Source organism: [Clostridium] aminophilum DSM 10710, assembly GCF_000711825.1.
Taxonomy (GTDB): Bacteria; Bacillota; Clostridia; order Lachnospirales; family Lachnospiraceae; genus Clostridium_R; species Clostridium_R aminophilum.
Map to the genome: position 1 here is coordinate 1 of NZ_JONJ01000017.1, position 57,671 is coordinate 57,671.

Genomic DNA, 57,671 nt, shown 5'->3' on the forward strand with positions numbered 1-57,671 from the left:
ATATACATATAAAGCTAACTTCTCAGTTGCAGCTCACATGTGCAGAAAGTTCTACCGCGGTATTACATCTCCACCCAATTTGGAAACCATCATATCAAGAAATCTTGTACCTGTCAGGCTTGACCGGCATCGGGAAAGATACCAATCCGCAAGAATCTTTAAAGGTTTCCTTTATAGAGTAGCATAAATCCATAGATTATACACGTATTTATCAGACGGATTTGCATCCGTCTATTTGTCGTGGAAAAAGACATGGAAAAAGAGGATGCCGGAACAATTTCAGCACCCTCTTTAAAGTTTCAGCCTCGGGATACAATACTAACTTAATGACATTGGCTGTGACAGCCGGGGTCCCCTTTTTCCGTACCACAGGAAAGTGCTTCGAACTTTCTGCAGTATGGAAAACGGTTCCGCGAGAGTTTTCCGGAATACACTCTCAGGCAGGCTTCCGGCGCACTCGCCGTGGAATTTTGCGACGGCTGAGCCGGCATGAATCCGTTGGGCGGATGGTTTTGGGAGATCGTCTCGAATTAAAAGATGGAAAAATTACAGAATACGACACAACATACTTGCAGTTAAAAAACGGCAATAATATAATTTAACAGAAGTTAGCACGGAAGACGGATTAGAAGGAACCATCAGAATCGAGGCGGGAAACAGATTTGGGGGAATGTCACATGAAGAAGCGCACGGTTACCATCGTACTTACGGCCGCTTCGTTATCACTGCTTGCGGCCTGCGGGAGAACGCAGGAGGAAAAGAGCAGGGGGACGTCGGCGGATGCGATGTCTGCAGCAATCACGAATCCGGATGAGGTATATCACATTGACCTGAAGTTTTCGAACGTCTTTCAGCCGACGGAATGGAATTACAAGGCGTCCGAGAAACTGGCCAAAGAGATTACGGAGAAGACGGATGGCCATGTATCGGTGACGTATTACGGACAGAATCAGCTGGACTGTTACGGGGATTCTGTGACACAGGCAGTCAACGGGGAGAACTGGATCGGTTTGGAAGAACCGTCTCTGTTTGCGGAGTATGTCGGTGACTGTGCGGTGCTGGTCGGACCGATGCTCTACGAAAACACGGAAGAATACAATTATATTATGGATTCGGAGGTCGTGAAAGAGATTCGGGAGAAGCTGGCGAAAGAGAACATTCATGTTCTGGATACACATTTTTCCTTCGGCTTCCGCAACCTGATCACCAACCGGGAGATCACGAAGCCGGAAGATCTGAATGGCGTGAAGATGAGGGCGACCTCCTCTCCGCTTTTTGTGAAAACGCTGGAAGCCATGGGAGCGATTGCTCAGCCGATGTCTTTTACAGACTGTCTGGCTGCGATTTCCTCCGGAGAAGTGGAAGGCTTTGAAGGATCGACTTCGACGCTCGCCGGCGCGGGAGCTCCGTATGAGCTGGTGAAAAATGTGGCGGAAACCCATCATCTGATCGCGACGAGATGGCTGTTTATGCCGGAAGATGTCTATCAGTCCATCCCGGAAAAATACCGGAAGATTGTCGATGAGTGTGCGGAAGACTGCGGCAAATGGGAACAGACCTCGTGCGATGCAGATGAGGCGAATATGATCAGCGAACTGAAAAATAAGGGTGTTACGTGGAATGACGTCGATCATGACGCATTCGAAGCGGCCTGCGCTCCGGTATATGACTGGATCGAGGAGGAGTATCTTGCAGATCCGGAACTTCACCGGAAACTTAATGAGAAACTGACGGCATTTCGAAAGAGATGATAGCGGTATAAAGGGGGATAAGCGAAGGCCGGATTCAGGGGCAAAAGACAGAAAGCAGATGACAGGAGATAAAAGACAGAAGGCAGGGAGCCGGATGAGCACAAGCGCTCGCCCGGCACCTGCCTTCTGTGGTATAACAGCCGCTTCGCGACTGTGATGTCATGCCGTTGCCACATGAGCGTAAATGCTCGCGTGGCTCGTGGCTTATGTGGTATAATACCAAAGTATGCGGAGGTGTCATCATGTCAGAATTACAGACAGAAACAGATTATGAGAAACTGAAAGAGAGCGAACTGTTCATCCTTGATATGGACGGGACGCTGTATCTTGGAGATGACGTTTTTGAAGGCGCCGTGGATTTTATTCATACACTAAAGAGAACAGGAAAACAGTACATTTATCTGACCAACAATTCGTCCCGGGCGGGCGCGGATTACATCGATCGTCTCAGACGACTCGGGTTCCCGTGTGAAAGAGAGAATGTGTTCACGTCGGGAATGGCGACCGGGCTTTATCTTCAGCAGAATTTTTCGGGAAAGAAATGCTGCGTGGTCGGAACGAAAGCGTTCCGTGCGGAACTGGAACGCTACGGCGCGCAGATCGATGACGAAAATGCAGATGTTGTGGTGGTCGGATTTGACACGGAACTGGTTTACCGTGAATTGGAACGGGCGGTACATTTCCTGCGAAAAGGCGCGCCGTTCATCGCGGCGAACCCGGACTGGGTATGCCCGATGCCGCACGATGAGGTTCTTCCGGACTGCGGAAGCATCTGCGCGCTTCTGACGGCATCTACCGGCGTGAAACCGTTTTATATCGGAAAACCGAACCGGAATATTGTGGACGTGATCGCGAGAGAGCGGGGGATCGATAACCGCCGGATCTGCTGCGTCGGCGACCGGCTTTATACCGACATTGCGGTCGCGCAGAATGCGGGAACGGTCTCGGTTCTCGTGCTTTCCGGGGAGACCGATGAGAAGATGGTGCGGGAGACCGACCGGAAACCGTCTTACGTTTTACCGGATGTGAGAGCAATTTCCGCAATCCTTGAAGGAAGAGAGGCGTGACGGGAACGGGGCCGGAAATCGCGGGGCAAATGAAAGCAGAAGAGATACCGGGACATCAAAGGAGAAGCGGATTTTGAGCAGTAAGATTTTGGGAAGTGACGAGAGAAACGGTCTGATCGCGGTGGAGATGACGCACACCAGGGAAACGCTGACCGGGCTTGCGCGGATGCAGTGCGATCTGTTCCGGGTGAAAGAGCAGGTGCTCCGGGTGGTGATCTCGCTAGCATTGATCGGTTTCGGAACCGTGAGCATGCCGAACTGGTGGAGCTACCTTCTGCTGGCAGTGGGCGGCTGCCATCTGACGGCAAAATATGTTTCGGCCAATCACTCGGCTAATAAACTGATCGATGCGATTGAGGCGTCCGGACGGGGATATCCGTCGACGAGACTGGAATTCTATAAGGATGGATTCGCGGTGTTTTCTCTTCCGGATCATGCGAAGGAGGCAGGACCGATTTCCTATGAAGAGATTCGGGCAGTCGGTGAAGATTCCCGGAATTACTACATTTTCCGCGATGAGCGGGGCGGATGGGTCGTGCCGAGAGACGTGCTGGATGACCGGGAAAAAGAGTGGCGCGAGCGGATCGAGACCGGGACCGGAAAGCGGATTCACACGCCGAAGATTCCGGGAAAAGAACTGGCGGTACGCCTCCATAACCGGAGATAGAACCATGTATCGGGAAGAGTACAAGAAACGGAGCGGTTTCGTTTGCAATCTCTATTCCGATGTGTTATGATTCAACAAGTCTTTTCATTCTATTATAAGTAAATTTATAAGCTGATCAGGCACCGGTCTGGTTAGCTTATTTCTTTGATGGATTTGTTTTGTGTTATATGATTGTACATTTATAAGAATTCTCTTCTTTTTTTCTCATATGATGCAGACCGGAAGCGGGCAAATGTAGCCTGCGGAGATATAGAATGCGGAAACGGAAACCGGAAACGGGACGTATGAGAAAAGCGGAACAGTATAAAAAACAGGGCGAGGACGCCCGGGCACTGTGAGTTTCAGGGCACTGCTTTTGCTGCGTTCCAGCAGGAAAGAGAGATAATTATAATGACATTCAATGAAATGAATCTGAAGAAAGAAATCAAAAATGCGATCGCCAAAGCCGGCTATAAAGAGCCGTCACCGATCCAGGAGAAGGCGATTCCGCTGATGCTGGAGGGACGCGACATGATTGCGTGTGCGCAGACCGGTACCGGCAAGACGGCGGCATTTGCTCTTCCGATCCTTCAGAATCTTGGAGACAGGGATTCCCGGATGATTCGGGCCCTGGTACTCACCCCGACCAGAGAACTGGCAGTCCAGATTTTCGACAATTTCAAAAAATACGGCCGATACCTGAAACTTCGCACCGCGGTTGTGTACGGCGGCGCAAAGCAGGGACCGCAGATTGCGGCAATCGGCAGAGGATGTGACATCCTGGTGGCGACGCCGGGAAGACTGATGGACTACATGGAGCGCGGCATTGTGTCGCTCGCGGACATTCAGATGTTTGTTCTGGATGAGGCGGACCGGATGCTGGACATGGGATTCATCGGTGATATCCGCAAGATTGCGAAAGCGATCCCGGCAGAGCGGCAGACGGCATTGTTCTCCGCGACCATGCCGAAGGAAATCCGCAGACTCGCCGAAGAACTTCTGCAGGATCCGGATGAGATCGAGGTTGCCCCGGAATCCACGCCGGCGGAGACGGTGGATCAAAAGATCTGTTTCACGGAGAGAGACAACAAGAAACTGATCCTGAAGGAATTCCTTGACCGGACCGACGTTACCCGCTCGATTGTATTTACCAGAACCAAGCGCGGAGCGGACCGGCTTGTCCGCGAGCTGAAAAAGCTGGGCATCAATTCCACGTCGATTCACGGAGACAAGACTCAGGGACAGAGACAGAGCGCGCTGGAACATTTCCGCTCCGGCAAGGTCAATGTTCTGGTCGCGACGGATGTAGCAGCGCGCGGACTGGATATTCCGAAGATCAGCCATGTGTTCAACTATGATCTACCGGAAGAGGCGGAGTCCTACATTCATCGTATCGGACGTGCGGGACGTGCGGGACAGACCGGTGAGGCGATTTCCCTCTGCAGTGAGGAAGAGATGGGCGCACTGGCGGATATTGAGCGCCTCCTGAAGAATCAGATTGAGGAGCTGAAGACCGAGTGGTCGATCGTCCTGGAGCGGAAGACCAGAGGTTTCGGAAGAAAGCGCAGAGCTAATTTTGCAGGAGACCGTTTTTCGGGAGACCGGAGAGGAAGAGGCTTCGGAAGAAGAAACGGCGGAATGCGAACCGGCGATCAGAGAAACAGCGCGAAAGTCCGGGAAAATGCGGAGACCGCGGAGGTTCGAAACGCAGGATCTGAGGAGGTTGGCGCATCCGGGATGGAGCGCGGCGAACGCCGTGAGAGAAGAGGAAGATTCTTCGGCCGCCGGGAGGATGGAGAAGCGCGGGAGAAGAGAGAACGCAGCTTCGGCCGCCGGGAGAACGGAGAAGCGCGGGAGAAGAGAGAACGCAGCTTCGGCCGCCGGGAGGACGGAGAAGCGCGGGAGAAGAGAGAACGCAGCTTCGGCCGCCGGGAGAACGGAGAAGCTCGGGAGAGGAGAGAGCGGAGCTTTGGCCGCCGCGAGAGCGGAGAGGCGCGAGAGAGAAGAGGAGGAGCTTCTCGCAGACGCGATGCGGAGTGACGGATGTTTGGGTGACATCAGGCACTTAACTTCGAAAAAGAAAAACATTCGGTGAGGCGCGGAAACGGCGTCTCACCCCTGAGATAAACGATATAGAAAAAGACATAAGACTTTTGGGGAAGAAGTATGAGTTTTGAGAAGATTGGAGATATCAGGGTAAGCCAGCTTGGGATCACGGGAAATATTTACACGCATTTATGCGATGATCTGGATATTCTGACCATCGACAAGCGCACATTCATCAGTGCGGAGAGGTGGTTCATCCGTGTGCCGGTGCTGGATCTGGATTTGCGTTTCGGCGTACTGTTTGAGGGGTACGGTACGGAGCATCTGCGGTCGGATAAATGTGTCGGAGTAATCACAAAGACCGGTGATTATCTGGAAGATTATCTTTATTACGGGGAAGGAAACCTTGCGCAGGTGCTGGAGGATTATACCGGCAGAAAAGATGTCGGCGTCATGCAGTGCGAAGTCTGGAACTACGAATGGTAAACCAACGGATGGAGAGTGTTTGAAAGAAAAATCCATCCGGATGATGATCCGGAGTGGGCTTTTTGAAAAACATTCTGAATATATGGCAAAAGAAGGTGCTGTGCAGCAGCCGGAATTCCGGCGGCTGCACAGCACCTTCTTTGCGGTAGCAGGAGATTTCTCCGAGTGCGGTGACGGGGAAGCCGAAGTCCGCTTGCGGACTTTGTTCCGTCAGACAATATTCCGGTTGCCGAGATAGCAGATGCAGGTCATACCCGGACCGGTGTGGGCACCGATGATGGGGCTGAGAGACGTGATTCTTGCCCTGGCGTTCGGATTGATGTCCAGAATCATGTCACGGATCTTCTCTGCGCGCCCGATATCGTCTGCATGACAGATGATGACATCATCGGCGATCGTCTGCTCGTGGCTCTTTTCATAGAGAGAAGCCATGTATTTCAGCGCTTTTGCGATGCCGCGCTGCTTGGAGACGCCGGTGAGGGTTCCCTCGTCGGTGATCTTCAGAATCGGTTTGATATTCAGCATGGTTCCGGCGATCGCACTTGCTGCGGAGATTCGGCCGCCGCGGCGAAGGAAGGAGAGATCGTCCACGACGAACCAGAAGACCACATCGAGCGCATGATCGCGCAGGAATGCGGCATTTTCCTCAATGGACATCCCTTTTTCACGGTTGCGAACCGAGAGAATCAGGAGAAGTCCCATTCCGCCGGTTGCTCCGAGGGTATCGACAACCTCGATCTTTGCGTCCGGGTGATCGTCGAGAAGAGTTTCTCTGGCGGTCAGCGCGGATGTGTAGGTGTTGCTCAGGCCGGAAGAAAGGGAAAGGTAAAGAATGCCTTTTCCCGCTTCAATATCGGCGCGGAACGCTTCTTCGTAGTGAAACGGGGTGATCTGACTGGTTTTCATGACAACACCGGCGCGCATCTCGTCGTAGAAGGCCTTCATCTCTTCATCGTTGAGCGGGCGTTCCATGACGCGCTCGGCGCCGTCTGCGGTGTAGTGCATCGGGACAATGTGGACATTTCCATCATTCAGCACATCGGCCGGCACATCGACCGAGGCATCAATGTAAATCTCATATTCAGACATAGGTGACTCCTCATGTAATATTCTTATTTTTGCACGGCTATTATTTTCCAATGAAATGAGTTATAATTCAACATCATGAATAGTATCAGATGAGTAAAAAACAACATAATGTCCAATAAATGTTGAATAACAGGAAAAGAAAAAGAGAAATAAACTGCGTTATGCGGAGGGAAACACTACATTGCAGGGAGAAGGAGAAAAAATGATCGAACAATCTGCGGACAGGGAGGGACGGGGACAAAAGCGCTGTGATCGACGCACGGACCGGACCAGAAAGGAAATTCTCTCGGCGATGTTCCGGCTTCTCGGAAGAAAGCCGCTCAGTCAGATCACCGTGACAGAGATTGCGAAGGAGGCCGATATCAACCGGAAGACATTTTACACATATTATGCGAATCCGGCGGCGGTGCAGGACGAGATCGAGGATGAGCTGGTGCGGCAGTTCGGGGCGGCGATCCACGATATGGATCTGGAAACACTGATGCGCAGGCCGGAGAAGTTCTTTATGATGCTTGCAAAACTGGTGGAGAAGAATCTGGATTTTTACGGGGGGCTCCTGACCAAGGAAGATCTGAGTTCGGTTCTGGTGAAGGTTATGGCCATGCTGAAAGCAACATTTGTGGAACGGTTCGGAGATCAGGAGTACATCGATCGGGAGCATTTTGATATGGTGCTGGACTTTGCGGTGGCAGGACTCGTGGCCGTGTACACGGAATGGTTTCTGCAGAAACAGAAACGCCCGTTGGAGGAGGTCTCGGAGGAACTGGCGGTTCTGATGTTTCAGGGAGCGCTGGGACTGGTTCAGAAGATACAGAAAAACACGCCGGCTCCGGATCTGCCGGACGGGTCGGAAGAGAGCGGAGACTGGCGTGAAGTGTGAGACTGCGGTTTATTGCGGCTCCGGAACGGGCGGCCGGAAAAACAGTACCCAGCCGCAACGGGTGACCGGAAAATGGTATCCCGCCGGAACGGGCGACCGGAAAACGGTACCCCGCCGGAACGGGCGACCGGAAAAACGGTACCCCGCTGCAACAGTCTGGATGAACAGAGGATGGTTCAGCCGCCGAGTGCGATCATGCGGTCAATGCAGGCTTTCGCTCCACGGATGACCTCATCGGAAAGCGTGATTTCCTCGCCGCCTTTTCCTGCAACGATGTTGTAGAGATCGACGAGCGTGGTCATCTTCATGTTGTGACAGACGCATTTCTGGGAAATGGAGTAGAATTTCTTCTCCGGACAGTCGAACTGCAGGTGCTGTACAATGCTCTGTTCCGTGCCGATGATGAATTCCTTTGCACTGCTTTCTTTCGCGTATTTCATAATTCCGGTTGTACTGCCGGCGTAATCCGCCTGTTCGGTGACTTCCGCAAGACATTCCGGATGAACCAGAAGAAGGGCGTTCGGATGAGCGGCTTTTGCTTTGGCTACATCACCGGCGTTCAGACTCATGTGGGTCGGGCAGCCTCCCTTAAAGAAATGGAAGGTTTTATCCGGACACTGAGCCGCGATCCATCCGCCGAGGTTGCAGTCCGGGATGAAAAGGATCTCTTTTTCCGGCATGGAACGGATGATTCGAAGGGCGGAGGAAGACGTGACACATACGTCAACGGCGGTTTTCAGCTCCGAGGTGGTATTGATGTAAGCGACAACCGCGGCGTTCGGATACTGTTTGCGCATTTCGAGGACGGCTTCGCGGTCCATCTGCTGCGCCATCGGACAGCCCGCCATCGGATTGGCCAGATACACGGTTTTTTCCGGCGAGAGCGTTTTTACGGTCTCTGCCATGAAACGCACGCCGCTCATGATGACTTTTTTCTGCGGCGCTTTGGAAGCCTCGACGGCAAGACCGTAGGAATCGCCGACGTAGTCGGCAACTTCCCATATATCGTGACTCTGATAGGCATGTGCGAGGATGCATATGCCTTTTTCTTTTTTCAGACGGATAATTTCGTCCTGAAGTTCTCTTGTGGTCATACTGTTCTCCTGTTTGCCGCACCGGCGGAACCGGCGCGGATGATGAGTCTGCCGTCTGCGGGAGCGTCCCGGCGGCCTGAGCGGATGATAAGTCTGCTGCCTGCGGGAAGTCCCGGCGGCCTGTGCGGAACACATGCGGTCCGCACAGCATGTTTCGTTTCGTTGAAAGGAAGTTTACAGTCCCCCATTATAGACAACGAATATTTTACTGTCAAGACAGCTGACAATGATAATATTTACAACTGACTTGTCAGTAAAGAAAAAGGGTGCTATAATCCGGCGTAGTTTCAGCCGTGATCTGTGCAGACCGCTCATTCGGGCAAAGAATCCGGGCTGCGGCGAACACAGACAAAGTGTCCGGGCTGTGTGATACACGGACGCAGCATCCGGATTGCAGTGTACACGGACAAGATGTCCGGGCTGTGTGATACACGGACGCAGCATCCGGACTTTAGCGCACACGGCAAACAGTCAGCTCCGGCGGTACAGCCGGGTTTGGAGGGGAAAATGAAGACAGATGTATTGATCATCGGATGTGGATGTTCGGGACTTTACTGCGCGCTCAATCTGCCGCGGGATATGAAAATCACCATCATAACAAAGTCGGATCTCGAGAGCAGCGATTCCTATCTCGCGCAGGGCGGAATCTGTATGCTGAAGGATGACGGTGACTATGAGAGTTATTTTGAAGATACGATGAAGGCGGGGCACTATGAAAATGACCGTCGCTCGGTTGATATTATGATCCGCTCTTCGCAGGATGTAGTGAAGGATCTGATTGCCTACGGCGTCCGTTTTGCACGGAACAATGAAGGTGCGCTGGAGTTCACAAGAGAGGGATGCCATTCGGAAAAGCGGATTCTCTTTCATGAGGATATCACCGGAAAAGAGATCACAAGCCATCTTCTTGAACAGGTCAAGAAATTGGACAATGTCACCATGATGGAGTATACCACCATGGTGGATCTGGTTTCGGTAAACAATGTGTGCTATGGGGCGATTATCCGCAGAAAAGACGGCACGCTGGAGAAGGTTGAGGCGGATGAAACCGTTCTGGCTACCGGCGGAATAGGTGGTTTATATCGCCATTCGACAAACTTCCGCCATCTGACGGGAGATGCCCTTGCCATCGCCATCCGTCATGGCGTGGAGCTGAAGAACATCAATTACGTTCAGATTCATCCGACGACATTTTACAATGCGGAATCCGAGGAACGGAGTTTTCTGATCTCGGAGTCTGTCCGCGGAGAGGGCGCGAAGCTCTACGACAAGAACATGAAGCGCTTTACGAATGAGCTTCTGCCGAGAGATCTTCTGACCCGGGAGATCCGGAAGCAGATGGAAAAGGACGGAACCGAATTCGTGTGGGAAGATCTCCGGACAATTCCGGAAAAGGAACTCCGGGAACATTTCCCGAATATCGTGGAGTACTGCAGACAGAACGGATATGATCCGTTAAAGGAATGTATTCCGGTTGTGCCGGCGCAGCATTATTTCATGGGCGGCATCAAGGTGAACTATGAGAGCGGAACGTCCATGGAACAGCTCTATGCGGTCGGTGAGACCGCTTGTAACGGTGTTCACGGAAAGAACCGTCTGGCGAGCAACTCGCTTCTGGAAAGCCTTGTGTTTGCAAAACGCGCGGCACAGGATATCGAGAAGAAGCGGGATATGGTAAAGAAAGATCCGGCGGCGTTTGAGATGGTCTGTCTGGATGAATACCGCAACGAAAAAGAACTGCAGAGGAAGTATTCTGCGTTGGTCGAGGCAAAGATCGACGAGGCAAACGGCGGCCGTGAGAGCGCTGCGGCGTACCGCGCGGTGTAACTGCCCGGACGGAGGTGTGAAACCGTGATGGCATAAGTCTTTGGCGGTTTTTGCTACAGGACCGGACATCGCGGGGGCGATTCGCATGATTCGAACAATAATGCGATATCGATATGATGAGAAAAACAGGGAAAGGGAAAGCACGGATATGTTGGATACGGTAACGATGAAACTGAATGCGGATCCGCTCATTCTGAGCGCACTGCGGGAGGACATCACGCAGGAGGACGTCTCGACGAACAGCGTGATGCCGTTTGAAAAGAAGGGGAGTGTTGATCTGATCTGCAAGGAAGACGGCGTGATCTGCGGTCTTCCGGTGTTTGAGAGAACGTTTCAGCTTCTGGATGATAAGACCGAAGTGGAGTTCTTTGCAAAGGACGGGGATGAGGTAAAAAAAGGCGACCTTCTGGCAGTGGTGACGGGCGATATCCGGGTGCTTCTGTCCGGTGAGCGCACGGCCCTGAATTATCTTCAGCGGATGAGCGGAATTGCGACATATACCCGTCAGACGTCGGCTTTGCTGGAGGGGACCGGAATCCGGCTTCTGGATACGAGGAAGACAACGCCGAACAACCGCATTTTCGAGAAATATGCCGTTCGTGTGGGGGGCGGAACAAATCACCGCTATAACCTGTCCGACGGCGTGATGCTGAAGGACAACCACATCGGAGCAGCCGGCGGCGTGAAGGAAGCCGTCCGGATGGCAAAGGAGTATGCGCCGTTTGTACGCAAGGTTGAGGTGGAGACGGAAACGCTGGAGCAGGTTCGCGAGGCGGTGGAGGCCGGCGCAGACATCATTATGCTTGATAACATGGAGCATGATACGATGAAAGAAGCCATCGGCATCATTGACGGAAAGGCGGAGATCGAGATCTCCGGAAATGTCACCCGCGAAAGCATCGAAAAAATCCGCGATCTCCCGGTGGACTTCATTTCGAGCGGAGCACTGACGCATTCCGCACCGATCCTGGACATTTCTCTGAAACATCTTCACGCAATCTGATACGACTGAAAAGCGTCAAAGTATGGTATGATACTGAGTATACAGACGAGGAGGTGCGGGATGAGCGGAGAAGAGAGACGTAGAGAGATTCTTGAAGCGCTGCTTGGCAGTGAGCGCCCGGTATCCGGCAGCAATCTTGCCCGGCGGTTTAATGTGAGCCGGCAGGTTATCGTGCAGGATATCGCGCTGATCCGGGCGGAAGGACGGGAGATCTACTCAACCAACCGCGGATATATTCTGACAGAGAAAAAACGTGCGAGCCGGGTGTTCAAAGTGTTCCATACGGATGAGGAAGTGGAAAATGAACTTTCACTGATCGTTGATATGGGAGGCTGTGTGGAGGATGTCTTCGTATATCACAAGGTCTACGGCATAATACGTGGGGAATTGAATATCCAGTCACGCTATGATATCAAACGGTATCTGGAATCGATCGGCGCCGGAAAATCAAAGCTTCTGAAGAACACGACGTCCGGTTATCACTATCACACCGTCACGGCGGAGTCGGAGAAAATTCTCGACATGATCCAGACGAAACTGGAGGAGGCCGGATTTCTGGCAATGCTTCAGGATTATGAGCCGGTGGATTTCTGGAAAAAAGCCGAACTTCAGCCGTGAGGATCCCGGGAGTAAACGATATGGATGTTTTGGAACGGTTTATGCGCTATGCGCGAATCAGCACACAGTCTTCGGAAGAGACGGAGAGTCAGCCGTCCACGGCGAAACAGTTTGATCTGGCGACTGTGCTGGAACAGGAACTGAATGAAATGGGAGCGGCGGATGTCCGGCTGACGAGAAACTGCTATGTCTACGCGCGGATTCCGTCGACACTTTCGGAGGGCGTGCAGGAGCGGCATAAGGTCGGCTTCATTGCCCATATGGACACTGCGCCGAGTGCAAGCGATGATCATGTCACACCCCGCGTTGTGGAAAATTATGACGGCGGGGATATCGAACTCGGACACGGGAAGGTTCTCTCGCCGAGACATTTCCCGAAACTTCTGGAGGCGGTGGGATGCGATCTGTGCGTGGCGGACGGAAGGACGCTTCTCGGTGCGGATGACAAAGCCGGCATCGCGGAGATCATGGCGATGGCGGAGTATTTCCTCGCGCATCCGGAGATTCCGCACGGGGAGATCGAGATTGCTTTTACACCGGATGAGGAGATCGGCCGCGGCACCGAGAATTTTGATATTCCGGGATTCGGGGCGGATGCCGCCTATACGGTGGACGGCGGAACGCTTGGCGAACTGGAATACGAGAATTTCAACGCGGCAGAAGGAAAGGTGCTGATCCATGGCGTGAACATTCATCCGGGTGAGGCAAAGGACAAGATGATCAATGCGCAGCTTGTGGCGATGGAATTCAACCGTCTTCTGCCGGATTGTATTCCGGCAAACACGGAGAAAAGGGAAGGATTCTTTCATCTCTGCCACATGGCGGGAGATGAGAGCGAGTGCCGCATGACATACATCATCCGTGATCACGACAAAGAAAAGTTCGGGGAAAAGAAACGCCTTTTCCGGGAGGCGGCGGATACGCTGAACCGGAAACTGGAACAGACGGACGCGTCGGTTGAAGTCTCGCTGCGCGATGAGTATTATAATATGATCGAAAAGATCCGGCCGCACATGGAACTGGTGGATGCGGCGGCTGAGGCATATCGCGATCAGGGGATTGAGCCGGTATCCGTGCCGATCCGCGGCGGAACCGACGGAGCAATGCTTTCCTGGAAAGGCCTTCCGTGCCCGAATCTATCCACCGGCGGAGAGAATTACCATGGAATCTACGAGTATCTGAATGTGAATTCGATGCGGAAAATGGTGGATGTGCTGGTGAGTCTTGCGCGGAAACTGGCATGAGCCCGTTTGGACCGGCCGGGGCATATCGGGGCGGCGCGGGGAGGCTAAGACAAAAAGAGTAACGTGAGAAGACAATCTGTGCTATAGTAGATCTGCATTTTTGTTTTATCGGCCGTATGAATTCGATTCCTGCCGGGGCCGGTGCGGATTCGGAAAGAAGACGGCTTTTATCATCAGATTCTCACGGAGGCATATGTTTTGAAAGAGGATTTCAAAGGTTATATCGGTGTTTTTGACTCGGGAGTCGGCGGCATCAGCGTGCTGAAAGACTGCACGGCGCTTCTTCCGAATGAGAATTTTGTCTTTTTCGGCGATTCGGCGAATGCGCCCTATGGAGAGCGGACGGTAGAAGAAGTGCAGCAGCTGACGATGAACATGATCCGTCCGATGGTTGAGCGGGGACTGAAGGCAGTTGTGATCGCCTGCAACACAGCGACCAGCGCGGCGATCAGTTTTCTGCGTGAGACGTTCACCGAAATTCCGGTGATCGGTGTGGAGCCGGCCTTGAAGCCGGCGACGGAGGATGACCGGAACGGACATATTATGGTTATCGCGACGCCGGTCACACTGAAACTGGAAAAATTCCAGAAACTGGAGCGCACATACGGCAAGGATGCGGATGTGACGGCGGTTCCGTGTCCGGGACTGGCCGGAAGGATTGAGAAGGGCAGTCTGGACGCCCCGGATCTGAAGGCGATGATGAGTGAACTTCTCGGACCGTACCGCGGAAAAGTGGACAGCGTCGTTCTCGGATGTACGCATTATCCGTTCGTACGCCGGCAGATTCGTGAGGTGCTCGGTGACGTGCGCTTCTATGACGGAGGCGAGGGAACGGCCCGGGAACTGAAGCGGAAACTGGAAGAATACGGACTCCGGTCCGATTCGTCCGGGGAGGGAGAAGTTGTCTTCCTTTCCAGCAAAGAAACCGCAGAAGAAATAGAACTGTACCGGACTTTTTACCGGATGGACACAAGAGAATAAGAAAGAAAGCTGATCCCGGAAGCGGCATGACGCCGCTACCGGGACGTTTTCGTTTCATAGGAAATTTCTCCGAAATTCCCTATGAAACGAAAACGCTCCGCGAAGATGCGCACGTCGCTGTAAGCAAATTCACTAAGCTCGAGAAAACCTCGCTAAGTGAATTTCCATGGCACGCACTAAGCTCGAAAAGACCAGCCGCAGCACGCTATTTCACTAAGCGGCAAAGCCGCTAAGTGAAATATGTGTCGCTAAGAGCTTCGCCAAGGAAGCTGTCACCTAACGGTGACCAGCGACGGCGCGCAAAGTCCGCGGGGCTCCCCTCAGGACTGAGGGGATGGGGGAAGCGAAGTCAGCTTGCAGACTTTACACTGAAAAATATTTAAAATGATAAAGCAATAAAATTATTTTTCTTTTTGAAATCTTTGAAATTACTCCAAATAAAGAATATTGTCAGTTATACTATTGCAAAGTACAAAAAAATACAAAAAAATTTCGAGTTATAGGGAAAAAATGAAAATTATGAGGTATAATCAATATGGTTTTGGGAATCAAAGGATTCCGGATATGGTAGAAGGAGGTTAGGGTTATGTATCATGTTGATCTGAACAGTGATCTGGGCGAGAGCTTCGGAAATTATACGATCGGAATGGATTCGGAGATTCTGAAGTATGTCACCTCGGCCAATGTTGCCTGCGGTTATCATGCGGGTGATCCGGTGGTAATGGAGAAAACGGTCCGCCTTGCCAAAGAGAACGGGACGGCAGTCGGCGCACATCCGGGATTTCCGGATCTGATGGGATTCGGACGGCGTCAGATGGTTGTGACACCGGAAGAGGCAAAGGCTTACATGAAGTATCAGATCGGTGCACTTCTGGCATTTACCGGAAGCTGCGGGATCCCGATGCAGCATGTCAAGCCGCATGGCGCATTTTACAACATGGCGGCAAAAGATCCGAAGCTTGCCAGAGCGATGGCGGAAGCAGTCTATGAGATTGATAAGAACATCATTTTCATGGGTCTGGCTGGCTCTGAGATGATCAAGCAGGCGGAAGAAGTCGGACTCAGAACTGCCAGTGAGGTATTTGCGGACCGCGCGTACAATGACGACGGTACACTGGTTTCCAGAAAGCTGCCGGGGGCAGTGATCCATGACAAGGATCTTGCAATCTCCAGAACCGTTCGCATGGTGAAAGAGGGGAAGGTAACCAGCGTAAACGGCGTGGATATTCCGATCAAGGCAGATTCCATCTGCGTTCACGGAGACAATCCGTCCGCTCTGGAATTTGTGAAGAACATTCGCGACACACTGGAGAAAGAAGGAGTAGAAGTCAGAAACCTGGGTTAAGGTGAGTTATCACGGAAAGGGGAAAAGTATGGCAGATAACAATGCAGCTGTAAAAACGAAACCGCCGGTCCAGTCCGGAGGTAAGAGCATGACAGCCCTTCTGGGCGCGGCATTTCTTATGGCAACTTCGGCGATCGGTCCGGGCTTCCTGACACAGACCGCTAAATTCACGGGTGAGTACGGCGCACTGTTCGCACTGGCGATTATCACCACCATTCTTCTTGATGTCACCACGCAGCTGAATATCTGGTCGATCATCGGTGTGTCCGGCATGAGAGGTCAGGATATTGCAAACAAAGTTGTTCCGGGACTGGGCGTATTCATCGCCATCCTTGTTTCCATCGGCGGTCTCGTATTTAATATCGGTAATGTCGGCGGCGCGGCGACCGGTCTGAATGTTATGTTCGGCCTTCCGATTCAGGCGGGCACGATCATCGGCGGCGCAATCGGAATTCTGGTATTCCTGTCCAAGGATGCAAAATCCGGAATGGACCGTCTGACCAAATATCTCGGCTCGATCATGATCGTAGTCGTTCTGTATGTAATGCTCCGCTCCGCACCGCCGGTCGGTGAGGCAGTGGCAAGCGTCGGAAAACTGAATCAGTTCCCGACACTCGTATTCCCGATCATCACCCTTCTCGGCGGAAGCTGCGGCGGATATATCACTTTCTCCGGCGCGCATCGACTTCTGGACGCGGGATACTCCGGCGTGGATGATCTGAAACAGTTCCGCAAGTCCGTAACCATGGGCGTCTGCGTATCCGGAACCATGCGTATCCTTATGTTCCTTGCCGTTCTCGGCGTTGTCACCGCAGCACCGCAGATCGTCGGAACCGACTCCTGGACCGCATCTCCGCCGGCAGCCGCTTTCCAGGCCGGCGCCGGAAACATCGGTCATTTCATTTTCGGTATGGTTATCTGCTTTGCGGCGATCACCTCCATCATCGGAGCGGCTTACACGTCCGTTTCGTTCCTGAAGACCCTTCATCCGTTTATCATGAAGAATGAGAAATGGTTCGTGATCGGCTTCATTTTCGTGTCCACTGTCATTATGACCTTCCTTGGCCAGCCGGCAACGCTTCTGGTACTTGCCGGATCGGTCAACGGCCTGATCCTTCCGATTACGCTGGCGGTTATTCTTCTCGCAAGCCGCAGAAAGGACATTGTCGGCGCGGATTACCACCATCCGACGATCCTTCTGGTACTCGGCGTATGCGTCGTTCTGCTGACCGGTTACACCGGAATCAAGGCGGTACCGACGATCCTGACCATCTTCGGATGATTCTGGCGATGAAATGACATGACATATTGCCGGCGGGGGACCGGATGTCGTTCCGCCGGCAGGAAGGATAATACAGGAAAAATGAGTAATGTGAGATATCTTCTCGCGGGCGACAGCAGTATTGATGTGGAATTCGGAAACAGCATCAGCCCTGAGATCAACCGCGACATCCGCGCGTTCAACATTGCGATAAAAAAGAGCGGAATTCCGGGAATCATTGAAACCATTCCGACCTACCGCTCGCTACTGGTTCAGTATGATCCGGAGACCATCCGTTTTCATGAGCTGACAGAGCAGTTTGACAAGCTGATGGGAAGTCTGGATTCGATCGAGATTCCGCCGCCGACCGTGATTGAGATCCCGGTTCTGTACGGAGGAGAAGAGGGACCGGATCTGGCAAATGTAGCAGAACACAACGGCATTTCGACCGATGACGTCATCCGCATTCACACCGGCCGGGATTATCTGATCTATATGCTTGGATTTGTGGCGGGATTCCCGTATCTGGGCGGTATGGATAAGTCGATCGCGACACCGAGACTGAAGAGTCCGCGTGTGCGGATCCCGGGCGGAAGTGTCGGTATTGCCGGCGAGCAGACGGGAATCTATCCCATCGACTCTCCTGGAGGCTGGCAGCTGATCGGAAGAACGCCGCTGAAACTCTATGAGGCAGAGCGGGAAAAGCCGGTTTTGCTTGAGGCGGGACAGTATATCCGTTTCCGCGCTGTGGACCGCGCGGAGTACGATGCGATTCAGAAACAGGTGGATGACAATACCTATCAGTATGTGACATACAGCAGGGAGGAACAGTAATGGGAATGAAAATAATGACCGGCGGTTTCCTCACCACAGTGCAGGATCTGGGGCGGATCGGCTATCAGGAAACCGGAATGGCCGTTTCCGGCGTGATGGATCAGCACAGTGCAAAGATTGCGAACATTCTTGTCGGCAATGACTGCGGCGAGGCTGTTCTGGAAGTCACGATGATGGGACCGTCCATTCAGTTTACGGAAGACAATGTGATTGCCGTGACCGGCGCGGACCTCGGCTTTGCGGTCAATAAACAGCCGGCGGCCATGTACCGGGCTCTCTCCGTGCATGCGGGCGATATCCTGGAATTCAAAGCACTGAAGACCGGACTTCGCGCATACATCGCGTTTGCGGGTGGACTCGACATTCCGGTGGTGATGGGAAGCCGCTCCACCAATCTGAAATCCAAAGTCGGCGGCTTTCAGGGAAGAAAACTGGAAGCGGGCGATGAGATCGGATTCCGCGCCCCGGTTCGTGTGCTGGACCACATGGAACGGCGTGTTGCGGAAGCTGAGGTTATGCCGACGAAAGAGATCGAAGTCCGTGTGATCATGGGACCGCAGGATGACTGTTTCACCGATAAAGGGAAGGAGACCTTCCTGAATTCAGAGTATGCGTTCACCAGTGAGCTGGACCGCATGGGATGCCGTCTGGAAGGCGAAGTCATCGAGCATGTGGACGGCGGAGACATTATCTCCGACGGCATCACCTTCGGAGCCGTGCAGGTCCCGTCTCACGGAAAGCCGATTATCATGATGGCCGACCATCAGACCACCGGCGGATATACCAAGATCGCGTGCGTGATCACTGTGGATCTCCCGAAAGTCGCACAGGCAAAACCGGGGGTAAAGCTCCGCTTTAAGGAGGTTTCGGTCGAGGAGGCACAGGGACTTCTCCATGAGGAGAACGTCCGTCTTGCTTCGCTTCGTGATTCGATCGAAAAAGAAAAGAATGAAGAAACTATCCGCTTTAAGGATGCCGGAACTCTTCCGTCGGCTGCGCCGGAGGTGCAGGCCGCGGCGAAAGCCGCTCTCACGGCAGCGTTAAAGGAAAACGCGCTTTCGCCGGCCGGAGATTATATTTACTGGGTTCCGGCAGGTACTTTCCGGATCCGTGTCGGAGAAGAGGAGTTTACCGTAGAACTGGAGAAGGAAACCTTCGGTATCCGTTGAAAGGATGGGGCTTATGAGAAAAGATTACAGTCAGACAGCGCCGGAAGAAATCTGGAAACTGATCCGTGCGGGTGAGATCGACTATCCGACGGCCGGCATGTGCGCAGGATATGCGCAGGCCAATCTGGTGATTCTTCCGAAAAAATACGCGGATGAATTCCGTGAGTTCGCAAAAAAGAATCCGAAGCCGTGTCCGATTCTCGAAGTGATTGAGGGAACGCCGGATGTGCATGATATGGGCGAAGGCGCCTGCATCACAACCGATGTTCCGCGATACCGCATTTACCGGAACGGTGTTTTTACGGATGAGGTGACGGATGTCTCTGAATACTGGACGGAGGATTCGGTGGCATTCCTGATCGGATGCAGTTTCTCGTTTGAAGAGGCGCTTCTGAAAGCCGGAATCGATGTTCGCCATATCTCCATGGGATGCAATGTTCCGATGTTCAAGACCAATATCGCCTGCGGAAGTGCGGGGGTGTTTGAGGGGCCGATGGTTGTCAGCATGAGACCGATGACACCGGAGAATGCGCAGAAAGCGAAAGAGATCACAGACCGTTATCCGAATGTTCACGGCGGACCGGTTGAGATCGGCGACGCAGCCGCAATCGGTGTCAAGGATGTGATGAAGCCGGATTACGGTGATCCGGTGGAGTTTAAGGAAGGCGAGATCCCGGTATTCTGGGCCTGCGGCGTCACGCCTCAGGCGGCGATCGAGAACGCGAAGCTTCCGCTGGTCATCACGCATGCGCCGGGACATATGTTTATCACAAATGTCAGGAACGCGGAGCTGAATGACTATCTTGAGGCAAAGAAACAGAAATAAATACCGGATGTGTGTATGAAGACAGCCGCATCTCCCGGGGGACCGGAGAGATACGGCTGTCAATTTTTATGTCATGGCAATTGAGCTGAGGATGAGAGTTCAGAGGCGGCGCCCAAAGCCAGCGCGAGATTTATCATAGTCCTATTCGGATAGGAGGGTGAGAGTCCAGCGACGGCGCGTAAGGCCCGCGAGCGTCTTGTTCTTCGCCGTGATCGGCCGGCTTCTCAGGACTTTGGGAGCGGAATCAGGTGTCTTGTTCCGGAAAAGACCGGCAGACTGCATATTTTCGGCAGAAGAACGCTCACCATAATCAGTGAGCTGCCGACCATGCCGGTCATTCCGAGCGACTCGCCGAGAATCAGATAATTCTGGATGGCGGCGGAGACCGGTGTGATCGCGTTCAGGATGCCGGCACGGTAGGCCGGCATATAGCTCTGCGCAACCGGCTGAAGTGTAAGGCCAAGCGCCGAGCAGAGGATTCCAAGTCCGAGGATGCAGATCCATTCCACGGAGGTGGCAGGAAGCCGCGGGGACTCGAAGAGAAATGCGGATGCAAGCCCGAAGACACCGAGAAAGCCGTTTGTCAGAATTCCGATCTCCAGACCGTCATGTTCGTCGCAGATCCTTGCGTTCATGGTGATATAGACGGTGTAGAGAAAAGCGGCGAGAAAACTCCAGCCGATGCCGGTGTTCAGCCCGGACAGTCCGTCCCGCAGGGAGATCATGGCAACGCCGGAGAGTGCAATCATGGAACCGGCAACCGAGAATGCGCTCGGAAGTCTGCGAAGCAGGAACGCGGTCATGAAGGGCACCATGACGATGGACGTATTTTCGAGAAAACATGTCGCAGATGCGCCGATGGACCGGATGCTCAGCATTTCGCACGTCATGACAAGGAAGTAGACGACAGAGACTGCGGCACTCTTTTTTACAGTCCGCAGCGTGACTTTTTTGCGAAAACCCGGAACGACGGCTGCGACAAGGAAAAATGCGATCAGATACCGCAGCGCAAGGATGTTGAACATTCCGAGGCTGTCAAGCCCCAGTCTGCTGAAGACGAAGGATGTGCTTCGCAGAAGGATGATAAAAACCATGAGGAGTTCGGCTCTTTTTTCGGTCATGATGAGTATTCCTTTCCGTGGATGGAATTCCTGCCGGGATGCCCGTCAGAAGGAACGGACGGGTTTCCGATGGCATTTCGTGAGGATGTGTACTGCAGGGAATATTTCACTTTCTTGACAGAAAGATAGCACAGGAATATATTTGAGTAAATCGAGATAAAATCAAGATTGCCTTGATAAAATATCAAGTTAAAGGTCGGAGGCCGGTATGGATACGGAGAAGTGCAGAGTTTTTCTGAAAGTGCTGGAGGTCGGCAGTCTCACGGGGGCTGCGGAAATGCTGGGGTATACGGTGTCAGGCGTCAGCCGGCTTGTCGCCTCCATGGAGAAGGAGGCCGGGACGCCGCTTCTGATTCGGAACCGGGACGGAGTAAAAGCGACCGCGGAGTGCGGAATGCTGCTGCAGAGCATCCGTGAGATGGCATACTGGGGCGAACGGTTTGAACACAGGGTGCGGTCGATTCACGGGATCGAAACCGGACTTGTCGTTGCGGGGAGCAGTTATGACGCGTATTATCCGTGGCTTACCAGGCTGATCTCCGGATTCTCGGCACTGCATCCCGGCATTGAGATGCGGATTCTCGAGGGAACCAGCAGCGAGCTGTCGGAAAAAGTGGATAACCATGAAGGGGATTTCTGTATCTGTTCCGAGCGAAAGGGACATCACCGTTTCGTGCCGCTTGTGGAGGATGAGCTGGTCGCGATTGTGCCGCGGTCAAATCCCGCGTCGGAATGGAAGGAATTTCCGATCTTTCAGTTTGAAAAAGAACCTTTCATCGACATTTATCCGGGAAAAGAGACGGACAATTCAAGGACTTTTGAAAAGTATCATATTCAGCCGAATGTGTGCTACAGCACAATGGACCGTTTTGCCGGCTATTCGATGGCAGAGGCAGGACTTGGCGTCTGCATGGAAAACAGGCTGATTGCGCGCAGACACGGGAGCGAGGTGGCGGTGCTGTCACTGAAGCCGAGGCAGACGGTGCGGATCGGCGTGGTGTATCCGGAAAAAGATGTGATTTCGCCGGCGGCGGAAGCATTTGTCCGGTATGCGCTGGAAGAGACGGAGCGGCCGGAACTCTGAAAAGGAAGGGATGGAGATGGATCGCAATATGGAAAAAAAGACAGATACAAAAATGCTGCTGGAGTTCACAGACAGCTATCGGGAGCAGACATTTTACCGCGGGGGATCATTTATCCGGATGGATTTTTCCGGTATCCGCGGAACCGACAGTTATCTGGATGAAATGGCGCGGGAGGAGATCCTGAACCGGATCCGGCCGTACGGCGCGGAAGGAATCCATTTTTTTGACTCCGGCAATTATCATTATATGAGCCGCCTGTTTACCGGGATGATCGATGAGGATTATATTCTGGTGGATTTCGACCATCACACGGATATGCAGATTCCGGCGTTCGGTCTGGAGCTTCTGAGCTGCGGGAGCTGGCTCCGCCATGCGCTCATGGAGGAACCGCACCTGAAAAAGGTTCTTCTGATCGGGCCGCCGGCGGAAATGATCCGGGAGACGGCGCAGGACCTGACAGAGGAATTCGGAGACCGGATCGTGACGATACCGGAAGAAGAGATTGGGGCCGCACAGGCCGGGGAGAGCGGACCGCTGATGGAAAAACTCCGGCGGCTGTTCACTGGAAACGCGCTTCCGGTTTATTTTTCAGTGGATAAGGATGTCTTTTCGGTGGATATTCTCCGGACAAACTGGGATCAGGGAATTTTAGGAGAGGATCTCTTTTTTGAGATTCTCCGGATTTGCGCAGGATATGAAATGCGGGGCGGATGCTCACAGACAGAGAGCGAGGGGGCAAACCGCCGGATCATCGGCATGGATGTATGCGGGGAGTTCCCCGCTTTTGCCGGCGGTGATGCGGAAGCCGCGGAAGAAAATGACCGGATGAACGGGAAGCTTGCGGAACTGAAACTTCGATGAACCGATGATTCCGGCATTTCTTTGCGGCTGTACAGGATTCTATTCAGACTGGTTACAGAACGGTCACCACAACCTGGTTCGGGAGGCAGACGATCAGCTCGCCGCTCTGAGAGATCCAGCCGGTGTGGACGCAGACCTTGTCCGGACAGGTGGATTCCGTGATGGCCGCTTTTCCGTCCTTGATGATGAAATGGACGTGGCCGTTGATGCATTTGATCTCAAATTCCGTGTCCTGATCCAGCGGATAACGGCCGTAACGGGAACCGTCCACCTGAACCTCCACCGTTTTGGTTTCCTTCTTCTGAAACGCACCGGTTCCGAAACCGTAGACCGTCCAGGAGAGGGCGGAGATGAGAAGAACGGCGGCAAGCAAAAGAAGCGTGTTTTTTTTCTGTCGGTTCATCTTCATTTCTTTTCCTCCGGAAGGTCTACCTGCTCGACAAGATCCTTTGCGCCGTCCGTGTAGTGAACGACATAGTCATCGGTCAGGAAATATCCGTAAACTCCGTCCATCCGGTTGATGAGTTCCATTCCGCGCTCCAGCCCCATGGAAAAGCAGGTGGTGCTGAGGGCGTCGCCGTCGACGGAACGGTCGGAGACGATGGTCACATTGATCAGACCGTTGTCGTACGGATATCCGGACTTCGGATTCAGAATGTGGTGATAGTTTTTGCCGTCCACAAAGAAATTCCGTTCATATACGCCGGAGGAAACGACCGACTGATCTTTGATCCGCAGCGCGGCAAAGGTCTCACTCCGGTCCGCGAACGGTTTCTGGAGGCCGATCTTAAACGGATCGTTTCCTTTCTGACCGATGCAGAGGACATTTCCTCCTAGGTTGATGATGGCACTTCCCACACCCTGTGCGGTCAGATCATCTTTCAGCCGGTCGGCAATATATCCCTTGGCGATGGAACCGAGATCGATGGTCGTATCCGGCGACAGGAATGTGAGATGATTTCCCTCCAGACGGATGTTACGGTAATCCACTTTGGATACGGCTTCCCGGATCTCCCCGTCAGCCGGAAGATCCTTTCGGCCGCCGGAGAAATTCCACAGGGAAGACAGCGGTTCAACGGTCACATCATAGTCGCCGTCGGAAACCTCCGAGTAACGAATCGCCTCCGCAAGGAGATCCGCCGTGTCGTCGGAGAGATCAAATTCGGTCTGATCCGCGGTCCGGTGATTCAGGCGGTAAACCTCGCTGGTCTCGATCGTGGTGGAAAAAATGTCTTCGTAGTGTTTGATCTTCCGGAAGCAGTTTTTGAGGATTTCCTCGTCCTCCGAGTCATAGAGCGTCACCGTGACAAAGGTGTCCAGCATGAACTGCGAGCTGCTGATCGGTTCCTTCGGCGCGGAAGAACAGCCGGAGAGCGCGGATACCGCAAGGATCAGCGCGGCAGCGGCGCCGATCAGAATACGCCGGTAAGCGGATGCGGAAGTCTGAAAGTTGACGTTCAAACCTTCTTTGGCGGACCGGATATGAGTTCCGGAAAAGAAAAAATGAAAAAATAATTGCAGAATCTTCATGATACTCCTGATAAAAATGCGGTTGATATTTCAGTGGGTTCCATTTATCATATGTCTGACAGAACCAATAGGCAATGAGGGATTTTGCCGCTCACAGGCCGTCTGATAATCCTATCATTTCAGTATAACAGGGTCAAGGAGAAAAGATGCGCAGATCTTCAACAGCAAAAGAAGTGGCGTTGTGCGGACTGATGATCGCTGCGGCATTTATATTCAGTTACGTAGAGTCAATGATACCGATCAATCTCGGTGTGCCGGGAGTAAAAGCAGGACTTGCGAATCTGGTTACGATCGTAAGTCTTTTCCTTTTGGGAGCAAAACGGACGGCTGCCATTACGCTGATCCGCGTGGCTCTGGTCGGTTTTACCTTTGGAAGTCTTTCGATGATGATGTACGGCATGGCCGGAGCAGTGCTTAGTTTTACGGTCATGGTGCTTCTCCGGAAAACCGATTTTCTCGGGATTGAGGGGATCAGTATCTCGGGCGGCATTGCACATAATGTCGGACAGCTGGCGGTGGCGGCGATGGTGCTGGAGAGCGGAAGGATTTTTTATTACCTTCCGATCCTTCTGATTGCGGGCGCGATTGCGGGACTTGTGATCGGTGTTGCGGGAGCGCTGATGATTGTCCGGCTCCGGCCGCTGATTGACAAAGACCGGATATCATAATATTATAAATACATATAGTATTAGTAGGATATATTCAAAACAATCAAAGGAGAATTCATATATGAAGATTTCGACGAAGGGAAGATATGCGCTTCGAATGCTGCTGGATCTGGCAGAGCATCGGAATGAAGGCTTTATCGCGCTGAAGGATATTGCGGAGCGACAGGATATTTCCAAAAAGTATCTGGAGCAGATCGTTCCGATTCTGAACAAGTCGGATATCCTGGTCTCCAACCGCGGATTTCAGGGCGGTTATCAGCTTGCGCAGGAACCGGACCGGATCACGGTGGGGGAGATCCTGCGTCTGACCGAGGGAAGTCTTGCGCCGGTTGCGTGTCTGGCGACCAATGTGGTCAACTGTTCGAGAAGCGATTTCTGTGAGACGCTCCCGGTGTGGAAGGGTCTGAATGATGTGATCAATCAGTATCTGGACGGGATTACGCTGGCGGACATCGTCGACCAGTATCACAGCGCCGAAACCGATAATTATGTGATCTGATGCGGAAAATACCAAAAAAAGAGTGAAAATCATCGGAATCCGGACCGGAAAACAGGGGAAGGATTCCAATACGGGCGATGAATACAGTGTCCGATGTAAGGGCAACAATATAGAAAACGGTGATGAGTTTTCGGAAATTCCAATGCGATTCCGGAAGTTCATCACCGTTTTTTGACTATGTTATCGTGATAAAGCCGGTTTCGGATTCGGAATTCTGTCAGAATGCTGAACGGAAGTCAGTGAATCGAGATTCAGCGCCTCAGGATTCAGCGGACCGGGACTCGGCGGACTGGGATTCGGCGCCTCATGATTCAGCGGACTGGGAGTCAACGAACCCGGATTCGGCGGAACGGTATTTTGCCGGGACATGAAAATGCGCAGGCACCGCTTTTTGCGGCGTCTGCGCGTGAGCAAAGTGTATCCTGTTTCTTATGCCTCAAAGAGAGGAGTGGAAAGATAACGGTCACCGGTGTCCGGAAGAAGAGCGACAATGGTCTTACCCTTATTTTCCGGTCTCTTTGCAAGCTCGGCAGCGGCAAAGAGTGCGGCACCGGATGAGATGCCGACCAGAATTCCCTCGGTGTGCGCGATGTCCTTTCCGGCAGCGAAAGCATCGTCATTTTCAACCGGAATGATCTCATCATAGATTTCGGTATCCAGCGTGTCCGGAACAAATCCGGCACCGATTCCCTGAATCTTGTGCGGACCTGCGGTGCCTTGGGAGAGAACCGGAGAACCGGCCGGCTCAACCGCAACGATCTTCACGTTCGGATTCTGCTCTTTAAGGTACTTTCCGGTTCCGGAGATGGTACCGCCGGTTCCGACGCCGGCAACAAAGATATCCACGGCGCCGTCGGTATCCTTCCAGATTTCCGGTCCGGTGGTGTCATAATGCGCCTGCGGATTGGCCGGGTTGGTGAACTGGCCCGGAATGAAGCTGTTCGGTGTCGCTGCGGCAAGTTCTTCCGCCTTGGCGATGGCACCCTTCATGCCCTTGGAACCGTCGGTCAGCACGAGTTCTGCGCCGTAAGCCTTGAGGAGAGCTCTCCGCTCCACACTCATGGTCTCCGGCATGGTGATGATGAGGCGGTAGCCCTTGGCAGCTGCGACAGCAGCGAGGCCGATGCCGGTATTGCCGCTGGTCGGCTCGATGATAACAGAGCCTTCTTTCAGAACTCCGCGCTTTTCCGCATCTTCGATCAGCGCCTTGCCGATACGGTCCTTCACGCTTCCGGCCGGGTTGAAGTATTCCAGCTTGACCAGAAGTTTTGCGTTCAGTTCATGAGAAGCCTCAAAGTTCTTCAGTTCTACGAGCGGTGTATTTCCGACAAGTTCTGTGATGCTATTGTAAATCGCCATGGTCAGGTCCTCCTTGAAAAGATAGATGAAACAATCAATACACTTAAAACATATTGGTTTACTTGGCATTATAATACCGTCGGTTTTATAATTTGTCAACAGGGAAATTGTGCCGGAGCGGAAAGTGTGGTAAACTGAATCCGTTCTGAACAGAAAAGGGGTACGTACACATGGTGACAAGAGAACTCACTCTTCGTAATCCGGACGGGCTCCATATTCACCCGTCACGCATGCTGGTGGAACTGGTGAAGAGCCATCGGTGCAGCTGCAGGATGGAATTCAAAGGAAGAGATGTCCGCATGGACTGCGTGGTATCGCTGGTATCGCAGGATATCCGCTGCGGAGATCCGTTTCTTCTGATCTGCGACGGTGACGACGAGATGGAAGCGCTGGAATCGATTACGGAGGCCGTGGAAAGCGGTTTGGGTGATCGAATCGACGTTCTGTCGATGTAACAGACAATTAAAGAAATTGCAGAGTAGAAATGAAGGCGCAAAGTGCCGAACGGACGGGGAGTTGCCGTTCGGACGAAGATGCCGGCCATGGTTCCGATTCAAGGGGAAAATGCGGTAAACGTGTTGGATCCCGTTTTTCCGGGGGAAGGAGATCCCGGAGGATGGAGCGGAACGGCGAAGAGAGCATCGCGACCTTGATTTCGCATCCCGCTGCTTACAGGAGAAACCTCCTCATGCGGCGGCTGTCGTTTTTGAAGGAGGTTTTTCTTATGAAAAAAACGTTTGCAGCCTATCGTTTATCCTTGAAAGAGTTTCGAAGGGTCCGGGTCATCACGGCGACGGCCATGCTGATGGCCGCTTCGATTGTCCTCGGATATTTTACGCTGGACATCGGACCGTATCTGAAGATCGGTTTCAGCACACTGGTCAATCAGATCGTCGCTCTGTTGTTCGGCCCCGTTGTCGGTGCGGTCTATAACGGACTGCTGGATGTCATCAAATATTTCATCAAGCCGACCGGGCCGTTCTTCCCGGGATTTACGGTATCGGCGATGATTTCGGGACTGATCTATGGGACGGTGTTTTACCGGAAAAAGATTTCGTTTCGAAGGATTCTGGCTGCGGAATTCGCCGTATGTCTTCTGGTAAATGTGCTTCTCGGGACATATTGGCTTTCGCTGCTCTACGGAAAAGGTTTTCTCGCCCTTCTTCCGATGCGGGCGCTGAAGAATCTGATTCAGTGCCCGGTCAATGCGGTTCTGTTCCGGCTGCTTGCCGGACGGATGGAGGCGCTTGGCCTGTTCCGTACGTTCCGAGGTGAGGAGACAGGTGCCAGGGCGTAAGAGGCCGGAATACGGATCCGGAGTTCTGGCAGCGGGATCCGGGAGAACGGGAGTGGTTAAAATCCGGGATTCGGGAAAACGGGAGCTGCTGAAATCCGGAATTCAGAAAATCGGGAGCTGCTGAAATCCGGAATTCAGAAAATCGGGAGTTGCTGAAATCCGGGAATCGGAAAACCGGGAGCTGCTGAAATCCGGGGATCGGGAAAATTTGTGATGCGGGAAGATTTGTGCTACAATAATAGAATTGATTTAAAGACAGATAATACAGAGAGGATTATTTATGGCAGATAAGTATAATGAACACGGCAGAAAAATCCCGCAGCCGGATCCGAAGAATTTCCTGGCACCCCTTGCACCGGAGAGTTCGGTCAAGAAGGTAATCGGAATTGTCAGCGGAAAGGGCGGTGTCGGAAAATCTCTCGTGACATCCCTGATGGCATGCAAGATGAGACAGCGCGGATACAATGTGGGCATTCTGGATGCGGATATCACCGGACCGTCGATTCCGAAGAGTTTCGGAATCACGGGACAGCTGACGGTTGCAAATGAGAAACTTCTGGTTCCGAGAGAGTCGGAGACCGGAATTCACATCATTTCCGCCAATCTGGTTCTGGAGAAGGAGACCGAACCGGTGATCTGGAGAGGACCGGTCGTTTCCGGCGTGATCAAACAGTTCTGGAGCGAGGCGCTCTGGCAGGATATTGACTACATGTTTGTCGATATGCCGCCGGGCACGGGCGACGTTCCGCTGACGGTATTCCAGTCACTTCCGCTTGCGGGAATCATCATTGTGACTTCGCCGCAGGAACTGGTATCCATGATCGTCGCAAAAGCAGTCAATATGGCAAAGAAGATGAATGTTCCGATCCTCGGTGTGGTGGAGAACATGAGCTATCTGGAGTGTCCGCACTGCGGAGAAAAGATTCCGGTATTCGGTGAGAGCCATCTGGATGAGACCGCAGCGGAGTACGGTGTGAACATTCTGGCAAGAATGCCGATGAACGTGGAAACCGCGAAGATGGTCGATCAGGGTAAAGTGGAATACGTGGAGGCACCGTGGCTGGACAATGCCGCGGACTGCGTAGAAAAAGCTTGATACGGAGATAATCAGAATGAATGCGAATCCGAATCCGAATGGAGAACTCAGCCAGATTGCGATCAATGCGCCGGCCGAGTTTGAGGTTCCGGAGCTGCTTGCCGATCATCCGCAGCAGTTCCGTGAGAGTATGATGCGATATACATGTGCGATCCGGGAGGTAAAGACCAAACTGGAGGTTCTCAACGATGATCTGTCGGTGCGAAATTCCAGAAACCCGATCGAAATGATGAAGACCCGCGTAAAGAAACCGGAAAGCATCATCGAGAAGCTTCAGCGCCGGGGACTTCCGGTTACGATTGAATCGATGGAACGGAATCTGGACGATGTGGCGGGCGTCCGCGTGGTGTGCTCATTTATCGACGATATCTATGATATCAGCCGTATGCTGGCACATCAGGATGACATTAAGGTTATTGCGGTGAAGGATTATATCCGGTCTCCGAAGGAGAACGGATATCGAAGCTATCACATGATCGTGGAGATCCCGGTCTTTTTTGCGGACCGGAAGCGTGATATGCGTGTGGAAGTGCAGATTCGTACAATCGCGATGGATTTCTGGGCAAGTCTGGAGCATCAGCTGAAATACAAGAAGCAGATGTCACCGGAGGATGCGCAGGAAATGGAAAATGATCTTCGGGAATGCGCCGAGACCATTGCCCAGACGGACTGGAGAATGGTGGATATCCGTCGCAAGATCGAAGACAAGGGGATTCTGTGAGAATCCCCCTGAATGATCAGAAAAGATACATCGACAGGGTTTCCGTGACGCGGAACCCTGTTTTTTTATACAGATTGACCGCCGGTTCCGCGTCTTCCTCCACATGAAGCCAGAGGTGATCCACATGGCGGGACGCAAGATCGCGGAGAACCATGCGGAGCGCGGTTTCGCCGAGGTGCTTTCCGCGAAGCTTCGGCCTTACCTCAAAATTGAAGAAGCAGGCTCCCGTGCCCTGCGGAGTGAGATCTGCCCGGCAGAAGGCAGCGTCCGGAACGATGACGGGACCTTTCAGCGCAAACTGATAGAAGAGCTGGGAGGGTTCTTCCCGGGAAACGGTCATAAAGAGCGGCGGAACCTCATAATCCGTCGGATCCGACATGAATTTTTGCGGTGCCGGAAGATTCAGATCCATGCGGAACGAATCCGCAAGCTTCTCCGGATTGAGAGATTCCACGGCAAGCCGGGTGATGCGGTCGTCCGGACGGACACAGAAAAAGAAGTTTGTGTCGTTATACTCCGGATGGGAATACAGCTCGTCGATCATGGCGGAGAACAGACCGCGGCGCCGGTGTTCCGGGGATGTCATCATTTTTATCTCACAGGAGTCCGGATCAAGGCGGTACAGACCGAGCGCGGCGATAATCTCGTCATCTTCGGAGCCAAAGAAAAAAAGGCATTCCGGAACTTCCTTCGGCCAGGGAAGCATATCGGGATCTTCCGTATGGCAGATCTGACAGAGCCATTCCAGCGCTTTGAGTTCTTTGCGCGTGGCGGAAAATTCGGCGCGGGTTTTGAGAGAATAGACGGTATCGGACATAGGGACTCCTTTCTGCTGCCTGCGGATTTTGCTTTCTGAATATGAGTATAACACGCAGCGGCGCATCCTCATAGTTTTGGTTGAGTAAGGATATTTGACGTGATAGAATATCATCGAGGAGAATCTGCGGTTTTGTACCCGGAAGACCGGGATGAGATGACGGTGAGCGGGACGGAACGCAGGCTGGTTAGTGGAGTTATGATGAATCTGTATGAAGCGATCGGGGTTCGGAGATCTGTTCGTAAGTATCGCAGAAAGATGATCACCGACAGTATGCGGGAGAGAATCCTGCGGTATTTTGATGAGACTCTTCGCCTGGATGATACGATCCCGGTGGAAGCCGAGATTCTGGACAATACGGAACGCAATGCTCCGGTTCGCGGTCTGATCCGGACAGAGGCACCGTACTTTCTGGCGGTCTGGTCCGGAGAAAAGGAGGGATATGCCGAGAATGCCGGCTATATCCTCGAACAGGTTGCGCTTTATCTGGAGTGCCACGGACTCGGGAGCTGTTTTTTCGGCCTGCTTCATCCGGTGATGAAAGACCGCGGCGGAAAAAGATTCGTCATGCTTCTCGGATTCGGGTATCCCGAAGGAAGACTGACCAGAGACAGTCTCCGGGCAGATCGAATTCCTCTCAGAAAACTCTGTCTTTTTCGAAATGATCCGCCGGACCCTGTCCGGAAGGTTCTTCTCGCGGCAAGACTTGCCCCGTCAGCCCTCAATTTCCAGCCATGGAGATTTGCGGTGAACGGGAGCTGCGTCCATATTCTGGAAGAAAACAATCTGGAGACAAAACTTGTCGGAAAGACCATGACGGAAGTCAGTATGGGAATCATGCTTGCGCATATGATGATCGCAGCGGATGAAATGTGGCTTTCCATGGACATGAAAAAAGACGAAGCGTCCGCGCTTCGCCTGGATCTCCGCGGACTGAAGATGAAGAATCTCCGGTATGTCCGGACGATTCTCTTCCGGCAGGAGGAAGAGAGACTGCCGGAGGAAAATGCGCCGGATAAACAGATACCGGAAGAAAAGCCGGCAGAGGAAAGAATTCCGGATAAACAGATGCCGGAAGAAAAGCCGGCGGAGGAAAAGACGCCGGGGAAAAACGAAGATATATAATTGCAGGAAAGGATGTACATTATGATCCAGAAACTTATGCAGAGAATTGCCGAGACGAAAGCACCGATCTGTGTCGGACTTGATCCGATGCTCAGCTATATCCCGGAGCATATTCTGAAGGCGGCATTTGAGCAGTACGGAGAGACGCCGGAAGGCGCTGCAGAGGCAGTATGGCAGTACAACAAAGCCATCGTGGATGCGGTCTGTGACCTGATCCCGTCCGTAAAGCCGCAGATCGCGATGTATGAGCAGTTCGGCATCCACGGTCTGATGGCATATGAGAAAACCGTCAACTACTGCAGGGAAAAAGGACTGATCGTCATCGGCGATATCAAGAGAGGCGATATCGGTTCCACCTCGACCGCATACGCCATCGGTCACCTCGGCGAAGTCAAGATCGGATCGAAGGCATACCGTGGATTTGACACGGATTTTGTGACTGTCAATCCGTATCTCGGCACCGACGGTGTGAAGCCGTTTGTCGATGTCTGCAATGAATATGACAGAGGTATATTTGTTCTGGTCAAGACATCCAACCCGTCCAGCGGCGAGTTCCAGGACCGACTGATCGACGGAAGACCGTTATATGAGCATGTGGCCGAGAAGGTCAACGAGTGGGGCGAGTCCTCCATGGACGGAGATTACAGCAACGTCGGCGCGGTAGTCGGCGCAACCTATCCGGAGATGATCCGTGATCTTCGGAAAATGATGCCGAAAACATGCTTCCTGGTTCCGGGTTACGGTGCACAGGGCGGCACGGCAGAAGATCTGAAATACTGCTTCGACAAGGACGGCCTCGGTGCCGTGGTCAATTCCTCCAGAGGAATTATCACCGCGTACAAGAAGGAGCAGTATGCATCTTTCGGAGCGGAGCATTTTGCGGACGCATCCAGACAGGCAGTCATCGACATGATTTCGGATATTCAGGGGGTTCTGTAATGGCAAAAGTCAGAGAAACCGGAACCGTGATCCGTCAGGAGATGCTCACACCCGGAATGTTCAGTATGTGGATCCGCACAAAAGCCGGAAAAGATTCGGTTCCGGGACAGTTTGCGGCTCTGTATTCCAAAGACAGCGCAAGACTTCTTCCGCGGCCTTTCGGCATCTGTGATGTCGCAGAGGACGGGGAGAGCCTCCGGATCGTCTATCGTGTGGCCGGCGCGGGAACGGAAGAGTTTTCCCGCTATCAGTCGGGAGATTCCGTGGAGATTATGGGACCGCTCGGCAACGGCTTTCCGCTTTCGGAGAAAAAAGCACTGGTAATTGCCGGCGGAAGCGGCGTTCCGCCGATTCTGAACCTCGCAAAGCATTATCCGGGCAGCTGCACGGCAGTTCTCGGATACCGCGACCGGAATGCATTTCTGGCAGATGATTTCAAGGGATTTTCCGACGTTTATCTCGCGACGGAGGACGGCAGCCTTGGAACAAAGGGCAATGTCCTCGATGCCATTCGCGAAAACGGACTGACGGCAGACGTGATCTACGCCTGCGGGCCGACTCCGATGCTTCGCGCGCTGAAGGCATACGCGAAAGAAAAGGGAATTCCGTGCTACATTTCCCTGGAAGAAAAGATGGCCTGCGGAATCGGCGCCTGTCTCGCCTGTGTCTGCAGGACAAAGGAGATTGACGGACACAGCAATGTCCATAACACGAGAATCTGCGCGGACGGACCGGTATTTGACGCCGAGGAGGTAGAGTTATGAGAAATCTTTCGGTAGAGCTTGCCGGTGTGACGCTGAAAAATCCGGTTATGACCGCATCGGGAACCTTCGGCTCCGGAGCCGAGTTCAGTGAATTTGTCGATCTGAACAGGCTCGGCGCGGTAGTGACAAAGGGCGTGGCGGCCGTTCCGTGGCCGGGAAATCCGACCCCTCGCATCGCTGAAGTATACGGCGGAATGCTGAATGCGATCGGCCTTCAGAACCCTGGATATGATGTCTTTGCCAAACGCGATATCCCGTTCCTCAGACAGTTTGACACGAAGATCATCGTGAATGTCTGCGGACACACGGAGGAGGAATACCTCGAAGTGGTGGAAAAGCTTTCCGACGCGCCGGTGGATATGCTCGAAATCAACATTTCCTGCCCGAATGTCAAGGCGGGCGGAATCACCTTCGGTACCGTTCCGCATGTGGCGGAGGATATCACAAAGAAGATCAAGAAAATCGCGAAGCAGCCGGTGATTATGAAGCTGACGCCCAATGTCACCGACATCCGTGAGATGGCTAAAGCGGTGGAGGCAGGCGGCGCCGATGCGGTGTCTCTGATCAACACGCTGACCGGTATGAAGATCGACATCAACCGCAGAACCTTTGCCCTGGCGAATAAGACCGGAGGAATGTCCGGCCCGGCGATCAAGCCGGTGGCGGTGCGGATGGTCTACGAGACCGCTCAGACAGTAAAGATTCCGATCATTGGAATGGGCGGAATTATGAATGCGGACGACGCGATCGAGTTCATTCTGGCCGGCGCGACAGCCGTATCCGTCGGAACCGCGAATTTCCACGATCCGAAGACCACCGAAAAGATCGTTGCCGGAATCGAGGCATATATGGAAAAATATGATGTACAGGATATTCGGGAACTGATCGGTGCTGTTCAAGAGTAAATGACAGAGAGCATGCGGCAGAAAGCAGGCCGCTGAAATAGGCGGCAGGAGTAAGCGGCAGAAAGCAGGCCGCTGAAATAGGCAGCAGGAGTAAGCGGCAGAAAGCAGGCAACTGAAATAAACATCCGGGTATTAACAGGAAGGAAGAGCAATGGATAACTACAAAGAGCAGTTTATTGAATTTATGGTCGAGAGCAATGTTCTGAAATTCGGTGATTTCACGCTGAAGAGCGGCAGAAAGTCCCCGTTCTTCATGAACGCCGGCGCTTATGTTACCGGTTCGCAGCTGATGAAGCTCGGCGAATTCTATGCGAAAGCCATTCACGATACCTACGGTCTGGATTTTGATGTTCTGTTCGGGCCGGCCTACAAGGGCATCCCGCTTTCGGTTGCCACTGCGATGGCGATCAGCAGACTCTACGGAAAAGACGTCCGTTACTGTTCCAACCGCAAGGAAGTGAAGGATCACGGCGATACCGGCATTCTTCTCGGAAGCAAGCTTCAGGACGGAGACCGCGTGGTTATCATCGAGGATGTCACCACCTCCGGAAAATCCATCGAGGAGACCTTCCCGATCATCACCGGACAGGCGAAGATTGAGGTCAAGGGACTGATTGTTTCTCTGAACCGCATGGAGCGCGGCAAGGGAACGAAATGTGCGCTGGATGAGATCAAAGATCTCTACGGTTTCCCGACTGCGGCGATCGTTACCATGAAGGATGTGGTGGGTCGGCTCTACAACCGTGAGTGCATGGGCAAAGTTGTGATCGACGATACCATGAAGGCAGCAATTGACCGTTACTATGAGCAGTATGGCGCGGAAGCGTAATCCAAACGAATCAGAAAGGAATGATATTCATGGATAAGATGGAAAAAGTATATAAGACGATGGAAGGCGCAGGCATCACCGGCATTGTCGTCGGTTCGATCGTAATCGCAGTCGGCGTGACCTGCGGCATTCTCTCCATTATCAGCGGATCCCTGCTTCTCAAGAGAAAGAAGCATATCACATTCTGAGTATGATCAAGAAAAGAGAACTACACCAGAGGATCAGCTGGGCACTGTTTTTTGCCTATCTGATCCTTCTGGTGTATATCATGTTTTTCTCGGACGCGCTTGGTCGGGGGCCGCACGAGGATTATTCCTATAATCTTGTTCCGCTGCGGGAAATCCGACGGTTCTATGAGTACAGGAAAACACTCGGCTTCAGCGCATTTTTCCTGAATACCTACGGCAATGTCATCTGCTTTCTGCCGTTTGGATTTATTCTGCCGATCATCACGAAAATCGGGGAAAGCTGTTTTACAACGGTTCTCTTAAGTTTTATGCTCAGCCTCTCCATTGAAACGACGCAGCTGGCCTTCAAGGTCGGCAGTTTTGATGTGGATGACATGATTCTGAATGTTCTCGGAGGACTGATCGGATATATCGCGGTATATATTCTGAAGATGCTGCTTGGCATTCGGAGAAGAGCGGCGGGCCGTAAGGAAAGGCGTGACAATGTTTAAAAAGAATACGCTACGGCGGGGAAGAGACAACCGGATCTCGTATATCCGCGTGAAGATGGCGGAGAACGGATATTTCAGTCTTGGGACCGCAGCGGCGGCGCTGGTATTCGCGGTGACCGGCATGACGGTCAGCGTGAAGAATCAGGGAAATACACCGGCCTGGGCGGTTTCTGTCTGTTTCACGAGTCTGGTATTTTCCGTGGCTGCCCTGTTCTGGGGCTGGCGCGCGCTGAAGGAAAAAGACAAGAATTATATTATGGCAAAAATCGGCATCGCAGTGGGCGGTGTGCTGGCGATTTTCTGGATTCTGCTCAGCCTTGTGGGACTGAGACTGTAGAAAAAAGGGCCGGAAGAAGAATGGCCGGAAAGAGACCGGCTGAAAGAAGAACGGCCGGAAAGAGACTGGCTGAAAGAAGAACGGCCGGAAAGAGATCGGCTGAAAGAAGAACGGCCGGAAAGAGATCGGCTGAAAGAAGATCGGCCGGAAAGAGAATGGCCGGAAGAAGAACGGGAAAGGACAGAATGAGAAAAAGATTTTACGATTTGATTCGCGAGGACAATGAAGCCGTACAGGAGAGAGAGCAGCTCGCTGCGGGACGAATCCGTGAGATTGCAGAGCAGGAACATTTTCCGGGAAATGAGACCCGGGGGAGTCTCTTCCGGCGGACCGCGGAGCTTCTTCTGATGGCAGAACAGATTGCAGACCGGACGGCTTCCGGAGAAATTGAGACCATGCCGGAAGCGGAGCTGGCGGAGTGGAACCGGAGATTATACGAGGATATTCTGCCGGAGAACTACGACGTCAGTATGGCCAATCCGGACTATACGCAGAAGGTGTTCGGTGAGGAACTCGGGAAAGAGATGGCGTTCTTTGCGGCGGAGATGCGGAGTGCAATTCCGTACGCGTTTGAGAACCGCCGTATGGATCTGACCATCCTGATGGAGCTCTTTATTGAAGTCTGCAATTCTGTCATGGATCCGGAGAGCGGGATCACGGACGAAAAGCGGATTTCAAACGTCCGGAATATCTTTTATTATTTTGAGTTTGACTACTGTGACCGTTTTGTGCCGGAACGCCTCCGGGAGACGTTGGACCCGGATGCGGATTTTGCAAAGAAGATCATCATGGAGAGCGATCTGAACGATCTGTCTTATCTCTACCGGTTCGGAGAATATGTCTCGGAGACGGAGATCGAGACCGCGAAGTACCTGAATTCCCTGCCGGAAGAAAAGGTGCGCCGGATGGCGGATTACTGGTCGGACGGCTTCGCGAGAGGATTTGAAGTATCCCATCGCTCCTTTAAAGAAAAGAAGACCGTCATGCTCCGGTGGCATCTGGGATTCGAGCGGATCGTCCGCTATGCGGTGGAAAATTTCCGGGCCCTCGGCCTGGAACCGATCATCCCGAGAGCGTCCTTCGGATCCATGAACCGGGCGGCTTCGGGAACGAACGGCTTTTACGGCACGCCGGCAAACCGCCAGTATATGTACGATCACCGGTCGGATGACGCGGAGTGGCTGGATAAGGCGGTGAAAGAGCGAAAGCTGGAAGTGATGCGGGGAGCCTATGAAGAGCTGAAGGATCTTGCAGCCGTCTATGCCGGACCGGCCGTGATGGAGACCTTCGGTGAGGACGGATTTGATCCGGTCATTAAAGAAAGCGCATGGACATACAGCGAACGGCAGAAAAAACTGCGGACCCGCAGCGCCAGCGAAGTCCGGATGCTGCAGAATCAGTTCATTCCGGAGGAAACCACCAGCTTTACCATCATCGCCTGGCCGATCCCGGAGATCGGAAAAGACCGCGGCGGCTTGGAGTTTTACAGCAGAGTTTTCGACGAGACCATCGCGATCAACACGCTGAATCATGAACTCTACCGTGGCGTTCAGCAGAAAATCATCGACTGCCTCGACGAGGCGTCCTACGTTCTGGTAAAGGGCAAAGACGGCAATGAGACGGATCTTAGGATCGAACTTCACCCGCTGGCAGACCGCAAAACACAGTCCGGTTTTGAGAACTGTCTGGCGGACGTCAACATTCCTCTGGGAGAAGTCTTCACCTCGCCGGTCCTGAAGGGGACCTCCGGCCTTCTTCACGTCGGAAAGGTGTACATCGACGAGTTCCAGTTCCGGGATCTCCGGATCCGTGTGGAGGACGGAAAAGCCGTGGAATATTCCTGCGGGAATTTTGAGACGGAGAAAGAGGGACATGACCTTGTGGAGCGCGTGATCATGAAGGATCACGATGTGCTTCCGATGGGAGAATTCGCTATCGGAACCAACACGACAGCCTACGCCGTGTCCGTAAAATACGGCATTGAGGACAAGTTCCCGATCCTCATCGCGGAGAAGACGGGACCGCATTTTGCCTTCGGCGATACCTGCTACAGTTACATGGAAGATGTGAAAGTCCTGAATCCGGACGGCAGGGAAATGATCGCGAAGGACAATGAGATCTCCTCGCTTCGCACATCCGAACCGGAAAAAGCATATTTCGGCTGCCATACAGATATTACGCTTCCGTATCCGGAACTCGGCCTTCTCACCGCGGTCCGCGCGGACGGGACAAAGACCGATATCCTACGGGACGGAAGATTTGTGCTCCCGGGAACAGAACTCCTGAATGAGGCGCTGGATCAGCTGAAGTGAGCATGGAAGAAATGGATAAGAAAACACGAAATGAAGCGATCGATGAGCTTACGCTTGCCCTTATATATCTGACAAGATTCTCAGATGGAGCGGATCAGCGTTGCTCCGGATCTGTTCTATGTTGCGATAGAAAAAGAAAGCGGGAAGATGGCGGGATTTCTTGACGGCATTGCAACGGATGAGATGGTTTTTCGGGATGAATTCTTTACGGATGCATCCCTGCATAACCCGAAGGGGCGGAATATCATGCTGTTGGGACTGGATGTGCTGCCGGAATTCCGAAAGATTGGCCTGGCAAGAGAAATCGTATGGAATTATTGCCGCAGGGAGGAAAAAAAGGAAAGGAAGCGGCTGGTTCTTACCTGCAACGAAAAAAGGTAAAAATGTACCGGAAGTTCGGTTTCCGTGATCTTGGAGAATCCGCATCCGAATGGGGCGGCGAAAAATGGCATGAGATGGATATTTTCCTGAATTGGTGATGTTCGGAATGTCTCAAAATTTATCATACAGGTATTTCCCATAACGGCGGACGTAGGGGAAATACCTGTTTTTCTTTCATAGGAAATTTCTCTGAAATTCCCTATGAAAGAAAAATGCTCCGCGAGGATGGGGGAGCCGAAGTCCGCTTGCGGACTTTATTCCGAGTGGAAAGACAGGAAATCGTATAGCAGGATTATCAGAAGGAACAGACCGAGACATATTAAGACATACAAAACATAAAACGAATAGAAAGATATAAAAGCCATATATTACATATAATACATAAAATGAGGTAGAATACAGATTTGACAGAAATGCAGATTTTGCGATATGTTTCATAGTGAGGGAAATGACATCAAACTATCTGAAAAATAGGCTTCATAATAGAGTAAATGCCCACCATACGCAAGGAAACTGCCTAGCATTCCTCTTTGCCCATTTCGATAGTAGAACCCCGGCAAATCCAGAGGGAGAACATATATCGGAAATAGCGGATACATATTTTTGCATAGATATTTCCACGTCCATTTGGGGGAAAGAAATGAGCGAAATCAACCACATCAAACTTGACATCATAGAATAACACTCCTATTTTTTTTAAAAACGCCTCAAAACGAGGCGCTTTTCACTATACTCGTCCGCATGGACTGTATATATGCTGTGATTTCCGGAGAAATGAAGGGATCGCGTATGCCCACTATACCATAATGATATAAGTCCTTTAATAAAGCTCGATAGTTCTGAGATTTGATGTACGCCGTTTAACCATTTCTCTCAATAAAAAAGATAGGATTCTTCGCTTTCGTATCCGGCATCCGCTACGATTTCCCGGTATTTGAATGACAAATGTTGTTCCATATCTTTAAGAAATGGAATCAGCGTACGGACATCGGTTGGATGTGAACTCAGGATTTCAAGTTTGATGGTTTTGCAAAAACGCTAACGTTAAACGTGAAGCTTTTGCTGATTTTGAAAATTATCACGCGGCGCAAATGCAACGCAAAAAAATACGTTGCATTTGCGCCGCTTTTATCATAATATAAAGTTGCGATGAGTAGAGGGGGGATTATTTAATGAAGGAAACAAGAACACTGGAATATAAATCAGAAGTGACGAATTCGTTTTTAAAAACAGTGAGTGCTTTTTCTAATTTTGGGACTGGAAAAATATTGTTTGGAGTTGCCGATGATGGAGCGATTCTTGGTATAAATGATCCGGAACAGAAATGTCTCGACATTGAAAACAAAATCAATGATTCAATTTCGCCTAAGCCGGATTATGCCCTTTCAATTAATCGATTAAATAATGTTATAACGTTAGAAGTAAATGAGGGAAGATATAAGCCATATTTTTACAAAGGAAAAGCATATCGAAGAAGTGATACTGCTTCTGTTGAGGTTGATCAGATTGAATTAAAGCGTCTTACGCTTGAGGGAAACAACTTATACTTTGAATCTTTGGCTAATGATGCTAAGGATATAACTTTTGATGAGCTTGAGAAAAGTCTTATTGATAAGTTAGGAGTAACAGAAGTTAATGACGATACGCTTAGGACTTTAGGTTTATATACAAAAGAGGGGCGGCTGAATAATGCAGCTTCACTATTAGCCGATAAAAATGATTTTTCCGGAATTGATGTTGCACGTTTTGGTAACTCTATTGATGAAATACTCGATCGAGAAAGTTTTATTCATATGTCGGTAATCACGCAGTATGATAAGGCTCTTGCTATGTATAGAAGATACTATCAATATGAGCAGATTAAAGGTGCTGATAGAGTTTTAATTGAAAAGGTTCCTGAAAAAGCATTTCGTGAGGCAGTTGCAAATGCATTAGTGCATAGAACATGGGATATAAATGCAAATATTAGAATATCGATGTATGACGATAGGATCGAGATTGCTTCACCAGGTGGATTGCCAAGTGGAATTAGCGAGGATGAATATTTGCATGGTAATATTTCGACATTAAGAAATCCTGTATTAGGAAACATTTTCTTTAGATTACATTATATTGAAATGTTTGGCACCGGAATAAAGCGAATTGTGGATGCATACAAAGATTGCCCAATAAAGCCGCGATTCGAAATAAAAGATAATTCAATTACGGTCACGCTTCCTGTATTATCTGCAACAATGTCGGTTACATCAGATGAAAATAAATTGATAGAGTTGTTGAACCGTGAAATGCGTTATAGTAGCAGTGAAATAGCAGAAAAACTTAATTGGAGTAAAGACAAAACTGTTAGAAATTTGAATAATCTGATGGATGCCGGCTATGTTATAAAATATGGAACTGGTAGGGGCACGAAATATTCAAAAAAGTAAATGCTGACTCGAATCTCCTGCCTGTGCGTGATCGCAGGGACAGGAGATTTTTTCTTTTGAGCGTGACATTCTGTGTCATGCATTATCGATACATAGGACAGAGACGTAAACAATTGCTATATTGATTCGAATTATGACAAATCATGACAAATTATGAATAGTTATGAAAGGGGACATTCTATGAAATGAGATCATGAGAACTATTGCTGTAGTAAAAATATCGTAAATGGAAAAGAATCCCCGATTATAGTATAATTTAACGGGTTTATTATGAATACTTTAAGGAGATAAAAATATCATGAAAATATTATCGGTGGGAATTCCGTGCTACAACTCGGCAGAGTACATGAGACATTGTATCGAATCCCTCCTGCCGGCAGGAGACGAGATTGAGATCCTGATCGTGGACGACGGTTCACAGAAGGACAACACGCTGGAGATTGCGCAGGAGTATGAGAGAAATTATCCGGGAATCTGCCGTGCGATTCATCAGGAAAACGGCGGACACGGAGAGGCCGTCAACACGGGACTGAAGAACGCGACCGGCGTATTCTACAAGGTTGTGGACAGCGATGACTGGGTTGATCACGATTCGCTGATGAAGGTGATGGATACGCTTCGCCGCTTCGTGCAGCAGAATCAGACACTGGATATGCTGATCTGCAATTTCGTCTACGAGAAGCAGGGCGCGGCCCGCAAGAAGGTTATGAATTACCGCTCCGCCTTCCCGATCGAGCAGCTCTTTACCTGGGAAGACGTCAAGCATTTCCATCTGGGACAGTATATCCTGATGCATTCGGTGATCTACCGCGTGCAGATGCTGCGCGAGGCTGAACTGGAGCTTCCGAAGCACACCTTCTATGTCGACAATATTTTCGTATATCAGCCGCTTCCGCATGTGAAGAGCATGTACTATCTGGATGTCAATTTCTACCGCTATTTCATCGGCCGTGATGATCAGTCCGTCAATGAGCAGGTCATGATCGGAAGAATTGACCAGCAGTATCTGGTAACCCGGCTGATGATGAGTTATTACGATGTCACAAAGGTTCAGCCGGCGAAACTCCGGAATTACATGACCCGTTATCTGGAGATCATGATGACGGTGTGCTCGATTCTGGCGATCCGCTCCGGCACTCCGGAGAACCTTCAGAAGAAAAAAGAACTGTGGCAGGAACTCCGGGAGAAAAATCTGCGCCTGTGGCTCCGCCTCCGTTGGGGATTTCTTGGACAGGGAATGAATATTCCGGGAAAGAGCGGCCGCAAAGTGTCGTCTGCGGCGTACAAAATCGCACAAAAATTCTACGGTTTTAACTAAAATTGCTTTTTGGCATTAAAGCGTTAGAATTTCTGTTTTCTTTTTCCATAAATCGTGGTAATATATGTGTTAAATCATGCAACAGCGTATTTAATAAAATTCATTACCTTTCAATTAAGGGGGAAAAGTATGAACAGTCTGAAGAACGCTTTATGCGGAATGGCCGACCGTTACAACAGTGTGAGCCTGATTGTCAGGATCGCCTGCGGACTGGTGATCGGCGCAATTCTCGCACTGGTATTTCCGAACGCATCCTGGATTTCCGAGTTCGGTACCATTTTCGTCGGCGCGCTGAAAGCGATCGCACCGGTACTGGTGTTTGTGATCGTGGCAGGTGCACTGGCGCAGGGATCATCCAAACTGGACAGAAGATTCGGGACCGTGATTTTGCTGTATCTTCTGACCACGTTTATGGCATCGGTGCTCTCGGTTTTTACGAGTGTGCTTTTTCCGGTGAAAATTGTTCTCGGCGATGCGGCAGAGTCGGAAGTGATTCCGCAGGGACTCGGTGAGGTTCTGGATACGCTTCTTCGCAACATTGTGGCAAACCCGATCGGTTCCATCGTGAACGGAAATTATATCGGAATTCTGCTCTGGGCATGCCTCTTCGGCTTTGCGATGAAGGGCATCGGCTCGCAGACAACGAAACAGTTTATGTTGGATGTCTCGGACGCGATATCGCAGATTGTCCGCTGGGTCATCAACATGGCGCCGTTCGGTATTATGGGTCTGGTGTACACCAATGTAGCCGAGAACGGTCTGGCAATCTTTACGCAGTACGGAAAACTGCTGATTCTTCTGGTGGGCACCATGCTTCTGATGGCGCTGGTTGTCTCTCCGCTGGTGGCCTTTGTCTTTATCGGAAGAAATCCGTATCCGCTGGTATTCCGGTGTCTGAAAGAGTCCGGTATCACGGCATTTTTTACCAGAAGTTCGGCAGCGAACATTCCGGTCAATATGGCACTGTGTGATCAGCTCGGTCTGGACAAGGACTTCTATTCTGTGTCCATCCCGCTGGGGGCGACGATCAACATGGACGGTGCGGCGATCACCATCACGATCATGACCCTTGCTACCTGCAATACACTCGGAATGCAGGTATCCATTCCGGCGGCCATCCTGCTCTCGCTGATGAGTGCGCTGGGTGCCTGCGGCGCTTCCGGTGTGGCCGGCGGATCGCTTCTGCTGATCCCGATGGCTTGCTCCCTGTTCGGTATCTCCAATGATATCGCGATGCAGGTGGTCGGCGTCGGATTCATCATCGGCGTGATTCAGGACTCTGTGGAGACGGCGCTGAATTCTTCCGGTGACTGCATGTTTACTGCCATCGCGGAGTTTCACGAGTGGATCAAGGAAGGAAAAGAACTTCCGGATTTCATGGGTTCTTCGAAAAAGTAAGAGGATGTTCCGGAGAAAAATCGGACAGATTCAGAACTGTTATGGTTCGGTGATATGAGAAAGAATTGAAAAAGCTGAGGTTCCCGGTCGGGGCCTCAGCTTTTCTCTTTTTTCATAGGAAATTTCTCCGAAATTCCCTATAAAAAAACGCTCCGCGAGGATGCGCACGCCGCTGTAAGGCAGCTCAGTTCTTGATCAGTGAATGAACATGGCGTCTCCGAAGGAGAAGAAGCGGTAGCGCTCGGCGATGGCTTCTTTGTACGCGTTCAGGATATGCTCTCTTCCGGCGAGCGCGGATACCAGCATCACGAGAGTGGACTGCGGAAGATGGAAGTTGGTAATCAGGCAGTCCAGAATCTTGAATTTGTATCCCGGATAGATGAAGATGCTCGTCCAGCTGCTCTTTGCATGGAGAATGCCGTTTTCATCCGCTGCGGATTCCAATGTGCGGCAGCTTGTCGTGCCGACGCAGATGATGCGTCCGCCGGCTTTCTTGACCGCGTTCACGGTGTCCGCCGCCTCCTGAGAGACGATGTAGAACTCAGAGTGCATCTGGTGCTCTTCGATGGTGTCCACCTTGACCGGGCGGAAGGTTCCGAGACCGACGTGAAGAGTGACATGGACAATCTTTACGCCCTTGTCTTCAATCCGCTGAAGAAGTTCTTTGGTAAAATGGAGTCCTGCAGTCGGAGCGGCAGCACTTCCCTCGTGTTCCGCATAGACCGTCTGATAGCGGTTTTTGTCTTTCAGCTGATGGGTGATGTACGGCGGCAGCGGCATCTGGCCGAGCTGATCCAGAATCTCCTCAAAGATTCCCTCATATTGGAACTGGATCAGGCGGTTGCCGTCCTCGATGACATCCACAACGGTTCCCTTCAGAAGACCGTCACCAAATGAGATCACGGTGCCCGGCTTACATTTCTTCCCCGGTTTTACCAGCGTCTCCCAGATGTCGTCTTTTTTACGGGTGAGAAGGAGAACCTCGATGTGGGCGCCGGTGTCTTCCTTTACACCGTGGAGACGCGCCGGGATAACCTTGGTGTCGTTGATGACCAGTGCATCGCCCGGATTCAGATAATCGATGATGTCATGGAAAATTTTGTGCTCGGTTTTTCCGGTATCCTTATCCAGAACCAGAAGACGGGAAGAAGCGCGGTCTTCCAGCGGATCCTGTGCGATCAGTTCCTGGGGAAGATCGTAATCAAAATCTTTAACGTTCATGATTTGCCTTTCTGTCAATGTATCATGTGTCGGGGAACATCCCTGATATTTCCCCTGACGCAAATGCCTTCGGCGGATCTTGGCATCCGCTGCGGTAAAAACAGTGTTTGAGCGGTTTCCGTACCGGTTTGACACCGGTTGGATTTGCAAATGAATATTATACCGTATTTTATTTGTCCGGTAAACAGAAAACTTACTCTTGCGAAGAATACCATTTGATGGTATTATACTTGTGATGCGCCTGTAGCTCAGTGGATAGAGCAGTGGCCTCCGGAGCCGCGTGCGTAGGTTCGATTCCTATCAGGCGCATGAATAGAGATCCCGTGGAGATTGATTCTCCAGGGGATTTTTTTTTGTGGGAGTCATCGGGAGTTTCCGATGACTCCCACAAAAAAACGCTCCGCGGGGATGCGCACGCCGCAGCAGAGAAGATGTCACCTTGCGGTGACCAGCGGCGGACTTTGTCCTTTTGCTAAAAGAAAAAAGCATGAAGAGTCGGATCGGCTTATATAACCGGGCGGGTATGACGAATAATAATCATTATGAGAATGCGATCAGCCGGGAAATGTTCAGCGCTGCGCATGAAAGATATGTGACCTCATTGGACAGGAGAAGTTTTTATGAAGAGATTATGCAGACAGAAAAAGAATGGTTTTACGCTCGCTGAGCTTCTGATCGTTGTTGCGATCATTGCCGTGCTGGTATCGATCAGCGTGCCGATTTTTTCAAAAGTTCTGAGAAAATCACGCCTCGCTGCAAATCAGGCCAATGCAAGAGCCGCTTATGCGGCAGCCATGGTGTGGTACATGGAGAATTCCAACACGGATCAGCAGATTTATAAGGATGCGGGGACCTTTGACGCATCCACCGGCGTGTTTACGCCCGGTGTCATCTCCACCACCAATCCCAATGCACCGCAGTTTGATGATACCAATATCGATAACTGGACGGTAGATACCCCGTCGCGTCCGGCGTATGACAAGAAGAGAGCCGGAGATATTGTCTACAAAAAGTGGGATATCTACTGGAATTCGTCGTTCAATGGAACCATTGATGCTTTTGTGGCATCGGAGTAAAGAATAGAGGCAATACAGGAATGAAAGAAACATCGGCAAAATCACTCCAGGATTTTATTCTGGAAAGCCGGATCTGGCTGAATCATTATCTGAGCGGTATTCTGAGAATGATCATTCTGACCGGTCCTGCGATTGCGCTCGGAATCCGGGCAGGCATCTTCCGGAATGCCACGTACCGGACCTGTCTGAATATCTCAGGGATGGTTGCCGTCCTGGCGTTCATTCATTATTTTCTTGCGCGGCGCTTTCCGAAATCCAGGGCGACAAGTTTTTTCTCGCTGACAGCTTTGGATATCATCATCGTATATATGTCGCTCCATCAGGTAGATATTCTTCTTACCTGGTTTTTTGTGCCGCTGATGGGCGTGCTGTTCTGTGATGAGGTGATTTATTTTTATGCGGTTGCGGTAAACTATGTGTTTATGACCGGTGCCACATGGGCAGGCACATCGCTCTATTACACAAGATCTGATTTTGAATCGGTCCGGGGATATTTTTTTAACGTCATGGGCGGATTCACAATCGAAATGCTGATTATGACAGCGCTGGGGTACATCATAATCAGACTTGCCAAGGACAATTTTGCAAAGCTTTTTCAGCAGAATGAGATGATTCAGTCCCAGAAACAGAACGAACAGGAGAAAATGAAGGTCCTGGATTCGATGGCGGGAATCTATGACAATGTCAATCTGATCGATTTTACGGATAATACGGAAATGTCGCTCCGGGATCCGGAACAGAAAAAGATCGGAATCGATATGCGGTCACAGACACATACACAGATGAGTCAGAGGATTAAGGAGCATGTCATGCCGGAGCAGATGGATGATTTCCTGTCCTTTACCAATATCACTACGGTCAGAGAACGCCTGACCGGCAAAAAAATCATCAGCGGTGACTTTGTGGACATTGACAGGGGCTGGTTCCGGGCGCAGTACATCACGGTAGATGCGAAAACGGACTCGGCACCGGACGTTGTGATTTACACGACGCGAAATGTGAATGAAGAAAAGAAGAGAGAGCAGACGCTGATCCGGATTACCATGACGGATGAAATGACCAGACTTCACAACCGCAGGTGTTATGAGAGAGATCTGGATAAACTGCGGAGGAAACCGCTGGAGGATGATTTTGTCATCTTTGTGATCGACGTAAACGGATTAAAGACGGTAAATGACACTCTGGGACATACTGCGGGGGATGAGCTGATCAAGGGCGCCGCAGCCTGTCTGGCCATTACCGTACATAAAACCGGAAGAGTCTACCGGACCGGCGGAGATGAATTTATGGCGCTGGTTTACACGGATGATCCGGAGTGTCTGCGGAAGAAAATCCATAAAAATGCATATAAGTGGCGCGGCGTTTACTCCAGGGATATGTCGATGGCGGTCGGCTATGCCGCGGCTTCCGATTACAGGGATGCTTCTCTGGACGAGCTGGAACATTTTGCGGATGCAGATATGTATTCTGAAAAAGAACAGTATTATCAGAAGGCGGGAAAAAACAGACGCCGGATATAAGAACGGCAGAGAAGAACGCCAGAGAAGAACGCACAGAAAAACGGAAGAGAAGAACAGCAGAGATTACGGGACTCCGGTTTCAGTTGGAAACGGAGTCCCGATTTTGTGTTCCATGGAGAGCGCTTCGCATTTGCTATGGAAAAAATGCTCTCCGGAGGCTGCTGTAATAGCGAGGATACCCCTGGTCCTTCATAAGACTATGGCGGCTTCCGCAATAACGGACGTAATGCTAAGATTCAGTGGAATCTCCTTCAAAAAATGATATAATGCAGAATAGTATATTTTAGTGTAATACATTGAAAGAAAGCATAGTGATGGGATATCACGGTGAGGTGTGACATGACAAAAGAGATGGATATGGATGCGCAGGGAATGCGCCTGAATAAATACCTGAGCGCGGTCGGCTACTGTTCCCGGCGGGATGCGGACAAGCTGATCGACGAGGGCGCGGTTACCGTGGACGGTGAGCCGGCGACACTGGGGACACGTGTGCGGAACGGGCAGACGGTTGCGGTGAACGGAAAGAACATTGAAGACAGGAAGGAGAGACCGGTCCTTCTGGCGGTCAATAAGCCGAGAGGCATCATCTGTTCAACGAAAGATGACGATCACGGCGATGTGCGTGTGCAGAATATCGTGGATTTTCTGCATTACCCGATCCGGATTTATCCGATCGGCCGTCTGGACAAAGAGAGCGACGGACTGATCCTGATGACCAACGAAGGCGATCTGGTGAACCGGATTCTCCGGGCAAGATTTATGCACGAGAAAGAGTATGTCTGCACCGTCAACCGGCCGATCGATGAGGCATTTCTGCGCGGGATGCGCGCAGGCGTCTATATTCCGGAACTGGAGACAACCACAAGACCGTGTAAGGTGACCAAGACCGGAACCCGTTCATTCCGCATCGTTCTGACACAGGGACTGAACCGTCAGATCCGGCGGATGTGCGAGCAGTTCGGATATCATGTCCGCGCGCTCAAGCGTATCCGTATTATGAATATCCGTCTCGGCGATCTGGAAAAGGGCGAGTACCGCGAGGTGGCCGGAGAAGAGCTGGAGGAGCTGATGAAGCTTCTTGATTCCCGTGATGAGGCCAGCGAGAAGGAAATGCAGATGATGTACGCCGATATCGAGAAATACGGCGATGAGGATGCATCCGGAGGACTCGGAGAGAGCGGTCACGCAAGACGTGCGGCGCGCGAAGAGCGGGAACGGTTTGCAAGAGGCGAGCGGAATTTCGGCCGAAATGACCGCGACGAGGAACGCAGAAGAAACAGCGGCCGGGACGGCGCGGCGGTCTTCCGCTCCGGAAGCAGCGGCAATGTAGTATACCGCAGCAGGAACAGCGGTTCTTCCGCAAAACCGGCGGAGAGAACGGCCGGGAAGAGAACCGGCGGAAAAGACGTGCATTTCAGCACGGCGCATAAGATCACAATTACCCGGAGAACAGGAGACGAGGATGGCAGACGCAGAAAGAACCGAGGAGACGAAGAGAATTCGTGAGCTGATCCGGATTCTGAACGAGGCCGGAAAGGCATATTATGCGGACGGCAATGAGATCATGACCAACTTCGAGTACGACAGGCTCTATGATGAGCTGACGGAACTCGAGCAGAAGACCGGCATTGTCTTTGCCAACAGTCCGACACAGAATGTGGGCTACGAGGTTGTCAGTGAACTGCCGAAAGTGCGCCATGAAAAGGCGATGCTCTCTCTATCCAAGACCAAAGATGTGGCGGAACTCGCCGCTTTTGCGGGCGATCACAAGGCTCTCCTTTCCTGGAAAATGGACGGACTCACGGTCGTTCTGACCTATGAGGACGGCAGGCTTTCCCGGGCGGTGACCCGCGGTAACGGAGAGATCGGTGAGCTGATCACCGGCAATGCGAAGACCTTTGTCAATGTGCCGCTGACCATTCCGTACCGGGGACAGCTGATCCTGCGCGGTGAGGCGGTCATCCTGTATTCGGATTTTGAGAAAATCAATGCAGCCATCGGTGATGCAGACGCAAAGTACAAGAATCCGCGCAATCTATGCAGCGGTTCCGTCCGGCAGCAGGACAGCCGGATCACCGCGCAGCGGAGTGTCCGCTTTTACGCGTTCAGTCTGGTCAGGGCGGAAGACGTCGATTTTGCAAATTCCCGGGAAAAACAGTTTGAATGGCTGAAAGATCAGGGATTTGAGGTTGTTCATTATGAAGCGGTAACCGGAGAGACGATTCCGGAGACCGTCCGGAAGTATGCGGAGATGGTTAAGACCAACGACGTACCGTCGGACGGACTGGTTCTTCTCTATGACGACATAGCCTACGGAGATTCTCTCGGAAGAACCGCAAAAGCGCCGCGCAACGCGATCGCATTCAAATGGAAGGATGAGACGGAAGAGACGAAGATCCGCTATATCGAGTGGAGTCCTTCCCGGACCGGTCTGATCAATCCGGTGGCGGTGTTTGATCCGGTTCAGCTGGAGGGAACGACCGTCAGCCGCGCCAGTGTCCACAACATCAGCATTATGGAGGAACTGGAACTCGGCGAGGGCGATACGGTCACGGTCTTTAAGGCCAACATGATCATTCCGCAGATCGCGGAGAACAAGACAAGAAGCGGAGTAAAGAATATTCCGGAGAAGTGCCCGGTCTGCGGCGGAAGGACGGAGATCCGTCAGGACGGAACCGCATCCACGCTCTGGTGCACCAACAGCGAGTGTCCGGCGAAAAAAATCAAGAGTTTTTCGCTCTTTGTCAGCAGAGATGCGCTGAACATCGGCGGTCTGTCAGAGGCAACGCTGGAAAAACTCATCGCCGCGAACTGCATTCACGAATACCGGGATATGTTCCGCTTAAAGAACCACCGCGATGAGATCATTCAGATGGAAGGGTTCGGCGAAAAATCGTTTGAGAATCTGGAGGCGGCGGTAAATAACGCCCGCCACACGCAGCTCTACCGCGTGGTATACGGACTCGGCGTCGCGGGAATCGGTCTTGCGAATGCGAAGATGCTCTGCCGTCATTTCGGAGACGACTTCGAGGCGATGCGTACCGCATCGAAGGAGCGTCTGACGGAAGTCGACGGAATCGGGGAAGTGCTGGCCGACGCATGGACAGCATATTTTGCGGATGAAGAGCACAACCGCAAGATCGATGAGCTTCTCGCGGAACTGACCATTGAGAGCGGGGAGGCTCCCGGAGACGACGTGAATCCGGAAGCGCTTGCCGGGGAGACGGTCGTCATCACCGGATCGCTGGAACATTTTTCCAACCGCAAACTCCTGCAGGAGGAGATCGAGAAGCGGGGCGGAAAGGTGACCGGCAGTGTGACGGGCAAGACCACGATCCTGGTCAACAATGATACGGCATCGACCTCGTCCAAGAATAAAAAAGCCAAGGAACTGGGCATTCCGATTCTGTCGGAGGAAGAATTCATGGCGCGGATGGGAATGCAGGCCTGAACGGCGGGAACGGTATGATTTGCCGAAAGGCGAAATCACGGACTTCGAAGAATTTACTGAAAGGCGGAATCACGGATTTCAAAGAATTTACTGAAAAGCGGAATCACGGATTTCGAAGAAGGCCGGGGATTTACAGGACGCGACTGCCGCGCTATGGCAGAGATCCGGCAGAAACACGAAGACATAAAGCAGTAGAAGGGAAGAAAAGACATGCCGATTCGAGTACAGAATGATCTTCCGGCGAAATCAATCCTGGAAGCGGAAAACATATTCATCATGGACGAGACCAGAGCGGTCAGTCAGGAAATCCGACCGCTGGAGATTCTGATTCTCAACCTGATGCCAATCAAAGAGGACACGGAAACGCAGCTTCTGCGCGCGCTCTCCAACACCCCGCTGCAGGTCAATGTCAACTTCCTGATGCTTCAGACTCACCGGTCCACGCATACGTCCTACACTCATCTGAACAAGTTTTATATTTATTTTGATGAGGCAAGACAGCACAAATACGACGGACTGATCATCACCGGCGCGCCGGTGGAAAACATGGAATTTGAGGACATCAATTACTGGGACGAGCTCAAGGAGATCATGGAGTGGTCGAAACACAATGTCACATCGACGCTTCACATCTGCTGGGGGTGCCAGGCCGGTCTCTATTATCATTACGGAATTCCGAAATATCAGCGGGAGACCAAGCTTTCCGGTGTGTACGAGCATGAAGTGCTGAACCGTAAGATTCCGCTGGTCCGCAGTCTGGACGACTATTTCTATATGCCGCATTCCCGCAATACCGAGGTTCACCGGGAAGATATCCTGAAACATCCGGATTTGCTGATTCTTGCGGAGTCGAAGGAAGCGGGCGTCGGCATTGTGATGCGCAGGGACGGAAGACAGATCTTTATTCAGGGGCATCCGGAATATGACCGCATGACGCTCTCCAACGAGTATCACCGCGATCTGAAGAAGGGCATGAATCCGTCCATTCCGGTGAACTATTTTGAACACGATGATCCGTTCTCCAAACCGATTCTGAAATGGAGAAACATGGCCAACACCTTTTACTCCAACTGGCTCAACTACTACGTATATCAGGTAACACCGTATCTGCTCGATGCGATCAACTGACCGGACGGACAGCAGACAGAACCAACAGGCAGCCGGGCCCGTCTGCCCGTGCACAGAGGACAAAACATGGCAAGTATGATAACGATCGGCGCGTTTGCGGCTACGCTGATCGCCTGCGTGGCGGCCGGCGTAAAGACGATTTACGCGCTGATGATCGGCTACGGAATCTTTTTGATTTACGGAGTATCCAGGGGATTCTCGGCGGCCGAAGTGGTGAAGATGTCCATAAAGGGCGTTCTTACAGTGAAAAATATCCTGATCGTCTTTGTGGTGATCGGCATGGTGACCGGTCTCTGGAGGGCGGCGGGAACGATCCCGGCAATTATCTGCTATGCGTCGGGGGTAATCGTTCCGGAGATATTTCTCCCGATCGCATTTCTCCTGAACTGTCTGGTCTCGTTCATGACGGGCACCAGCTTCGGTTCCGCGGCGACGATGGGCGTCATCAGCGTGACGATGGGAATTGCAATGGGAATTTCGCCGGTGCTTCTGGGCGGCGCGATGCTGTCCGGCATCATGTTCGGTGACCGGGCATCACCGGTTTCGTCCAGTGCAAATCTCGTCGCGGAACTCACAAAGACCGATCTCTATAAAAATATCGGCCTGATGATGAAGAGCGCGGCGGTTCCGTTTGTTCTGACTGTGATTATCTATTTTGTCCTCGGACAGCTGGACGGCGGTACCGGGGAAATGATGAATGTGACCGCGATTTTTGAGAACGGTTTTGTGATCCATCCGGCAGCCGTATTTCCGGCTGTTCTGGTGCTGATTCTGTCCGTATTCCGGCTTGGGACAAAACGGGTCCTGGCGGTGACGGCGGCGGTCTCATTCGTGATCGCGGTGGGGCTTCAGCACATTTCTCCGCTGGAAGCGGCAAAGATCGCGGTTTTCGGTTACCACGCGGAGAATCCGGAACTTGCAAAACTGATCGATGGCGGCGGCATCGTCTCCATGATGAGCGCGGTTCTGATTGTGGGCTTATCCTCCTCGTATTCCGGCATCTTTGACGGGACGGGGCTTCTGGACGGCATCAAGGATAAGATCGGCGGACTCGCCGGAAAACTTTCGCCGTTTGGGGCAACCTGGCTTGTGAGTATCTTTTCGTCGATGATCGCGTGCAATCAGACGCTGGCGACCATTCTGACCCATCAGCTCTGTTCGCATCTTGAGCCGGACCGGCAGAAATTTGCGATCTGGCTGGAGAATACCGCTGTTCTGATGGCGGAGCTGATTCCGTGGTCGATTGCCGGAGCGATCCCGCTTCAGGTGGTCGGAGCGCCGCCCATGGGGATGGCATTTGCGGTTTATCTCGTTCTGGTTCCCGCCTGGCAGGTAATAGAACAAATGTTTGCAAAAAGGAATAATATGTAGTATCATAACGGCACAGTCATTGCAGGATGGCTGTGCCGTTATCTGAAAAACGGAGAAAAGGTGCCGGATCCCGGATCGGGAAGCCGGGCATTGGGAGCAGCTCGGCTCCGGAATGATGGAGATGAGCCGTGACATGGTGATCGGGAAGCCTGGCACCGGAAGCGGTTCGGCTCCGGCCCTCATAGAGATAAGCCGGAGTATGGTTAAGAGATTCTGTGCGACAGAAAAGAGGCACATATGTCAGAAAGAAAATATATAAAAATCCGTGGGGCAAAGGCACACAACCTGAAGGACATTTCTCTGGACATTCCGAGAGACGAACTGGTGGTTCTGACCGGCCTTTCGGGAAGCGGTAAGTCATCGCTTGCGTTTGATACAATCTATGCGGAAGGGCAGAGGCGTTATATGGAGTCACTGTCCTCCTATGCGAGACAGTTTCTCGGACAGATGGAAAAGCCGGATGTGGAAAGTATAGAGGGACTTCCGCCGGCCATCTCCATTGACCAGAAGTCCACCAACCACAATCCGCGTTCCACCGTGGGAACGGTCACGGAGATCTACGATTATCTCCGTCTTCTTTACGCGAGAGTCGGCATTCCGCACTGTCCGAAGTGCGGACGTGAGATCCGGCGTCAGACCGTAGACGAGATGGCGGATCAGATTATGGCGCTTCCGGAGCGGACGAAGATTCAGCTTCTGGCGCCGATCGTGCGCGGAAGAAAAGGACGCCATGAGAAGGTGCTCGATCAGGCGAAGAAGAGCGGTTATGTCCGCGTCCGTGTGGATGGAAATCTCTATGATCTGAGCGAGACCATTGAGCTGGACAAGAATATCAAACATGATATCGAGATCGTGGTGGACCGTCTGATCGTGAAGGAAGGGATTGAAAAACGTCTTTCCGACTCCATTGATACCGTCATGAAGCTTTCGGACGGACTGATGATCGTTGATGTGACGGACGGCGAGCCGATGACGATGAGTCAGAATTTTTCGTGTCCGGACTGCGGGATCAGTATTGAGGAGATCGAGCCGAGAAGCTTTTCATTTAACAATCCGTTCGGTGCCTGCCCGGACTGCGTCGGCCTCGGATATAAGATGGAATTTGACGAGGATCTGATGATTCCGGACAAATCGCTTTCCATCAATCAGGGCGCAATCGCCGTGCCGGGATGGCAGTCGGTTATGGATCCGAAGAGCTGGACGGGGGCGATTCTTTCCGCTGTTGCGGAGAAATATAAATTCAGTCTGGACACGCCGTTCCGGGATTATTCCAAAAAAATCCATGACATCGTCATGTACGGAACAAACGGCGAGAAAGTCCGCTATCACTATAAGGGAAGAACCGGCGAGGGTACGTATGAAGTGGAGTATGAGGGACTGATCCGCACGTCTGAGCGCCGTTACCGCGAATATGTCGGTGAGGCCGGGAAAGCGGAGATGGAGACCTTCATGCGGATCACGCCGTGCAAGGCCTGCGGCGGACAGAGACTGAAAAAGGGCGCTCTGGCGGTTACGGTCGGAGGAAAGAATATCTATGAGGCGACACAGCTCTCCTGCGATAAGTTCCGCGGTTTTATCGATTCCCTGGAGCTGACGCCGATGCAGCAGCAGATCGGCGCACCGATTCTGAAAGAAGTCCGCTCCCGCATCTCATTTTTGATAGATGTCGGTCTGGATTATCTTTCGCTCGGGCGTTCCACCGGAACGCTGTCCGGCGGCGAAGCGCAGCGAATCCGCCTGGCGACCCAGATCGGTTCCGGACTGGTGGGAGTGGCGTATATTCTGGATGAGCCGTCCATCGGTCTTCATCAGAAGGACAATGACAAGCTTCTCGGAACCCTCCGGCATCTCCGGGATCTCGGAAACACCGTCATTGTGGTTGAACACGATGAAGATACCATGCGGGCGGCGGATTTTCTGGTGGATATCGGCCCGGGGGCCGGCGAACACGGCGGAGAAGTGGTGGCGGCCGGTTCCGTGCAGGATGTGATCGACTGCCCGAAGTCCATCACCGGAGATTATCTCAGCGGGCGGAAGTTTATTCCGGTTCCGAAAAAGCGGAGAAAGCCGACCGGATGGGTCACGGTTCACGGTGCAAGGGAGCATAATCTGAAGAACATTGACGTCTCTTTCCCGACCGGCGTGATGACCTGCGTGACCGGCGTCTCCGGCTCAGGAAAGAGCTCTCTGGTCAATGAGATTCTTCTGAAGTCGCTCTCGAGACAGCTGAATCGGGCGAGAACCATTCCGGGCGAGTTTGATTCGATCGACGGCATTGACCAGCTGGATAAAGTGATCGCCATCGATCAGTCGCCGATCGGAAGAACGCCGCGCTCCAATCCGGCGACCTACACCGGCGCGTTTGACCTGATCCGCGATCTGTTTGCGGCGTCCAGCGATGCGAAGACCAGAGGCTATGACAAGGGCCGGTTCAGTTTTAACAAAAAGGGCGGACGGTGCGAAGCCTGCGCCGGCGACGGTATCGTGAAGATCGAGATGCATTTCCTGCCGGATATCTACGTTCCGTGTGAAGTATGCGGAGGAAAACGATATAACCGCGAGACGCTGGAAGTCCGCTATAAGGGGAAGAATATCTATGATGTTCTGAATATGACAGTAGAGGAATCGCTGGATTATTTCAAGAATGTCACGAAGATCTACAACAAGGTGAAGACACTCTACGACGTCGGACTCGGATATATCCGTCTCGGACAGCCGTCGACAGAGCTGTCCGGCGGTGAAGCGCAGCGGATCAAGTTGGCTACGGAACTGGCACGCCGCGGAACCGGAAAGACCATCTATATTCTGGATGAGCCGACGACGGGACTCCATTTTGCAGATGTCCACAAGCTGGTGGATATCCTGCATGAGCTCAGCGACCGCGGCAACACCGTGATCGTCATCGAGCACAATCTGGATGTCATCAAGACTGCGGATTACATCATTGATATGGGGCCGGACGGCGGTGACCACGGAGGCACTGTGATCGCACAGGGAACGCCGGAAGAGGTGGCAAAGGTGAAGAAGTCCTATACCGGTGAGTATGTGAAGCGGTATCTGTAATCCGGTACCGGTCACCTGTTTGAAGGACATTTGGCAACAGATTCAGCGCTCCGATGGAAGGCAATTTCCAAAGAAAACTATAACCATCGGAGCCGACGATCCCACGGAGCTGCTCTCTCCGTAAGAATGCGCCGGATTGGGACAGGAATCATGTCAGCATATGCGGAGAGAAGCCTGCGCCCCAGAATTCGTGAGAAACTCTGAGGA

The 57,671-nt window shown here is 52.0% G+C and carries 52 protein-coding genes, 1 tRNA gene, 1 pseudogene and 1 riboswitch; of the genes and pseudogenes, 46 read left to right on the forward strand and 8 right to left on the reverse strand.

All coding sequences use genetic code 11. The annotated features are described in order from the left end of the window. The 6 genes and pseudogenes from BR86_RS16200 to BR86_RS0111790 all read left to right on the forward strand — a co-directional run. Nucleotides 1-187 (forward strand): annotated as a pseudogene (locus BR86_RS16200) (IS4 family transposase); the annotation flags it as partial. Between the two features lie 490 nt (nt 188-677). Continuing rightward, complete coding sequence (gene dctP, locus BR86_RS0111765) at nt 678-1,751, forward strand: TRAP transporter substrate-binding protein DctP (RefSeq protein ID WP_051684787.1); 1,074 nt, start codon at nt 678-680, stop codon at nt 1,749-1,751. A gap of 242 nt (nt 1,752-1,993) precedes the next feature. After that, the gene (locus BR86_RS0111770) at nt 1,994-2,818 is read left to right on the forward strand and encodes an HAD-IIA family hydrolase (RefSeq protein ID WP_031474143.1); all 825 of its coding nucleotides are present in this window, start codon (nt 1,994-1,996) and stop codon (nt 2,816-2,818) included. Between the two features lie 73 nt (nt 2,819-2,891). Continuing rightward, nucleotides 2,892-3,485 (forward strand): YcxB family protein, encoded by a 594-nt coding sequence (locus BR86_RS0111775; RefSeq protein ID WP_143099375.1) that lies wholly within the window; start codon nt 2,892-2,894, stop codon nt 3,483-3,485. Between the two features lie 390 nt (nt 3,486-3,875). Next, the gene (locus tag BR86_RS14790; protein ID WP_038288660.1) at nt 3,876-5,504 is read left to right on the forward strand and encodes a DEAD/DEAH box helicase; all 1,629 of its coding nucleotides are present in this window, start codon (nt 3,876-3,878) and stop codon (nt 5,502-5,504) included. Nucleotides 5,505-5,630: 126 nt separating this feature from the next. Continuing rightward, nucleotides 5,631-5,996 carry a hypothetical protein gene (locus BR86_RS0111790; protein ID WP_031474149.1) on the forward strand — a complete coding sequence of 122 codons (366 nt, stop codon included), beginning with the start codon at nt 5,631-5,633 and terminating at the stop codon, nt 5,994-5,996. A 210-nt stretch (nt 5,997-6,206) separates the two neighbouring features. On the opposite strand, the gene BR86_RS0111800 is transcribed toward BR86_RS0111790, so the two are convergent. Then, nucleotides 6,207-7,085, reverse strand: coding sequence for a DegV family protein (locus BR86_RS0111800; RefSeq protein WP_051684788.1), 879 nt, complete (start codon nt 7,083-7,085; stop codon nt 6,207-6,209). 202 nt (nt 7,086-7,287) lie between these two features. On the opposite strand from BR86_RS0111800, the gene BR86_RS15325 reads away from it, so the two are divergent. Continuing rightward, the gene (locus BR86_RS15325) at nt 7,288-7,965 is read left to right on the forward strand and encodes a TetR/AcrR family transcriptional regulator (RefSeq protein WP_051684789.1); all 678 of its coding nucleotides are present in this window, start codon (nt 7,288-7,290) and stop codon (nt 7,963-7,965) included. Nucleotides 7,966-8,141: 176 nt separating this feature from the next. On the opposite strand, the gene nadA is transcribed toward BR86_RS15325, so the two are convergent. Beyond that, nucleotides 8,142-9,059 (reverse strand): quinolinate synthase NadA, encoded by a 918-nt coding sequence (nadA, locus tag BR86_RS0111810; protein ID WP_031474157.1) that lies wholly within the window; start codon nt 9,057-9,059, stop codon nt 8,142-8,144. A 507-nt stretch (nt 9,060-9,566) separates the two neighbouring features. Between nadA and BR86_RS0111820 the strand changes: the two genes are divergently transcribed. From BR86_RS0111820 to BR86_RS0111865, 10 genes are all read left to right on the forward strand, one after another. Continuing rightward, nucleotides 9,567-10,886, forward strand: a complete 1,320-nt coding sequence (locus tag BR86_RS0111820) for an L-aspartate oxidase (RefSeq protein WP_038288678.1) — start codon at nt 9,567-9,569, stop codon at nt 10,884-10,886. A gap of 151 nt (nt 10,887-11,037) precedes the next feature. Then, complete coding sequence (gene nadC / locus BR86_RS0111825) at nt 11,038-11,889, forward strand: carboxylating nicotinate-nucleotide diphosphorylase (RefSeq protein WP_334291607.1); 852 nt, start codon at nt 11,038-11,040, stop codon at nt 11,887-11,889. Between the two features lie 60 nt (nt 11,890-11,949). Then, entirely contained in the window at nt 11,950-12,507 is a 558-nt protein-coding gene (locus BR86_RS0111830) for a transcription repressor NadR (protein ID WP_031474163.1), read from the forward strand. 20 nt (nt 12,508-12,527) lie between these two features. After that, entirely contained in the window at nt 12,528-13,751 is a 1,224-nt protein-coding gene (pepT, locus tag BR86_RS0111835) for a peptidase T (RefSeq protein WP_031474165.1), read from the forward strand. Between the two features lie 198 nt (nt 13,752-13,949). Next, nucleotides 13,950-14,732, forward strand: coding sequence for a glutamate racemase (gene murI, locus BR86_RS0111840; protein WP_031474167.1), 783 nt, complete (start codon nt 13,950-13,952; stop codon nt 14,730-14,732). A 586-nt stretch (nt 14,733-15,318) separates the two neighbouring features. After that, a complete protein-coding gene (locus BR86_RS0111845; protein WP_031474169.1) occupies nt 15,319-16,077 on the forward strand; it encodes a LamB/YcsF family protein in 759 nt (252 codons plus the stop codon). 28 nt (nt 16,078-16,105) lie between these two features. Beyond that, nucleotides 16,106-17,359, forward strand: coding sequence for an NRAMP family divalent metal transporter (locus BR86_RS0111850; protein ID WP_031474171.1), 1,254 nt, complete (start codon nt 16,106-16,108; stop codon nt 17,357-17,359). Between the two features lie 81 nt (nt 17,360-17,440). Next, nucleotides 17,441-18,172 (forward strand): 5-oxoprolinase subunit PxpB, encoded by a 732-nt coding sequence (gene pxpB, locus BR86_RS0111855; RefSeq protein ID WP_031474173.1) that lies wholly within the window; start codon nt 17,441-17,443, stop codon nt 18,170-18,172. Beyond that, nucleotides 18,172-19,341, forward strand: coding sequence for a 5-oxoprolinase subunit C family protein (locus BR86_RS0111860; protein WP_031474175.1), 1,170 nt, complete (start codon nt 18,172-18,174; stop codon nt 19,339-19,341). Before pxpB ends, BR86_RS0111860 begins: the two co-directional genes overlap by 1 nt. A gap of 13 nt (nt 19,342-19,354) precedes the next feature. Beyond that, complete coding sequence (locus BR86_RS0111865; RefSeq protein ID WP_031474177.1) at nt 19,355-20,167, forward strand: putative hydro-lyase; 813 nt, start codon at nt 19,355-19,357, stop codon at nt 20,165-20,167. Nucleotides 20,168-20,391: 224 nt separating this feature from the next. Here BR86_RS0111865 and BR86_RS0111870 read toward each other — a convergent pair whose 3' ends face one another. Next, on the reverse strand, nt 20,392-21,288 hold the full coding sequence (locus BR86_RS0111870; protein ID WP_031474179.1) for a DMT family transporter: 897 nt from the start codon (nt 21,286-21,288) through the stop codon (nt 20,392-20,394). 208 nt (nt 21,289-21,496) lie between these two features. Here BR86_RS0111870 and BR86_RS0111875 point away from each other — a divergent pair, with 208 nt between their 5' ends. Both BR86_RS0111875 and BR86_RS0111880 read left to right on the forward strand, forming a co-directional pair. Further along, nucleotides 21,497-22,372 carry a LysR family transcriptional regulator gene (locus tag BR86_RS0111875; protein ID WP_031474181.1) on the forward strand — a complete coding sequence of 292 codons (876 nt, stop codon included), beginning with the start codon at nt 21,497-21,499 and terminating at the stop codon, nt 22,370-22,372. A gap of 28 nt (nt 22,373-22,400) precedes the next feature. After that, complete coding sequence (locus BR86_RS0111880) at nt 22,401-23,234, forward strand: arginase family protein (RefSeq protein ID WP_161767327.1); 834 nt, start codon at nt 22,401-22,403, stop codon at nt 23,232-23,234. Nucleotides 23,235-23,286: 52 nt separating this feature from the next. Here BR86_RS0111880 and BR86_RS0111885 read toward each other — a convergent pair whose 3' ends face one another. Both BR86_RS0111885 and BR86_RS0111890 read right to left on the reverse strand, forming a co-directional pair. Further along, nucleotides 23,287-23,643 (reverse strand): NusG domain II-containing protein, encoded by a 357-nt coding sequence (locus tag BR86_RS0111885; protein ID WP_031474185.1) that lies wholly within the window; start codon nt 23,641-23,643, stop codon nt 23,287-23,289. Continuing rightward, nucleotides 23,640-24,653, reverse strand: coding sequence for an FAD:protein FMN transferase (locus BR86_RS0111890; RefSeq protein ID WP_038288682.1), 1,014 nt, complete (start codon nt 24,651-24,653; stop codon nt 23,640-23,642). Before BR86_RS0111890 ends, BR86_RS0111885 begins: the two co-directional genes overlap by 4 nt. Nucleotides 24,654-24,910: 257 nt before the next feature. On the opposite strand from BR86_RS0111890, the gene BR86_RS0111895 reads away from it, so the two are divergent. Both BR86_RS0111895 and BR86_RS0111900 read left to right on the forward strand, forming a co-directional pair. Next, the gene (locus BR86_RS0111895; RefSeq protein WP_038288665.1) at nt 24,911-25,432 is read left to right on the forward strand and encodes a Gx transporter family protein; all 522 of its coding nucleotides are present in this window, start codon (nt 24,911-24,913) and stop codon (nt 25,430-25,432) included. Between the two features lie 61 nt (nt 25,433-25,493). After that, nucleotides 25,494-25,931 carry an RrF2 family transcriptional regulator gene (locus BR86_RS0111900; RefSeq protein ID WP_031474191.1) on the forward strand — a complete coding sequence of 146 codons (438 nt, stop codon included), beginning with the start codon at nt 25,494-25,496 and terminating at the stop codon, nt 25,929-25,931. A 429-nt stretch (nt 25,932-26,360) separates the two neighbouring features. Here BR86_RS0111900 and cysK read toward each other — a convergent pair whose 3' ends face one another. Next, entirely contained in the window at nt 26,361-27,290 is a 930-nt protein-coding gene (gene cysK, locus BR86_RS0111915) for a cysteine synthase A (protein WP_031474195.1), read from the reverse strand. Between the two features lie 170 nt (nt 27,291-27,460). Here cysK and BR86_RS0111920 point away from each other — a divergent pair, with 170 nt between their 5' ends. From BR86_RS0111920 to BR86_RS0111940, 4 genes are all read left to right on the forward strand, one after another. Beyond that, entirely contained in the window at nt 27,461-27,745 is a 285-nt protein-coding gene (locus BR86_RS0111920; RefSeq protein WP_031474197.1) for an HPr family phosphocarrier protein, read from the forward strand. A 17-nt stretch (nt 27,746-27,762) separates the two neighbouring features. Beyond that, a riboswitch (THF riboswitch) is annotated at nt 27,763-27,883 on the forward strand. Nucleotides 27,884-28,014: 131 nt separating this feature from the next. After that, nucleotides 28,015-28,587 carry a folate family ECF transporter S component gene (locus tag BR86_RS0111925; RefSeq protein ID WP_031474199.1) on the forward strand — a complete coding sequence of 191 codons (573 nt, stop codon included), beginning with the start codon at nt 28,015-28,017 and terminating at the stop codon, nt 28,585-28,587. Between the two features lie 280 nt (nt 28,588-28,867). Next, nucleotides 28,868-29,683 carry an Mrp/NBP35 family ATP-binding protein gene (locus BR86_RS0111935; protein ID WP_031474201.1) on the forward strand — a complete coding sequence of 272 codons (816 nt, stop codon included), beginning with the start codon at nt 28,868-28,870 and terminating at the stop codon, nt 29,681-29,683. Between the two features lie 16 nt (nt 29,684-29,699). Continuing rightward, nucleotides 29,700-30,404, forward strand: a complete 705-nt coding sequence (locus tag BR86_RS0111940) for a GTP pyrophosphokinase (RefSeq protein WP_031474203.1) — start codon at nt 29,700-29,702, stop codon at nt 30,402-30,404. A gap of 16 nt (nt 30,405-30,420) precedes the next feature. Here BR86_RS0111940 and BR86_RS0111945 read toward each other — a convergent pair whose 3' ends face one another. Then, nucleotides 30,421-31,221, reverse strand: coding sequence for a GNAT family N-acetyltransferase (locus tag BR86_RS0111945; RefSeq protein ID WP_031474205.1), 801 nt, complete (start codon nt 31,219-31,221; stop codon nt 30,421-30,423). Nucleotides 31,222-31,353: 132 nt separating this feature from the next. On the opposite strand from BR86_RS0111945, the gene BR86_RS0111950 reads away from it, so the two are divergent. The 13 genes from BR86_RS0111950 to sstT all read left to right on the forward strand — a co-directional run bounded on the left by BR86_RS0111950 (nt 31,354) and on the right by sstT (nt 44,634). After that, on the forward strand, nt 31,354-32,346 hold the full coding sequence (locus BR86_RS0111950) for a nitroreductase family protein (protein ID WP_051684790.1): 993 nt from the start codon (nt 31,354-31,356) through the stop codon (nt 32,344-32,346). Nucleotides 32,347-32,367: 21 nt separating this feature from the next. Continuing rightward, nucleotides 32,368-33,285, forward strand: a complete 918-nt coding sequence (gene pyrF, locus BR86_RS0111955; protein ID WP_031474209.1) for an orotidine-5'-phosphate decarboxylase — start codon at nt 32,368-32,370, stop codon at nt 33,283-33,285. Beyond that, entirely contained in the window at nt 33,285-34,049 is a 765-nt protein-coding gene (locus BR86_RS0111960; RefSeq protein ID WP_031474211.1) for a dihydroorotate dehydrogenase electron transfer subunit, read from the forward strand. The genes pyrF and BR86_RS0111960 overlap by 1 nt, the downstream gene beginning before the upstream one ends. Further along, nucleotides 34,046-34,954 carry a dihydroorotate dehydrogenase gene (locus BR86_RS0111965; RefSeq protein ID WP_031474213.1) on the forward strand — a complete coding sequence of 303 codons (909 nt, stop codon included), beginning with the start codon at nt 34,046-34,048 and terminating at the stop codon, nt 34,952-34,954. Before BR86_RS0111960 ends, BR86_RS0111965 begins: the two co-directional genes overlap by 4 nt. A 151-nt stretch (nt 34,955-35,105) precedes the next feature. Further along, complete coding sequence (gene pyrE, locus BR86_RS0111970; protein ID WP_031474215.1) at nt 35,106-35,783, forward strand: orotate phosphoribosyltransferase; 678 nt, start codon at nt 35,106-35,108, stop codon at nt 35,781-35,783. 29 nt (nt 35,784-35,812) lie between these two features. Beyond that, entirely contained in the window at nt 35,813-35,971 is a 159-nt protein-coding gene (locus BR86_RS16160) for a hypothetical protein (RefSeq protein ID WP_169738157.1), read from the forward strand. Between the two features lie 2 nt (nt 35,972-35,973). After that, nucleotides 35,974-36,462: a VanZ family protein gene (locus tag BR86_RS0111980; protein ID WP_038288668.1), complete on the forward strand. Its 489-nt coding sequence runs from the start codon at nt 35,974-35,976 to the stop codon at nt 36,460-36,462. Then, on the forward strand, nt 36,455-36,799 hold the full coding sequence (locus tag BR86_RS0111985) for a hypothetical protein (RefSeq protein WP_051684791.1): 345 nt from the start codon (nt 36,455-36,457) through the stop codon (nt 36,797-36,799). The genes BR86_RS0111980 and BR86_RS0111985 overlap by 8 nt, the downstream gene beginning before the upstream one ends. Before the next feature lie 185 nt (nt 36,800-36,984). Beyond that, the gene (locus BR86_RS0111990; protein WP_031474221.1) at nt 36,985-39,111 is read left to right on the forward strand and encodes an aminopeptidase; all 2,127 of its coding nucleotides are present in this window, start codon (nt 36,985-36,987) and stop codon (nt 39,109-39,111) included. An 84-nt stretch (nt 39,112-39,195) separates the two neighbouring features. Continuing rightward, the gene (locus BR86_RS14795; protein WP_330372142.1) at nt 39,196-39,492 is read left to right on the forward strand and encodes a GNAT family N-acetyltransferase; all 297 of its coding nucleotides are present in this window, start codon (nt 39,196-39,198) and stop codon (nt 39,490-39,492) included. 1,172 nt (nt 39,493-40,664) lie between these two features. Continuing rightward, nucleotides 40,665-41,918 (forward strand): ATP-binding protein, encoded by a 1,254-nt coding sequence (locus BR86_RS0112000; RefSeq protein ID WP_031474223.1) that lies wholly within the window; start codon nt 40,665-40,667, stop codon nt 41,916-41,918. A 298-nt stretch (nt 41,919-42,216) separates the two neighbouring features. Beyond that, nucleotides 42,217-43,236 (forward strand): glycosyltransferase family 2 protein, encoded by a 1,020-nt coding sequence (locus BR86_RS0112005; protein WP_031474224.1) that lies wholly within the window; start codon nt 42,217-42,219, stop codon nt 43,234-43,236. Nucleotides 43,237-43,365: 129 nt separating this feature from the next. Continuing rightward, the gene (gene sstT, locus BR86_RS0112010) at nt 43,366-44,634 is read left to right on the forward strand and encodes a serine/threonine transporter SstT (RefSeq protein WP_031474226.1); all 1,269 of its coding nucleotides are present in this window, start codon (nt 43,366-43,368) and stop codon (nt 44,632-44,634) included. Between the two features lie 195 nt (nt 44,635-44,829). On the opposite strand, the gene queA is transcribed toward sstT, so the two are convergent. Continuing rightward, complete coding sequence (gene queA / locus BR86_RS0112015; protein WP_031474228.1) at nt 44,830-45,855, reverse strand: tRNA preQ1(34) S-adenosylmethionine ribosyltransferase-isomerase QueA; 1,026 nt, start codon at nt 45,853-45,855, stop codon at nt 44,830-44,832. A gap of 237 nt (nt 45,856-46,092) precedes the next feature. Here queA and BR86_RS0112020 point away from each other — a divergent pair. From BR86_RS0112020 to uvrA, 8 genes are all read left to right on the forward strand, one after another. Beyond that, nucleotides 46,093-46,164, forward strand: a tRNA-Arg gene (locus BR86_RS0112020). 311 nt (nt 46,165-46,475) lie between these two features. Next, entirely contained in the window at nt 46,476-46,931 is a 456-nt protein-coding gene (locus tag BR86_RS14800; RefSeq protein ID WP_038288672.1) for a prepilin-type N-terminal cleavage/methylation domain-containing protein, read from the forward strand. 20 nt (nt 46,932-46,951) lie between these two features. Further along, on the forward strand, nt 46,952-48,451 hold the full coding sequence (locus BR86_RS15330; protein ID WP_031474232.1) for a GGDEF domain-containing protein: 1,500 nt from the start codon (nt 46,952-46,954) through the stop codon (nt 48,449-48,451). A 339-nt stretch (nt 48,452-48,790) separates the two neighbouring features. Beyond that, the gene (locus BR86_RS16525; RefSeq protein ID WP_075034505.1) at nt 48,791-49,957 is read left to right on the forward strand and encodes a pseudouridine synthase; all 1,167 of its coding nucleotides are present in this window, start codon (nt 48,791-48,793) and stop codon (nt 49,955-49,957) included. Continuing rightward, entirely contained in the window at nt 49,914-51,902 is a 1,989-nt protein-coding gene (gene ligA, locus BR86_RS0112040) for an NAD-dependent DNA ligase LigA (protein ID WP_031474236.1), read from the forward strand. The genes BR86_RS16525 and ligA overlap by 44 nt, the downstream gene beginning before the upstream one ends. Nucleotides 51,903-52,112: 210 nt before the next feature. Continuing rightward, nucleotides 52,113-53,030, forward strand: a complete 918-nt coding sequence (gene metA / locus BR86_RS0112045; RefSeq protein ID WP_031474238.1) for a homoserine O-acetyltransferase MetA — start codon at nt 52,113-52,115, stop codon at nt 53,028-53,030. Nucleotides 53,031-53,096: 66 nt separating this feature from the next. After that, nucleotides 53,097-54,401 (forward strand): Na+/H+ antiporter NhaC family protein, encoded by a 1,305-nt coding sequence (locus BR86_RS0112050; RefSeq protein WP_031474241.1) that lies wholly within the window; start codon nt 53,097-53,099, stop codon nt 54,399-54,401. Nucleotides 54,402-54,638: 237 nt separating this feature from the next. Then, complete coding sequence (gene uvrA, locus BR86_RS0112055) at nt 54,639-57,464, forward strand: excinuclease ABC subunit UvrA (protein WP_031474243.1); 2,826 nt, start codon at nt 54,639-54,641, stop codon at nt 57,462-57,464. Nucleotides 57,465-57,671: the final 207 nt, after the last annotated feature.

Excerpts from the sequence above, each read along its gene's own strand:
- dctP (WP_051684787.1), top strand. The coding sequence starts at position 678 with ATGAAGAAGCGCACGGTTACCATCGTACTTACGGCCGCTTCGTTATCA.
- BR86_RS0111770 (WP_031474143.1), top strand. The coding sequence starts at position 1,994 with ATGTCAGAATTACAGACAGAAACAGATTATGAGAAACTGAAAGAGAGC.
- BR86_RS14790 (WP_038288660.1), top strand. The coding sequence starts at position 3,876 with ATGACATTCAATGAAATGAATCTGAAGAAAGAAATCAAAAATGCGATC.
- BR86_RS0111790 (WP_031474149.1), top strand. The coding sequence starts at position 5,631 with ATGAGTTTTGAGAAGATTGGAGATATCAGGGTAAGCCAGCTTGGGATC.
- BR86_RS0111800 (WP_051684788.1), bottom strand. The coding sequence starts at position 7,085 with ATGTCTGAATATGAGATTTACATTGATGCCTCGGTCGATGTGCCGGCC.
- BR86_RS15325 (WP_051684789.1), top strand. The coding sequence starts at position 7,288 with ATGATCGAACAATCTGCGGACAGGGAGGGACGGGGACAAAAGCGCTGT.
- nadA (WP_031474157.1), bottom strand. The coding sequence starts at position 9,059 with ATGACCACAAGAGAACTTCAGGACGAAATTATCCGTCTGAAAAAAGAA.
- BR86_RS0111820 (WP_038288678.1), top strand. The coding sequence starts at position 9,567 with ATGAAGACAGATGTATTGATCATCGGATGTGGATGTTCGGGACTTTAC.
- BR86_RS0111830 (WP_031474163.1), top strand. The coding sequence starts at position 11,950 with ATGAGCGGAGAAGAGAGACGTAGAGAGATTCTTGAAGCGCTGCTTGGC.
- pepT (WP_031474165.1), top strand. The coding sequence starts at position 12,528 with ATGGATGTTTTGGAACGGTTTATGCGCTATGCGCGAATCAGCACACAG.
- BR86_RS0111845 (WP_031474169.1), top strand. The coding sequence starts at position 15,319 with ATGTATCATGTTGATCTGAACAGTGATCTGGGCGAGAGCTTCGGAAAT.
- BR86_RS0111850 (WP_031474171.1), top strand. The coding sequence starts at position 16,106 with ATGGCAGATAACAATGCAGCTGTAAAAACGAAACCGCCGGTCCAGTCC.
- pxpB (WP_031474173.1), top strand. The coding sequence starts at position 17,441 with ATGAGTAATGTGAGATATCTTCTCGCGGGCGACAGCAGTATTGATGTG.
- BR86_RS0111860 (WP_031474175.1), top strand. The coding sequence starts at position 18,172 with ATGGGAATGAAAATAATGACCGGCGGTTTCCTCACCACAGTGCAGGAT.
- BR86_RS0111865 (WP_031474177.1), top strand. The coding sequence starts at position 19,355 with ATGAGAAAAGATTACAGTCAGACAGCGCCGGAAGAAATCTGGAAACTG.
- BR86_RS0111870 (WP_031474179.1), bottom strand. The coding sequence starts at position 21,288 with ATGACCGAAAAAAGAGCCGAACTCCTCATGGTTTTTATCATCCTTCTG.
- BR86_RS0111875 (WP_031474181.1), top strand. The coding sequence starts at position 21,497 with ATGGATACGGAGAAGTGCAGAGTTTTTCTGAAAGTGCTGGAGGTCGGC.
- BR86_RS0111880 (WP_161767327.1), top strand. The coding sequence starts at position 22,401 with ATGGAAAAAAAGACAGATACAAAAATGCTGCTGGAGTTCACAGACAGC.
- BR86_RS0111885 (WP_031474185.1), bottom strand. The coding sequence starts at position 23,643 with ATGAAGATGAACCGACAGAAAAAAAACACGCTTCTTTTGCTTGCCGCC.
- BR86_RS0111895 (WP_038288665.1), top strand. The coding sequence starts at position 24,911 with ATGCGCAGATCTTCAACAGCAAAAGAAGTGGCGTTGTGCGGACTGATG.
- BR86_RS0111900 (WP_031474191.1), top strand. The coding sequence starts at position 25,494 with ATGAAGATTTCGACGAAGGGAAGATATGCGCTTCGAATGCTGCTGGAT.
- cysK (WP_031474195.1), bottom strand. The coding sequence starts at position 27,290 with ATGGCGATTTACAATAGCATCACAGAACTTGTCGGAAATACACCGCTC.
- BR86_RS0111920 (WP_031474197.1), top strand. The coding sequence starts at position 27,461 with ATGGTGACAAGAGAACTCACTCTTCGTAATCCGGACGGGCTCCATATT.
- BR86_RS0111925 (WP_031474199.1), top strand. The coding sequence starts at position 28,015 with ATGAAAAAAACGTTTGCAGCCTATCGTTTATCCTTGAAAGAGTTTCGA.
- BR86_RS0111935 (WP_031474201.1), top strand. The coding sequence starts at position 28,868 with ATGGCAGATAAGTATAATGAACACGGCAGAAAAATCCCGCAGCCGGAT.
- BR86_RS0111940 (WP_031474203.1), top strand. The coding sequence starts at position 29,700 with ATGAATGCGAATCCGAATCCGAATGGAGAACTCAGCCAGATTGCGATC.
- BR86_RS0111945 (WP_031474205.1), bottom strand. The coding sequence starts at position 31,221 with ATGTCCGATACCGTCTATTCTCTCAAAACCCGCGCCGAATTTTCCGCC.
- pyrF (WP_031474209.1), top strand. The coding sequence starts at position 32,368 with ATGATCCAGAAACTTATGCAGAGAATTGCCGAGACGAAAGCACCGATC.
- BR86_RS0111960 (WP_031474211.1), top strand. The coding sequence starts at position 33,285 with ATGGCAAAAGTCAGAGAAACCGGAACCGTGATCCGTCAGGAGATGCTC.
- BR86_RS0111965 (WP_031474213.1), top strand. The coding sequence starts at position 34,046 with ATGAGAAATCTTTCGGTAGAGCTTGCCGGTGTGACGCTGAAAAATCCG.
- pyrE (WP_031474215.1), top strand. The coding sequence starts at position 35,106 with ATGGATAACTACAAAGAGCAGTTTATTGAATTTATGGTCGAGAGCAAT.
- BR86_RS16160 (WP_169738157.1), top strand. The coding sequence starts at position 35,813 with ATGGATAAGATGGAAAAAGTATATAAGACGATGGAAGGCGCAGGCATC.
- BR86_RS0111980 (WP_038288668.1), top strand. The coding sequence starts at position 35,974 with ATGATCAAGAAAAGAGAACTACACCAGAGGATCAGCTGGGCACTGTTT.
- BR86_RS0111985 (WP_051684791.1), top strand. The coding sequence starts at position 36,455 with ATGTTTAAAAAGAATACGCTACGGCGGGGAAGAGACAACCGGATCTCG.
- BR86_RS0111990 (WP_031474221.1), top strand. The coding sequence starts at position 36,985 with ATGAGAAAAAGATTTTACGATTTGATTCGCGAGGACAATGAAGCCGTA.
- BR86_RS14795 (WP_330372142.1), top strand. The coding sequence starts at position 39,196 with ATGGAGCGGATCAGCGTTGCTCCGGATCTGTTCTATGTTGCGATAGAA.
- BR86_RS0112000 (WP_031474223.1), top strand. The coding sequence starts at position 40,665 with ATGAAGGAAACAAGAACACTGGAATATAAATCAGAAGTGACGAATTCG.
- BR86_RS0112005 (WP_031474224.1), top strand. The coding sequence starts at position 42,217 with ATGAAAATATTATCGGTGGGAATTCCGTGCTACAACTCGGCAGAGTAC.
- sstT (WP_031474226.1), top strand. The coding sequence starts at position 43,366 with ATGAACAGTCTGAAGAACGCTTTATGCGGAATGGCCGACCGTTACAAC.
- queA (WP_031474228.1), bottom strand. The coding sequence starts at position 45,855 with ATGAACGTTAAAGATTTTGATTACGATCTTCCCCAGGAACTGATCGCA.
- BR86_RS14800 (WP_038288672.1), top strand. The coding sequence starts at position 46,476 with ATGAAGAGATTATGCAGACAGAAAAAGAATGGTTTTACGCTCGCTGAG.
- BR86_RS15330 (WP_031474232.1), top strand. The coding sequence starts at position 46,952 with ATGAAAGAAACATCGGCAAAATCACTCCAGGATTTTATTCTGGAAAGC.
- BR86_RS16525 (WP_075034505.1), top strand. The coding sequence starts at position 48,791 with ATGACAAAAGAGATGGATATGGATGCGCAGGGAATGCGCCTGAATAAA.
- ligA (WP_031474236.1), top strand. The coding sequence starts at position 49,914 with ATGGCAGACGCAGAAAGAACCGAGGAGACGAAGAGAATTCGTGAGCTG.
- metA (WP_031474238.1), top strand. The coding sequence starts at position 52,113 with ATGCCGATTCGAGTACAGAATGATCTTCCGGCGAAATCAATCCTGGAA.
- BR86_RS0112050 (WP_031474241.1), top strand. The coding sequence starts at position 53,097 with ATGGCAAGTATGATAACGATCGGCGCGTTTGCGGCTACGCTGATCGCC.
- uvrA (WP_031474243.1), top strand. The coding sequence starts at position 54,639 with ATGTCAGAAAGAAAATATATAAAAATCCGTGGGGCAAAGGCACACAAC.